The sequence below is a fragment of the Bradyrhizobium sp. LB14.3 genome (assembly GCF_040547985.1).
GTDB lineage: Bacteria > Pseudomonadota > Alphaproteobacteria > Rhizobiales > Xanthobacteraceae > Bradyrhizobium.
The window spans coordinates 330,822-375,000 of the sequence record NZ_JBEPQT010000004.1 but is presented as its reverse complement, the minus strand read 5'-3'; the positions used below and the strand labels follow the sequence as shown (position 1 = coordinate 375,000).

The 44,179-nt window shown below is 64.3% G+C and carries 44 protein-coding genes, 2 tRNA genes, 1 rRNA gene and 1 riboswitch (2 of these 48 only partly in view); of the genes, 19 read left to right on the top strand and 28 right to left on the bottom strand.

Annotated features, from left to right (window positions below):
* From ABIB00_RS12015 to ABIB00_RS12005, 3 genes are all read right to left on the bottom strand, one after another.
* A tRNA-Ala gene (locus ABIB00_RS12015) sits at positions 1–33 on the bottom strand (it extends 43 nt beyond the left edge of the window).
* Between the two features lie 33 nt (positions 34–66).
* Positions 67–143, bottom strand: a tRNA-Ile gene (locus tag ABIB00_RS12010).
* A gap of 192 nt (positions 144–335) precedes the next feature.
* Positions 336–1,824: ribosomal RNA gene (locus tag ABIB00_RS12005) — 16S ribosomal RNA — on the bottom strand.
* A 979-nt stretch (positions 1,825–2,803) separates the two neighbouring features.
* Between ABIB00_RS12005 and ABIB00_RS12000 the strand changes: the two genes are divergently transcribed.
* Both ABIB00_RS12000 and ABIB00_RS11995 read left to right on the top strand, forming a co-directional pair.
* Positions 2,804–4,867: a peptidoglycan DD-metalloendopeptidase family protein gene (locus tag ABIB00_RS12000; protein ID WP_354104457.1), complete on the top strand. Its 2,064-nt coding sequence runs from the start codon at positions 2,804–2,806 to the stop codon at positions 4,865–4,867.
* A gap of 167 nt (positions 4,868–5,034) precedes the next feature.
* On the top strand, positions 5,035–5,397 hold the full coding sequence (locus tag ABIB00_RS11995) for an SPW repeat protein (protein WP_247445152.1): 363 nt from the start codon (positions 5,035–5,037) through the stop codon (positions 5,395–5,397).
* Between the two features lie 49 nt (positions 5,398–5,446).
* Here the strand turns inward: ABIB00_RS11995 and ABIB00_RS11990 are convergent, their stop codons facing one another.
* The gene (locus tag ABIB00_RS11990) at positions 5,447–5,857 is read right to left on the bottom strand and encodes a hypothetical protein (RefSeq protein ID WP_247339972.1); all 411 of its coding nucleotides are present in this window, start codon (positions 5,855–5,857) and stop codon (positions 5,447–5,449) included.
* A 221-nt stretch (positions 5,858–6,078) separates the two neighbouring features.
* Between ABIB00_RS11990 and ABIB00_RS11985 the strand changes: the two genes are divergently transcribed.
* Positions 6,079–6,408 (top strand): hypothetical protein, encoded by a 330-nt coding sequence (locus ABIB00_RS11985; protein ID WP_354104456.1) that lies wholly within the window; start codon positions 6,079–6,081, stop codon positions 6,406–6,408.
* Between the two features lie 84 nt (positions 6,409–6,492).
* Here the strand turns inward: ABIB00_RS11985 and clpB are convergent, their stop codons facing one another.
* Entirely contained in the window at positions 6,493–9,144 is a 2,652-nt protein-coding gene (gene clpB / locus ABIB00_RS11980) for an ATP-dependent chaperone ClpB (protein ID WP_354104455.1), read from the bottom strand.
* A gap of 255 nt (positions 9,145–9,399) precedes the next feature.
* Between clpB and ABIB00_RS11975 the strand changes: the two genes are divergently transcribed.
* Positions 9,400–10,188 carry an MOSC domain-containing protein gene (locus tag ABIB00_RS11975; protein WP_354104454.1) on the top strand — a complete coding sequence of 263 codons (789 nt, stop codon included), beginning with the start codon at positions 9,400–9,402 and terminating at the stop codon, positions 10,186–10,188.
* Positions 10,189–10,248: 60 nt separating this feature from the next.
* Here ABIB00_RS11975 and ABIB00_RS11970 read toward each other — a convergent pair whose 3' ends face one another.
* Positions 10,249–11,013 carry a TIGR02594 family protein gene (locus tag ABIB00_RS11970; protein WP_354104453.1) on the bottom strand — a complete coding sequence of 255 codons (765 nt, stop codon included), beginning with the start codon at positions 11,011–11,013 and terminating at the stop codon, positions 10,249–10,251.
* Between the two features lie 196 nt (positions 11,014–11,209).
* Here ABIB00_RS11970 and ABIB00_RS11965 point away from each other — a divergent pair, with 196 nt between their 5' ends.
* Positions 11,210–12,073: an alpha/beta fold hydrolase gene (locus ABIB00_RS11965; protein ID WP_354104452.1), complete on the top strand. Its 864-nt coding sequence runs from the start codon at positions 11,210–11,212 to the stop codon at positions 12,071–12,073.
* Between the two features lie 104 nt (positions 12,074–12,177).
* On the opposite strand, the gene metW is transcribed toward ABIB00_RS11965, so the two are convergent.
* Together metW and metX are read right to left on the bottom strand one after the other, a co-directional pair.
* On the bottom strand, positions 12,178–12,840 hold the full coding sequence (gene metW, locus ABIB00_RS11960; protein WP_354104451.1) for a methionine biosynthesis protein MetW: 663 nt from the start codon (positions 12,838–12,840) through the stop codon (positions 12,178–12,180).
* A 2-nt stretch (positions 12,841–12,842) separates the two neighbouring features.
* Positions 12,843–14,045: a homoserine O-acetyltransferase MetX gene (metX, locus tag ABIB00_RS11955; protein WP_354104450.1), complete on the bottom strand. Its 1,203-nt coding sequence runs from the start codon at positions 14,043–14,045 to the stop codon at positions 12,843–12,845.
* 90 nt (positions 14,046–14,135) lie between these two features.
* Positions 14,136–14,215: riboswitch (SAM riboswitch) on the bottom strand.
* Between the two features lie 201 nt (positions 14,216–14,416).
* On the opposite strand from metX, the gene ABIB00_RS11950 reads away from it, so the two are divergent.
* From ABIB00_RS11950 to ABIB00_RS11940, 3 genes are read left to right on the top strand one after another with little or no spacing between them, the layout of a single operon-like run.
* Complete coding sequence (locus ABIB00_RS11950) at positions 14,417–15,265, top strand: chorismate mutase (protein ID WP_354104449.1); 849 nt, start codon at positions 14,417–14,419, stop codon at positions 15,263–15,265.
* 34 nt (positions 15,266–15,299) lie between these two features.
* The gene (hisC, locus tag ABIB00_RS11945) at positions 15,300–16,394 is read left to right on the top strand and encodes a histidinol-phosphate transaminase (RefSeq protein ID WP_354104448.1); all 1,095 of its coding nucleotides are present in this window, start codon (positions 15,300–15,302) and stop codon (positions 16,392–16,394) included.
* On the top strand, positions 16,391–17,326 hold the full coding sequence (locus ABIB00_RS11940) for a prephenate/arogenate dehydrogenase family protein (RefSeq protein WP_354104447.1): 936 nt from the start codon (positions 16,391–16,393) through the stop codon (positions 17,324–17,326). The genes hisC and ABIB00_RS11940 overlap by 4 nt, the downstream gene beginning before the upstream one ends.
* A 100-nt stretch (positions 17,327–17,426) precedes the next feature.
* On the opposite strand, the gene ABIB00_RS11935 is transcribed toward ABIB00_RS11940, so the two are convergent.
* Entirely contained in the window at positions 17,427–18,611 is a 1,185-nt protein-coding gene (locus ABIB00_RS11935; protein WP_354104446.1) for a DUF2125 domain-containing protein, read from the bottom strand.
* Positions 18,612–18,722: 111 nt separating this feature from the next.
* On the opposite strand from ABIB00_RS11935, the gene ABIB00_RS11930 reads away from it, so the two are divergent.
* Positions 18,723–19,334, top strand: coding sequence for a gamma-glutamylcyclotransferase (locus ABIB00_RS11930; RefSeq protein WP_247445163.1), 612 nt, complete (start codon positions 18,723–18,725; stop codon positions 19,332–19,334).
* Here the strand turns inward: ABIB00_RS11930 and ABIB00_RS11925 are convergent.
* The 4 genes from ABIB00_RS11925 to ftsE form a co-directional block, all read right to left on the bottom strand.
* Positions 19,331–20,104, bottom strand: coding sequence for a lysophospholipid acyltransferase family protein (locus ABIB00_RS11925; protein ID WP_354050301.1), 774 nt, complete (start codon positions 20,102–20,104; stop codon positions 19,331–19,333). The two genes, ABIB00_RS11930 and ABIB00_RS11925, sit on opposite strands and share 4 nt — an antisense overlap.
* A 33-nt stretch (positions 20,105–20,137) precedes the next feature.
* Positions 20,138–20,842 (bottom strand): YdcF family protein, encoded by a 705-nt coding sequence (locus tag ABIB00_RS11920; RefSeq protein ID WP_354104445.1) that lies wholly within the window; start codon positions 20,840–20,842, stop codon positions 20,138–20,140.
* Between the two features lie 72 nt (positions 20,843–20,914).
* The gene (locus ABIB00_RS11915) at positions 20,915–21,883 is read right to left on the bottom strand and encodes a cell division protein FtsX (protein WP_354050305.1); all 969 of its coding nucleotides are present in this window, start codon (positions 21,881–21,883) and stop codon (positions 20,915–20,917) included.
* On the bottom strand, positions 21,876–22,535 hold the full coding sequence (gene ftsE, locus ABIB00_RS11910) for a cell division ATP-binding protein FtsE (RefSeq protein ID WP_247339925.1): 660 nt from the start codon (positions 22,533–22,535) through the stop codon (positions 21,876–21,878). The genes ABIB00_RS11915 and ftsE overlap by 8 nt, the downstream gene beginning before the upstream one ends.
* 191 nt (positions 22,536–22,726) lie before the next feature.
* Between ftsE and ABIB00_RS11905 the strand changes: the two genes are divergently transcribed.
* Both ABIB00_RS11905 and ABIB00_RS11900 read left to right on the top strand, forming a co-directional pair.
* Positions 22,727–23,608: an MJ0042-type zinc finger domain-containing protein gene (locus ABIB00_RS11905; protein WP_354104444.1), complete on the top strand. Its 882-nt coding sequence runs from the start codon at positions 22,727–22,729 to the stop codon at positions 23,606–23,608.
* 71 nt (positions 23,609–23,679) lie between these two features.
* The gene (locus ABIB00_RS11900; RefSeq protein ID WP_211381237.1) at positions 23,680–24,054 is read left to right on the top strand and encodes a response regulator; all 375 of its coding nucleotides are present in this window, start codon (positions 23,680–23,682) and stop codon (positions 24,052–24,054) included.
* A 100-nt stretch (positions 24,055–24,154) separates the two neighbouring features.
* Here the strand turns inward: ABIB00_RS11900 and ABIB00_RS11895 are convergent, their stop codons facing one another.
* Together ABIB00_RS11895 and ABIB00_RS11890 are read right to left on the bottom strand one after the other, a co-directional pair.
* A complete protein-coding gene (locus ABIB00_RS11895) occupies positions 24,155–25,309 on the bottom strand; it encodes a DUF4175 family protein (protein ID WP_354104443.1) in 1,155 nt (384 codons plus the stop codon).
* On the bottom strand, positions 25,297–27,246 hold the full coding sequence (locus tag ABIB00_RS11890) for a TIGR02302 family protein (RefSeq protein WP_354104442.1): 1,950 nt from the start codon (positions 27,244–27,246) through the stop codon (positions 25,297–25,299). The genes ABIB00_RS11895 and ABIB00_RS11890 overlap by 13 nt, the downstream gene beginning before the upstream one ends.
* A 165-nt stretch (positions 27,247–27,411) precedes the next feature.
* On the opposite strand from ABIB00_RS11890, the gene ABIB00_RS11885 reads away from it, so the two are divergent.
* Both ABIB00_RS11885 and ABIB00_RS11880 read left to right on the top strand, forming a co-directional pair.
* A complete protein-coding gene (locus tag ABIB00_RS11885) occupies positions 27,412–27,795 on the top strand; it encodes a carboxymuconolactone decarboxylase family protein (RefSeq protein ID WP_354104441.1) in 384 nt (127 codons plus the stop codon).
* Between the two features lie 98 nt (positions 27,796–27,893).
* A complete protein-coding gene (locus ABIB00_RS11880; protein WP_354104440.1) occupies positions 27,894–28,793 on the top strand; it encodes an NAD(P)-dependent oxidoreductase in 900 nt (299 codons plus the stop codon).
* Positions 28,794–28,933: 140 nt separating this feature from the next.
* Here ABIB00_RS11880 and ABIB00_RS11875 read toward each other — a convergent pair whose 3' ends face one another.
* Positions 28,934–29,260 (bottom strand): DUF1330 domain-containing protein, encoded by a 327-nt coding sequence (locus tag ABIB00_RS11875; RefSeq protein WP_018453248.1) that lies wholly within the window; start codon positions 29,258–29,260, stop codon positions 28,934–28,936.
* A gap of 134 nt (positions 29,261–29,394) precedes the next feature.
* Positions 29,395–30,093: a winged helix-turn-helix transcriptional regulator gene (locus tag ABIB00_RS11870; RefSeq protein WP_247445170.1), complete on the bottom strand. Its 699-nt coding sequence runs from the start codon at positions 30,091–30,093 to the stop codon at positions 29,395–29,397.
* Between the two features lie 183 nt (positions 30,094–30,276).
* On the opposite strand from ABIB00_RS11870, the gene ABIB00_RS11865 reads away from it, so the two are divergent.
* Positions 30,277–30,795: an SRPBCC family protein gene (locus tag ABIB00_RS11865; RefSeq protein ID WP_354104439.1), complete on the top strand. Its 519-nt coding sequence runs from the start codon at positions 30,277–30,279 to the stop codon at positions 30,793–30,795.
* Positions 30,796–30,868: 73 nt separating this feature from the next.
* Here the strand turns inward: ABIB00_RS11865 and lysA are convergent, their stop codons facing one another.
* The 3 genes from lysA to argH form a co-directional block, all read right to left on the bottom strand.
* Complete coding sequence (lysA, locus tag ABIB00_RS11860) at positions 30,869–32,134, bottom strand: diaminopimelate decarboxylase (protein ID WP_354104438.1); 1,266 nt, start codon at positions 32,132–32,134, stop codon at positions 30,869–30,871.
* A 23-nt stretch (positions 32,135–32,157) separates the two neighbouring features.
* Entirely contained in the window at positions 32,158–32,448 is a 291-nt protein-coding gene (gene lptM, locus ABIB00_RS11855) for an LPS translocon maturation chaperone LptM (RefSeq protein WP_247323420.1), read from the bottom strand.
* A 92-nt stretch (positions 32,449–32,540) separates the two neighbouring features.
* On the bottom strand, positions 32,541–33,938 hold the full coding sequence (gene argH, locus ABIB00_RS11850; protein WP_354104437.1) for an argininosuccinate lyase: 1,398 nt from the start codon (positions 33,936–33,938) through the stop codon (positions 32,541–32,543).
* Positions 33,939–34,044: 106 nt separating this feature from the next.
* Here argH and tlpA point away from each other — a divergent pair, with 106 nt between their 5' ends.
* Entirely contained in the window at positions 34,045–34,734 is a 690-nt protein-coding gene (tlpA, locus tag ABIB00_RS11845) for a thiol:disulfide interchange protein TlpA (RefSeq protein ID WP_502916592.1), read from the top strand.
* Positions 34,735–34,738: 4 nt separating this feature from the next.
* Here the strand turns inward: tlpA and ABIB00_RS11840 are convergent, their stop codons facing one another.
* The 6 genes from ABIB00_RS11840 to ABIB00_RS11815 all read right to left on the bottom strand — a co-directional run bounded on the left by ABIB00_RS11840 (position 34,739) and on the right by ABIB00_RS11815 (position 38,837).
* Entirely contained in the window at positions 34,739–34,933 is a 195-nt protein-coding gene (locus tag ABIB00_RS11840) for a hypothetical protein (RefSeq protein ID WP_354104436.1), read from the bottom strand.
* 220 nt (positions 34,934–35,153) lie between these two features.
* Complete coding sequence (locus ABIB00_RS11835; RefSeq protein WP_247339905.1) at positions 35,154–36,035, bottom strand: 3-hydroxybutyryl-CoA dehydrogenase; 882 nt, start codon at positions 36,033–36,035, stop codon at positions 35,154–35,156.
* 209 nt (positions 36,036–36,244) lie between these two features.
* The gene (locus ABIB00_RS11830; RefSeq protein ID WP_354104435.1) at positions 36,245–37,195 is read right to left on the bottom strand and encodes an electron transfer flavoprotein subunit alpha/FixB family protein; all 951 of its coding nucleotides are present in this window, start codon (positions 37,193–37,195) and stop codon (positions 36,245–36,247) included.
* Entirely contained in the window at positions 37,195–37,944 is a 750-nt protein-coding gene (locus ABIB00_RS11825) for an electron transfer flavoprotein subunit beta/FixA family protein (RefSeq protein ID WP_247339903.1), read from the bottom strand. The genes ABIB00_RS11830 and ABIB00_RS11825 overlap by 1 nt, the downstream gene beginning before the upstream one ends.
* A gap of 124 nt (positions 37,945–38,068) precedes the next feature.
* Positions 38,069–38,641, bottom strand: coding sequence for a cob(I)yrinic acid a,c-diamide adenosyltransferase (locus ABIB00_RS11820; RefSeq protein ID WP_354104434.1), 573 nt, complete (start codon positions 38,639–38,641; stop codon positions 38,069–38,071).
* A 1-nt stretch (position 38,642) separates the two neighbouring features.
* Entirely contained in the window at positions 38,643–38,837 is a 195-nt protein-coding gene (locus tag ABIB00_RS11815) for a twin transmembrane helix small protein (protein ID WP_247339988.1), read from the bottom strand.
* Between the two features lie 204 nt (positions 38,838–39,041).
* On the opposite strand from ABIB00_RS11815, the gene ABIB00_RS11810 reads away from it, so the two are divergent.
* Positions 39,042–39,935, top strand: a complete 894-nt coding sequence (locus ABIB00_RS11810; protein WP_247339897.1) for a YihY/virulence factor BrkB family protein — start codon at positions 39,042–39,044, stop codon at positions 39,933–39,935.
* On the opposite strand, the gene ABIB00_RS11805 is transcribed toward ABIB00_RS11810, so the two are convergent.
* Both ABIB00_RS11805 and gluQRS read right to left on the bottom strand, forming a co-directional pair.
* Positions 39,862–41,157 carry an ATP-binding protein gene (locus ABIB00_RS11805; RefSeq protein WP_354104433.1) on the bottom strand — a complete coding sequence of 432 codons (1,296 nt, stop codon included), beginning with the start codon at positions 41,155–41,157 and terminating at the stop codon, positions 39,862–39,864. The two genes, ABIB00_RS11810 and ABIB00_RS11805, sit on opposite strands and share 74 nt — an antisense overlap.
* A gap of 104 nt (positions 41,158–41,261) precedes the next feature.
* Positions 41,262–42,134, bottom strand: coding sequence for a tRNA glutamyl-Q(34) synthetase GluQRS (gene gluQRS / locus ABIB00_RS11800; protein WP_354104432.1), 873 nt, complete (start codon positions 42,132–42,134; stop codon positions 41,262–41,264).
* A 112-nt stretch (positions 42,135–42,246) separates the two neighbouring features.
* Between gluQRS and ABIB00_RS11795 the strand changes: the two genes are divergently transcribed.
* The 3 genes from ABIB00_RS11795 to ABIB00_RS11785 all read left to right on the top strand — a co-directional run.
* A complete protein-coding gene (locus ABIB00_RS11795) occupies positions 42,247–42,894 on the top strand; it encodes a DNA-3-methyladenine glycosylase family protein (RefSeq protein ID WP_247445176.1) in 648 nt (215 codons plus the stop codon).
* Positions 42,895–42,985: 91 nt separating this feature from the next.
* Positions 42,986–44,071: a DUF2855 family protein gene (locus ABIB00_RS11790; RefSeq protein ID WP_354104431.1), complete on the top strand. Its 1,086-nt coding sequence runs from the start codon at positions 42,986–42,988 to the stop codon at positions 44,069–44,071.
* A 76-nt stretch (positions 44,072–44,147) separates the two neighbouring features.
* Positions 44,148–44,179, top strand: partial view of a flavin-containing monooxygenase gene (locus tag ABIB00_RS11785; protein ID WP_354104430.1) — the beginning only. 1,738 nt of this gene lie beyond the right edge of the window; the window shows 32 of its 1,770 coding nt (coding positions 1–32); the start codon lies at positions 44,148–44,150; the stop codon falls past the right edge of the window.

Sequence of the window (44,179 nt, the reverse complement as noted above, 5' to 3'; positions counted from 1 at the left end):
AAGCACGCGCTCTCCCAGCTGAGCTATGGCCCCGTAACCAGAAGACGAATGCTCACTCGATGAGTGTGGTGGGCCTGGGAAGACTTGAACTTCCGACCTCACGCTTATCAAGCGCGCGCTCTAACCAACTGAGCTACAAGCCCCTAACGCATATCCAGTTAAGGACCGGGATCCTGCAACCATGCAGGCCCAGCGCGTGTTCGTCCGCGAAGAAAGAGAAACGAAGACGGCGAAATCCCGCCAATGCAGCTCAACGATCCTGACGACCGTTGGCCACTAATGTTTCTAAAACGATCCGATAGTTAGCCGAAGCTAAGCTGAAGGATCATCCTTAGAAAGGAGGTGATCCAGCCGCAGGTTCCCCTACGGCTACCTTGTTACGACTTCACCCCAGTCGCTGACCCTACCGTGGCCGGCTGCCTCCATTGCTGGTTAGCGCACCGTCTTCAGGTAAAACCAACTCCCATGGTGTGACGGGCGGTGTGTACAAGGCCCGGGAACGTATTCACCGTGGCGTGCTGATCCACGATTACTAGCGATTCCAACTTCATGGGCTCGAGTTGCAGAGCCCAATCCGAACTGAGACGGCTTTTTGAGATTTGCGAAGGGTTGCCCCTTAGCGTCCCATTGTCACCGCCATTGTAGCACGTGTGTAGCCCAGCCCGTAAGGGCCATGAGGACTTGACGTCATCCCCACCTTCCTCGCGGCTTATCACCGGCAGTCTCCCTAGAGTGCTCAACTAAATGGTAGCAACTAAGGACGGGGGTTGCGCTCGTTGCGGGACTTAACCCAACATCTCACGACACGAGCTGACGACAGCCATGCAGCACCTGTGTTCCAGGCTCCGAAGAGAAGGTCACATCTCTGCGACCGGTCCTGGACATGTCAAGGGCTGGTAAGGTTCTGCGCGTTGCGTCGAATTAAACCACATGCTCCACCGCTTGTGCGGGCCCCCGTCAATTCCTTTGAGTTTTAATCTTGCGACCGTACTCCCCAGGCGGAATGCTTAAAGCGTTAGCTGCGCCACTAGTGAGTAAACCCACTAACGGCTGGCATTCATCGTTTACGGCGTGGACTACCAGGGTATCTAATCCTGTTTGCTCCCCACGCTTTCGTGCCTCAGCGTCAGTATCGGGCCAGTGAGCCGCCTTCGCCACTGGTGTTCTTGCGAATATCTACGAATTTCACCTCTACACTCGCAGTTCCACTCACCTCTCCCGAACTCAAGATCCTCAGTATCAAAGGCAGTTCTGGAGTTGAGCTCCAGGATTTCACCCCTGACTTAAAGACCCGCCTACGCACCCTTTACGCCCAGTGATTCCGAGCAACGCTAGCCCCCTTCGTATTACCGCGGCTGCTGGCACGAAGTTAGCCGGGGCTTATTCTTGCGGTACCGTCATTATCTTCCCGCACAAAAGAGCTTTACAACCCTAGGGCCTTCATCACTCACGCGGCATGGCTGGATCAGGGTTGCCCCCATTGTCCAATATTCCCCACTGCTGCCTCCCGTAGGAGTTTGGGCCGTGTCTCAGTCCCAATGTGGCTGATCATCCTCTCAGACCAGCTACTGATCGTCGCCTTGGTGAGCCATTACCTCACCAACTAGCTAATCAGACGCGGGCCAATCTTTCGGCGATAAATCTTTCCCCGTAAGGGCTTATCCGGTATTAGCACAAGTTTCCCTGTGTTGTTCCGAACCAAAAGGTATGTTCCCACGCGTTACTCACCCGTCTGCCGCTGACGTATTGCTACGCCCGCTCGACTTGCATGTGTTAAGCCTGCCGCCAGCGTTCGCTCTGAGCCAGGATCAAACTCTCAAGTTGGACTTGAACTTTGAACCGGCTGATCACAACGTTTTGACGAGGTCCCACCATTTTTCATCGACCGAAGTCGATGAGCTGCCCGCGATTCACATCGCTGGCAACGATGGTGTAACCTTAAAACGTGTACCGCCGAAGTCTTTCGTCCGGTCCCGATCCAAAAAGCCGAAGCTCTTTAAATGCGAGACCCGCAAGGACTCCGCCGTCCACGTTTCTCTTTCTTCATCTTCACTTGTCAAACAGCCCGGGACCGATGTGGCCCCAACCTTCCAGAGAGGAAGGGTTCCGACACCCTTACCGACGATGAATGAACTCCAATCGACTTACGTCGACTGTTGTGTCACTCAACAAGGTGAGGAGCATCAGTGGCGCGTTCGCTCGCCTTGGTCAGTGACCCGGCGGCGCCGCGCTCAGTGGTCGGGTTATAGGCCCCACCCATCGGAGTTGTCAACGACCATTGTCAGAAAATCGTCGCACGGTGGATTGTTCTAAAAAATTGCGTGATTCCATGTGGTTAGAGAAGCGTGGAGCGGACGGTTTGGATCGGCGCGGCGAAAAAACCCAAAAAAAGTTTGGCCTGCGGGGGCTTCTGGAGGCTGCCTGCAGCGCCCCTCCAGACAGGTCCCTCGCGCCGGGCCGTCCAAGAAACTTTTCCATATTAGGCGCCGTACTTGAGCCACATTCCCGCGGCGTTCTGGTACAGACAGAGCTTGAATCGCAGGAATGCCAGTGGGGGCTGCCGGCGGTTTGCTTGGGGTCAGAGGAAGGCGATCATAGGATGAAGCGGCCTTCTTCAGACGTTCGCGAGACATCGAGAGATCTTTTTTCCGCTTAGCTGTTCGTAGTTTCGGCCGGCCCGTCATCAGGGCCTTCTGACCGCGGACGCCTATGCGGCTTGCCCTTTTCGAGCGGTGCCCCTGAAGAGGGCGGCGTAAGAAGGGGCTCGAAACCGGCTCTTGGGTCGTTGATTGGGGGATTTGGGTTGAACCAAAGGACGTCACGCGGCGCTTACGGGCGTGAGACCGGGATCATCGATCTCGGCCACGAGCCGCCGCTGTCCGTTGATGGTTCGGAAGCCGCGGTCATCGATCGCCGCCGTGTCTCGGTGCAATGGTTCAGCGGGACGATCTTGACCGGACTCTGCGGCGCAGCCCTGATCGGCGGCGCCGTTTTCGCATCGCTCGACGGCGAAATGACCTTCGCCAAGGTGCCGGAGCGGGTCGAAGGCGCGCTGCGCGGCGCATTCGGTGCAGCTGACCGCGCCGCCACGCTGCACAAGAGCGACCGCCTGCCACCGCCCAACGAATCCACGGCCTCGCGCAACATCGTGCGCGTCTCGACCGTCGCCCGCGTCGGCAGCCGCGACGTGATGCGGGTGCGCCCCTTCATCCGGATTGCCGGCAATCTGTCGATGACGACGAGCGACCTGTCGGCGAAGATCCCGCCGTTCAACGCCCAGCGCCTTCTCACCGATGTCGGCTCCGATCCGAAGACCGCATCCGACGATCCCAACAATCCGGAAGCGGTCGAACCCGACGCCGAGGTCTCCTTCGTCACCAAGGACCTGTCGCCGGTGCTGCCGAAGGCCAAGATTTCCGCAGTGGTGGCGCTCGATGACATCCTGATGCGGGTGCGCGATGCCGCCAACTGGCGCGGCAATGGCGGGGTGCGCTACGCCACGCTCGCCAATGCCGCCACCGACGTCTCCGGCGCGACCGGCCCGTCCGACATCAGAAGCGCCTACGCCACCGAAGTGTCGCCGTCCGATCCCTATGCCGGCTTCGAGACGCGCGTGGTGCCGGAAAACGTCACGCTGCTGCCGAAGACCAAGGAGCAGATCACCGGGGGCAATCCCAACGGCGAACGCGTCCACATGGTCAAGAAGGGCGACAGCGTCGCTGGCGTGTTGCGCGATCTCGGCGCCACGGCCGACGAGATCAAGGCGATCGCCGCGACGCTCGGGCCCCGCGGCCGCGACGGCGGCCTGAAGGAAGGCGAGAAGCTACGCATCCTGATGGCGCCTGCAAGCCCTGGCGCCCGTCTGCAACCCTACCGCGTGGTCATCGCCAACGAGACCATGGTCGAGGCGATCGCGGCGCTGTCCGATCTCGGCAAATACGTAGCGGTCGACGTCTCCAGCATGAACACCGTCGCCGACGCTGGGGCCAACGCCAACAGCGACGACGATGACGACGATGACGGCACTGGCGTGCGGCTCTACCAGAGCATCTACGAGACCGCGATGCGCAACAAAGTGCCGATGCCCGTCATCGACGACATGATCAAGATCTACTCCTACGACGTCGATTTCCAGCGCAAGGTGGCGCCGGGCGATTCATTCGACGTGTTCTACGCCGGCGAAGACGAGGGCGTGACCGCGAGCGAAAAGAACGACGTGCTGTTCGCTTCGCTCACGCTCGGCGGCGAGACCAAGAAATACTACCGCTACCAGAGCCCTGACGACGGCGTCGTCGACTACTACGACGAGACCGGCAAGAGCGCGAAGAAATTCCTGGTGCGCAAGCCCGTCAACAACGCCATCATGCGTTCCGGCTTCGGCGGCCGCCGCCACCCGATCCTCGGCTATGTGAAGATGCACACCGGCGTCGACTGGGCCACCTCTTACGGAACCCCGATCTTCGCCTCCGGCAACGGCGTGATCGAGAAGGCCGGCCCCGAGGGCGGTTACGGCAAGTACATCCGCATCAAGCATAACAACGGCTACGAGACCGCCTACGGCCACATGTCGGCCTTCGCCAAGGGCATGGAGCCCGGCAAGAAGGTGCGGCAGGGCCAGGTGATCGGCTTCGTCGGTTCGACTGGCGCGTCGACAGGCCCTCACGTCCACTACGAAATCCTCGTCAACGGCCGCTTCGTCGATCCGCTGCGCGTAAAGTTGCCGCGCGGCCGTTCGCTGGAAGGCCCGATGCTGGCCGGCTTCGAGAAGGAGCGCGACCGGCTCGACGGCATGATGAGCGGCCGCGCCGGCGCCATCGCGAGGATGTCGGACGCAACCGGCGGGCCGCTCCAGGTCACCAACCGGTAGCCCACAGTCGTCGCCAATCGTCAGAGAACCGACCGGCGCCCGCCGGGCGTCGGCTCCAGAATCTTCCGTTCTGGAGCCGATTTGCGTTCTGCATCCGATTTGGTTGGAACCGGCCGGGGCGCGAACCGGTTGGTTTCCCACTAGGCAGGGGCTGAATGGAGGATGTTATGGACAATTGGACGAACGCAAAGCTGTGCGACGTCGCCAACCTGATCCTCGGCGCATTCCTGTTCTTCTCGCCGTGGATATTCGGCTTCGACGCCGGAAGGCCTTCCCAGAACGCACATATCGCGGGCATCGTGATCGCAATTTTGGCCATCGCGGCGCTTGCCGCCTTCGCAGTATGGGAAGAATGGCTGAACCTGATCGTCGGCCTGTGGACGCTCATTGCGCCTTGGGTCCTCGGATTCGAAGGGGCCAAGACGGCGATGACGATCCACGTCGTGGTCGGCATCGCAGTCGCCGTGCTTGCCGCCATCGAGCTCTGGATCATGTCACAAAACCCGCCGCGGCTGACCGCAGGCCGCTAGTAGACTGCGCCCCGCCCCACGCACGGGCGGGGCCACGATTGGAGCGGCGCTACGGCAACGCAGTTGCGCGCACGATCACGAAGACGATCCCGATCGCCGTAAGACCAAACGAGACGGCCATGAGCGGCAGCAGGACATCGATCGCGGCATCGGTGCCGTGAAGCGTTGCACCCCAAACCTTGAAGTCGCCGGCTTCCCAATCATGCAATGAGGGCTGCTGTGGATGCGGCTCATCGGACACGTGGTGCCTCCAGACCCGCGACAATATCCACGGAATGCCCGCCGCGACCAGGAACAACAGGCTGACAAACGCAAGCAACAGGCTGACATCACTGCTGCGATCGAACAGTACCCAGGCCATCAGCGCGAACCAGGCGACAAGGACGACCGCGGCACCATAGATCTTTGGATGAAGCTCGTCGAAGGCCGGTCGGTTGCGGGAGACAAGATCCTTGTTCATGGCGATACCCCACATTTGCGGGATTCGCCGGGAACCCATGGCAAGTGCCTTAGCAGCCGACAAGAACTATCGGACGCGACGTCGGTCAACTCCGACGCCGGATTGGTGCGTCCAACCGACGGATCCATGTGGGGGCAACCTGGCCCGGTCGCAGCAGTTTCATTAAATATCCCCAACTCCAGCCAGAGCGGGCGAGATGCTTCTGTTGGCGGAACCAACCAATGGTCGCCACGATTGGTTTTGGTGGCGGTTTCCTGCCTGTTCAGTCAAGAGGAGGACAATCCATGCAGCGCGTCTCACGTGACGACGTGATCAAGGCCGTCAGCGGAGCTGACGACGTCACGATTGCACAGATCATCGGAACCGGCGCGACAGCCGAGGAGCTTGCCGAGGCCCAGGCATGGCTCGCCAACGACGAACCCATGATCAACGACCTCCGTCCACTGGCGCAGGGCCGGGTGCGCGAGCTCGTGGATATCCTTTCGGAGCTTGAACAGGAAGGCGACGAGGAAGGTCCGGCCGATCCAGGCTCTGCGCCCGCAGTCAGCTAGTTAGCCGACCGAGCGGACCAAACATTTCGCCCCGGAGAGGCATCGCCTTCCGGGACGTTTTTCATTTTGCGGTGAGCGCTAGGTTCAGTTGAGCTTGCGCTTCGACACCGGCGCGTCGAACTGGGCGATTTCCGCAGTCTGCGCCGCCTTGCCGTTGAAGGTCAGCACGTTGCCTGCCGATGAAACCGCAACCGCATCGCCGTCCCTGACGTCGCCGCCGAGGATCATCTCGGCGAGCGGATCCTGGACGTAGCGCTGGATCACCCGCTTCAGCGGCCTGGCGCCATAGGCGGGATCCCAGCCCTTTTCCGCGAGCCAATCGCGCGCCTTGCCATCCAGCGTCAACACGATCTTGCGATCGGTCAACAGGTTCTGGAGCCGCGCGAACTGGATCTCGACGATCCGGCCCATTTCGCTCTTCTGCAAACGATGGAACAGGATGATTTCGTCGACGCGGTTGAGGAATTCGGGGCGGAAATGTCCGCGCACCGTCGCCATCACGTGCTCACGCACGGCGGAGGTATCCTCGCCCTCCGGTTGATTCACCAGAAACTCCGAACCGAGGTTCGAGGTCATGACGATCAGCGTGTTGCGGAAATCGACGGTACGGCCCTGGCCGTCGGTCAGGCGGCCGTCGTCGAGCACCTGCAACAGGACGTTGAACACATCCGGATGCGCCTTCTCGACTTCGTCGAACAGCACCACCTGGTAAGGCCGGCGCCGCACCGCTTCGGTGAGTGCGCCGCCCTCGTCGTAGCCGACATAGCCCGGGGGCGCGCCGATCAGCCGCGACACCGAATGCTTCTCCATGTATTCGGACATGTCGAGGCGGACCATCGCGGTCTCGTCGTTGAAGAGATACTCCGCGAGCGCCTTGGTCAGCTCGGTCTTGCCGACGCCGGTCGGACCCAAGAACATGAACGAGCCCATCGGCCGGTTCGGATCCTGAAGGCCTGCGCGCGAGCGGCGCACGGCGGTCGCGACCGCACGTACGGCCTCAGCCTGCCCGACGACGCGTTGTCCGAGCTGCGCCTCCATCCTCAGGAGCTTTTCTTTTTCGCCTTCCAGCATCTTGTCGACAGGCACGCCGGTCCAGCGCGAGACCACCTGCGCGATGTGGTTGGCGGTAACCGCCTCCTCCATCATCTCGCCGGAGCTCTGCGTTGTATTTTCCTTGGCCTCGATATCCGCAAGCTGCCTCTCGAGCTCCGGAATCCGGCCATAGGCCAGCTCACCGGCGCGCTGGAATTCGCCGCGCCGCTGGGCGCCGGCGAGATCGACACGCAAGCTGTCGAGTTCGGCCTTCAGCTTCTGGGCGTTGGAGAGCTTGTTCTTCTCCGCGCTCCAGCGCGCGGTCAGCGACGCAGATTTCTCCTCAAGCTCGGCCAGCTCCTTCTGGAGCGTCTCGAGACGGGACTTGGAGCCGAGGTCGCTTTCCTTCTTGAGCGCTTCCTGCTCGATCTTGAGCCGGATGATCTCGCGGTCGAGCGAATCCAGCTCTTCCGGCTTGGAATCGACCTGCATCTTCAGCCGCGCGGCCGCCTCGTCCATGAGGTCGATGGCCTTGTCCGGGAGGAAGCGGTCGGTGATGTAGCGGTTGGACAGCGTCGTCGCCGCCACGAGTGCGGAATCGGCGATCCGCACGCCATGGTGCTGCTCGTATTTGTCCTTCAGCCCGCGCAGGATCGAGATCGTATCCTCGACCGTGGGCTCGCTGACGAAGATCGGCTGAAAGCGCCGCGCCAGTGCCGCATCCTTCTCGACATGCTTGCGGTACTCGTCGAGCGTGGTCGCGCCGATGCAATGCAGCTCGCCGCGCGCAAGCGCGGGCTTGAGCAGGTTCGAGGCGTCCATCGCGCCATCGCCCTTGCCCGCGCCAATCAGCGTGTGCATCTCGTCGATGAACAGGACGAAATTGCCGTCGCTCGCGGTCACCTCCTGAAGCACGGCCTTCAAGCGCTCCTCGAACTCACCGCGATATTTCGCACCGGCGATCAGCGAACCGAGGTCCAGCGACAGCAGCTTCTTGTCCTTCAGGCTCTCCGGCACATCGCCATTGACAATGCGCAGCGCCAGGCCCTCGGCGATCGCGGTCTTGCCGACGCCGGGCTCGCCGATCAGAACGGGATTGTTCTTGGTCCGGCGAGACAGCACCTGGATCGTACGGCGGATCTCCTCGTCGCGGCCGATGACCGGATCGAGCTTGCCGTCGCGCGCCGCCTGGGTCAGGTCGCGCGCATATTTCTTCAGCGCGTCATAGGCGTTCTCGGCGGTCGCGGAATCCGCGGTCCGGCCCTTGCGCAGCGCCTCGATCGCCGCATTGAGGTTTTGCGGAGTGACGCCGCCCTTGGCGAGGATCGCGCCGGCCTCGCTGGTCTTCTCCAGCGTGAGGCCAAGCAGCAGCCGCTCGACGGTGACAAAGCTGTCGCCGGCCTTCTCGCCGGCCTTTTCGGCGGCGTCGAAGGTGCGGGCGAGCTCGGGCGCCAGATAGATCTGGCCGGCGCCGCCGCCGGAGACCTTCGGCACCTTGTTAAGGGCGTCCTCGGTCGCCTTCAGAATTGCGCGGGAATTGCCGCCGGCACGGTCGATCAGGCCGGCAGCGAGGCCTTCATTGTCGTCCAGCAGCACCTTCAGCAGGTGCAGGGTCGAAAACTGCTGGTGCCCTTCGCGCACCGCAAGCGATTGCGCGGACTGGACGAAGCCTCTGGAGCGTTCGGTATATTTGTCGATGTTCATTTGTCTTCTTCCCTCGGCCTGCCCCAGGAGCCCTCTAAGGCACTCCAAACGGCATCTTCATTGGGTTTCCGATGACCGCATTGACGTTTCTCAACCGGTAACGGTCGTTATCAGCCGGCGCTGGCGCCTGCCTGACCCAGATGTGGGAAGCGTGCCCTTGGACCGGAAGAGGCGAGTTCACAATTTCGTGCGCGGATCTGCCAGCTTGGCGCCGGTGGGTCGAATCCCCTAAGTAACGGCATGACACCTAGCGCAATGACAGCCAACCAGACCGCCGAGATCACCGGCCTCTACCGTTATCCGATCAAAGGCCTGACGCCGGAGTCCCTGCCCCGGATCTCACTGCGATCCGGCCAGACCCTGCCCGCCGACCGCCGCTACGCCATCGAGAATGGCCCGAGCGGGTTCGACCCTGATGCGCCCCAATGGAAGCCGAAAATCCAGTTCCTGATGCTGGCGCGCAATGAGCGGCTGGCTTCCCTCGACAGCCGTTTCGAGGACGCGACCAACCGCCTGACTATCCGCAAGGACGGCCAAATCGTCGCCAGCGGCGATCTCGAGACCGCGGCCGGGCGCGCCGCCATCGAGGGCTATTTCAGCGAGAACTTTCAGACGGAGTTGAAGGGCCCGCCCAAGGTCTTGTCCGGCCGCGACCACAGCTTTTCCGACGTCGCTCGCAAGGTCGTGTCCATCATCAATCTCGACAGCGTCCGCGCGCTCGAGACCATGCTCGGCGGCGCCGCGGTCCACCCTCTGCGTTTCCGCGCCAATCTCTACGCGAAGGGCTGGCCGGCCTGGTCCGAGCTCGACCTCGTCGGCCAGACGCTCGCGATCGGGCGGGCCCGGCTGGAAGTGGTCAAGCGCATCAAGCGCTGCCCGGCCACCAATGTCGACCCAGATACCGCCAGGCGCGATCTCGAAATCCCGGCCACGCTCTCAAGCAATCTCGGCCACATGGACTGCGGCATCTATGCCGAGGTGATCACCGATGGCGAGATCGGCGTCGGCGATCAGATCGCGGTGGAAGAGCCGAGATTGGTGTGAGCGATCACCGCTGCCGTAGGTTGGGCAAAGGACGCGCCTTTGCCCAACGGCTTCGTCCTCCTAGTTCGGCATCACATACGCATAGATCCGGCCGCGCGAGATCGGCGCTTCGCGAACGCGGTTGCCGTTGTTGCCGGAGATCATGATCGGATTTCCCTGCGCATCGACGCCGGTGATGATGCCGACATGGCCGCCGCCGCGACCGCGCGACATGACCGCGATGGCGCCGACCTGCGGACCCGAGATGCGCGTGCCATAGCGCGCAAACGAACTCGCCATGTCGGAGCCCGTGCCGCGATGGCCAGTATGCTCAAGCACCATGTTCATGAAACGCGCGCACCACAGGCTGCCGCGGCCGGTCGGATTGCCGCCGACATAGCGGCGTGCCTCGGACACGAGCCCCGACCCGCCACTGAAGGCGCCGCTGCTCATCGCCACGCCTTCGCCGCTCGCGGCCACTCCACCGCTACGGCTCATGGCCATCCGACGGCTAACGCGCGGGGTCGTTCCACCGCCACCGCTCATTGCCATTCCACCATCACCGCTCATGGCAATGTCGCCGCTGTTGGCGTTCGGATCATAGCTGGCGAAGGCGTTGCCGAAGCCGCTCGCCTGCAATTGCGCCGCGCCGCGCTCGAAGCGCGAGCTGCGTGCATGATACCGATAATGATGATGTCTGCTGGCGTGATGCGCGTAAGCGTGCCGCTCTGCGCTATGACGATGAGACCGTGCTGACGCCGGAGAGGAGAACGCGGCGACCGCCGCGAAGAAAACAGCCAGCGCGACGACACAACGCGACAGGCGAGACGCAAACAACTCGAACATTCTTCATCCTTTTGACACCCCACTTCCCAATCGGCCTGTGCGGTGGCCGACATCCGCCGGCTGTATCAGTATCCCGATGTGGCGAGAACAAGACGGGGTCGCGAAGATTTTGGACGATGATTAACGAGTGTTAGGGTGCATGCGCTGACCGCAGAGCGGCATTCCAATGCCGCAGCCACCTCAGGGAGAAAACCGGATGCCGTACGCCCTCACGAAGGACAACCACCGTCTCTATTTCGAAGAAGCAGGCACGGGCACGCCGATTATTTTTCTGCACGAATTCGCGGCCGACTACACCAATTGGGAGCCGCAGATGCGCTACTTCTCGCGCGGCCATCGCTGCATCACCTATTCGGCGCGCGGCTACACGCCGTCGGACGTCCCTGATGGCGAGGTCTACAGCTACATGCATTTCTACACCGATGCGCTCGCGGTGCTCGATCATCTCAAGCTCGAACGCGCGCACCTCGTGGGACTGTCGATGGGCGCCTATTCGTCGCTCCAGATCGGGCTGAACGCACCGCAGCGCGCGCTATCGATGACACTCGCCGGCGTCGGCTCCGGCTCGGAGGTCGAGAACCTCGACGCCTGGCGCAAGCAGTGCCGCGCCAACGCGGAGCAATTCGAGACGCTCGGCTCCGCGGAAGTCGCAAAAGTTACGCGCGAAGCGCCGAGCCGGATTCCCTTCCTGGTGAAGGACCCGCGCGGCCACGCCGATTTCTACGCCGCTCTGGCACACCACGACGCCAAGGGATCGGCGCGCACGATGCGCGGCTTCCAGGGCGGCCGCCCCTCGATCTTTGCGATGACGGACGCGATCAGAGGCGCCGCGACGCCGGCACTCATCATCTGCGGCGACGAGGACGATCCGTGCATCGCGCCGAGCCTGTTCCTGAAGAAGCATCTGCCTGCGGCAGGGCTCGCGATGTTTCCGAAGTCCGGCCACGTGCTCAATCTCGAAGAGCCGGCGCTGTTCAACGAAACGGTGGAACGGTTCGTCACGCTGGTGGAAACGGGAAGATGGCCGGCGCGCGATCCGAGATCGCTGGCCGCGCATTAGAGCAAGGGCGTCACCACACGCTCTGTCATTGCGAGCGCAGGCGAAGCAAAATCCCTCCGCGGAAAGACCCTGGATTGCTTCGCTACGCTCGCAATGACGAAAAACTACTTCCTGCCGCCCCGCGTCAGCAGAAACACGCCCTGCTCGCCGAACAGATTCCACACCCACCACGGCATCCGCAGCCGCAGCGGGCGGCCGTAGAGGTCGAGCGCCTCGGCACGTTCCATCTTGACGTCGATCGCGTCGCAGAGCTCGACGAAATCCTTGATGGTGCAGAAATGAATGTTGGCGGTGTCATACCAGCTTGCGGGCAGATTCTCCGTGCGCGGCATGTGGCCTCCAATCAGGAGCTGGAGCCGCATCTTCCAGAAGCCGAAATTCGGGAACGACACGATGGCGCGGCGGCCGATGCGCAGGAGGTTCTCCAGCACGACCTTGGGCTGCCGCGTCGCCTGCAGCGTCTGCGACAGGATCACGTAATCGAAGGCGTCGTCGGGATAATTGATGAGGTCGGTGTCGGCATCGCCCTGCACCACCGCGAGCCCCTTGGCGACGCAGCGGTTAACGCCCTCGCGCGACAGCTCGATGCCGCGGCCGTCGATGCCACGGGTCTCCAGCAGCTGCAGCAGGTCACCCTCGCCGCAGCCGACGTCGAGCACCTTCGAGCCCGGCTTGACCATCTCCGCGACCAGCAGATGGTCGGCGCGAAACTGACCGGATTGCGCGGTGGCAAGGCCTCCCAGCGGCAACGCTTCCTGTACAGACATGGCTATCCGTCCCTGAGGGTGAGTCCGCGGGCCTTGCCTGCCGATTGCAGGAAGGCGCGGGAGATATCAAGGAATTCGGGCACGTCGAGCAAGAAGGCGTCGTGGCCGCGATCGGTCTCGATCTCGGCGAACGATACCCGCGCGCTCGATGCGTTCAGCGCATGTACCAGCGCGCGCGATTCCGAGGTCGGGAACAGCCAGTCGCTGGTGAAGGAGACCACGCAGAAGCGGGTCTGGATTGCCGCGAACGCCTTCGCCAGCACGCCGCCATGGTCGCCGGCGATGTCGAAATAATCCATCGCCCGCGTCAGATAAAGATAGGAATTGGCGTCGAAGCGCTCGACGAAGGACGAGCCCTGGTAACGCAGATAGGACTCGACCTGGAAGTCTGCATCGAACGAGAAGGTCGGCAGTTCGCGGTCCTGCATGCGCCGGCCGAATTTGCGATGCAGCGCGGCGTCCGAAAGATAGGTGATGTGCGCCGCCATCCGCGCCACAGCGAGGCCGCGATGCGGATGGAGGCCGTGCTCGGCATAGCCGCCACTGTGCCAATCGGGATCGGCCATCACGGCCTGCCGGCCAAGCTCGTGGAACGCGATGTTCTGCGCCGAGTGCCGCGTCGAGCAGGCAATCGCCAGCGCGGAGAACACGCGGCTCGGATATGCCGCGGTCCATTGCAGCACTTGCATGCCACCCATCGAGCCGCCGACCACCGCGAACAACGTGTCGATGCCGAGCCGGTCAATCAGCATGGCCTGCGCGCGCACCATGTCGGGGATGGTGATGACAGGAAATTCGAGGCCCCAGACCTTGCCGGTCGCGGGATTGATCGAAGCCGGACCGGTCGAGCCCATGCAGCCGCCGATCACGTTGGAGCAGATGATGAAGTAGTGTTGAGGATCGATCGGCCGGCCGGGGCCGACCAAGGTGTCCCACCAGCCGGGTTTGCCGGTGACGGGATGCACGTTGGCAACATGCTGGTCGCCGGTCAGCGCATGACAGAGCAGAACAGCGTTGGAGCGATCGGCATTGAGCACGCCATAGGTTTGATAGGCGATCTGGAACGGGCTGAGATCGACACCGCAATCGAGCCGCAGCGGCTGCTCCGTGCCGAACTGCGCGACCTGCGAGCTCGGATGATCCACCTCGTGCGACCGCTCGTCGGCAGTGATCGCGGGACTCGGAATTGACTGGACGCCAACCATCTGACCATCGACCTCGTTTGCGATCGTAGTGGTGACCGCATTGACATCAGGCCATAAAAAACCCGGCCTGAACGATAGGTTCGGCCGGGATCGAAAGGGTCCCCGGCCTGTTTAGCGAGTTTTTTAACGTGGCTGCAAGCCGGCCGGCTCAAATGACCACGGAACGCGTAAAAGCTACCGTCTTGGACGGTTTTCGTCAAGTCGCGGCCCGGATCAACCAAATTCGCCTGTCGTGCCATCGGCGGAACGGGTCCCATTTCCCTTTGCATTTCTCTTTGCTTTCGCGGCCCTGACTGCCTAATCAGGACAGATAGCAGCGGTGTCGGCTCGACTGATCCGCATTGGAACGCCCTCAACAACGCCTGTCAGACATGTCCCAACGTCCGCCCGCGCCACCATCTCTCCAGGAATTGCGCAAGGAGATCGACGCGATCGACGAGGGCATGCACCGTCTGTTGATGCAGCGCGGCGACATCATCGATCGCCTGATCCAGGTGAAGCAGACCCAGGAGGTCGGCTCGGCGTTCCGTCCGGCGCGCGAGGCTTCCATGATGCGTGACCTCGTCCAGCGTCATCGCGGCATCCTGCCGCTCGACACGGTCGAGAGCATCTGGCGCGTCATCATCGCGACCTTCACCTATGTCCAGGCGCCGTTCTCGGTGCACGCCGACATCTCGGCAAGCGAGCCGGCCATGCGCGATTCCGCGCGATTCCATTTCGGCTTCACCGTGCCTTACGTCGCGCATTTCAGCGCGCAGGCGGCGGTCGAGGCCGTCGCGAAGTCCAAGGGCGATCTGGCACTGGTCTCGGCGAACTCGAGCCGCACGCCATGGTGGCTGTCGCTGGAAGAAGCCGGTGCGCCAAAGATCATCGCGCGGCTGCCCTTCGTCGAGCGCGCCGACCATCCGGCGGCGCTGCCCGTGTTTGCGGTCTCGCGCGTCGCCGACAGCGCCCTGGTGACGGAGGTCGAGACCTTCAGCGTGCGCGTGTCGGGGTGGAACGCCGAGGTCGCGCGCGCCCTGTCGCCGCTCGCCGAGATCGTGGCCGTGCCCGATACCGCCTTCGACGGCGCCGCGCTGCTGGTCTCGGTCACCGCGACGAGCAGCCTCGACAAAATCAAGACTGCCCTGATCGAAGCGGGGGCCTCGGTGCGCTCCACGGCCCTCGTCGGCAGCCACGCAACGCGCTATACGGTGCCCCCGACCGGGTCGAAATCGTAAGTCGCGAACCGCCTAAGCCACTCCGGAGTTGAAGATGTCCCGCCCCATGCCGAATCCCGGCATTCTCGATATTGCGCCCTACACACCCGGCAAGAGTCCGGTGGCGGAGCCGGGCCGCAAGGTGTTCAAGCTCTCGGCCAACGAGACGCCGTTCGGGCCCTCGCCGAAGGCGATCGAGGCGTTCAAGAACGTTGCGGATCATCTGGAAGACTATCCGGAAGGAACCTCGCGCGTGCTGCGCGAAGCGATCGGGCGCACCTTCGGGCTCGATCCCAATCGCATCATCTGCGGCGCCGGCTCGGACGAGATCCTCAATCTGCTCGCCCACACCTATCTCAGCCAAGGCGACGAGGCGATCTCCACCACGCACGGCTTTCTGGTCTACCCGATCGCGACCATGGCGGTCGGCGCCAGGAACGTCGTTGCAGCGGAGAAGAACCTCACCTCCGACGTCGACGCCATTCTCAAGGCCGTGACGCCGCGGACAAAACTGGTCTGGCTCGCCAACCCCAACAACCCGACCGGCACCTATCTCCCGTTCGACGAGGTCAAGCGCCTGCGCGCCGGCCTGCCCTCGCACGTGCTGCTGGTGCTGGACGCAGCCTATTGCGACTACGTCTCGCGCAATGATTACGAGATGGGGATCGAGCTCGTCGCCACCACCGAGAACACGGTCGTGACGCACACCTTCTCCAAGATCCATGGTCTTGCGGCGCTGCGCATCGGCTGGATGTTCGGCCCCGAGCACATCATCGACGCGGTCAACCGCATCCGCGGGCCCTTCAACGTGTCGACGCCGGCGATGTACGCTGCCGCTGCCGCGATCGAGGACACCGGTCACCAAGCCATGTCGAAGCAATTCACCGAGACCTGGCGCAACTGGCTAACCGAGGAGATTGGCAAGCTCGGGCTGAAGGTGACGCCGAGCGTCGCCAATTTCGTGCTGATCCACTTCCCGACCGAGGGCAAGACCTCGGACGCCGCCGACGCCTTCCTCACCAAGCGCGGGCTGGTGCTGCGCGGGTTAAAGAACTACGGCCTGCCGCATTCGCTGCGCATGACCATCGGCACCGAGGAGGCCAATCGTCTCGTCGTCGAGGGCCTGCGCGACTTCATGGCCGGCAGATGAGCGCGATCCCGCACTTCCAGCGCGTCGCGCTGATCGGCTTCGGCCTGATCGGCGGCTCGATCGCCCGCGCTGCGAAGCTCCAGGGCCTGGCCGGCGAAATCGTCACCACCGCGCGCTCGGAGAAGACGCGTGCACGCGTGATGGAGCTCGGCATCGTCGACCAGGTCGTTGCGACCAATGCGGAAGCGGTGAAGGACGCCGATCTGGTCATCCTTTGCATTCCCGTCGGCGCCTGCGGGCCGGTGGCGCAGGAGATCGCCGCGCATCTCAAGCCCGGCGCGATCATCTCCGACGTCGGCTCGGTCAAGGGCGCCATCGTCAGGGACATGGCGCCGCATTTGCCGAAAGGCATCCATTTCGTGCCGGCGCATCCCGTCGCAGGCACCGAGCATTCGGGCCCCGATTCAGGCTTCGCCGAGCTCTTCATCAATCGCTGGTGCATCCTGACGCCGCCGGAAGGCGTTGATGCCGCTGCCACCGATCGCCTGCGCGCGTTCTGGACGGCGATGGGTGCCAAGGTCGAGGTCATGACGCCGGATCATCATGATCTCGTGCTTGCGATCACCAGCCATCTGCCGCATCTGATCGCCTACACCATCGTCGGCACCGCCGACGAGCTCCAGCAGGTGACGGAGTCCGAGGTCATCAAGTTCTCCGCCGGCGGCTTTCGCGATTTCACGCGCATCGCCGCGTCCGATCCGACGATGTGGCGCGACGTGTTCCTCGCCAACAAGGAAGCCGTGCTGGAGATGCTCGGCACCTTCACCGAGGACCTAGCCAAGCTGACGCGTGCAATCCGCCGCGGCGACGGCGAGGCGCTGTTCGACCATTTCACCCGCACCCGCGCCATCCGCCGCGGCATCGTCGAAATTGGCCAGGATTCGGCCGCGCCCGACTTCGGCCGGCCGCATGCGGCGCTGAAAAAGCCGTAGCCACGCTCTCACCTCCTTATTGCGAGGAGCGCAGCGCAATCCAGACTGTTTCCGAGGAGAAAGTTTGGATTGCTTCGCTTCGCTCGCAATGACGGAGGAATCAATACAGCGGCGGGATCTGGCCGACCTTGATCGGGCCGAGCAGCACAGCGCCGTCGACGAATTTCAGCGGGAAGCTGCGGGCCTTCTTGCCTTCCAGCGTGCTCTCGGTGCCAATCGAATTGATGCCGGCGGCAACGCCGGCATTGGCATTCTGCTTGATGACCTTGCCGAGCCCGGGAACGGCACGGTCGAGTGCACCGAACAGATTGTTGAGGTCCTGCGACTTCACGCCGGGGGCGACGCGATCGAGAGTGGCCTGCGGCACACCCTCCTCCAGCATCTTCTCGATGCCGAGCGCGGGGATCACGCGCTCGAGGCCCGTCACCGTCATCTGCAATTCACCGTCGAGTCGGCCATTGGCCGAGAGCCCGAGCGTGCCGGCCGCGACCGCGATCATCTCGCCCTGCTGGATCCGCGACTGCACGATCTCGATATGGCCGCCGGCGGCCTGGATCTCGCGGAAGCGCTGCGGCCACGGCTTTGGCGTGAGGTCGGACAGACCGGTGATCTTCGCCCGCGTGTCGGCCTCGAACGGCTCGGCGAGCAGCGGATGAACGCCCTGGATGCTGCCCTGCGCGATCTGAAACACGGTCTCGATCACGGGATGATCGGACGGCGATCCGTCCGCGAGGCGTCCATGCAGCTCGACCTGTTTTGCGCGCGCGAGCGGCACCTGCACCGTGCCGTCGAGCCGGTTGACGGTGGGATCCTCGAACACGACGGAGGCGCGCTCGGGCACGGCGGGCAGGCCGACCACGCTGCTGCGACCCTTGCTCCAGTTCACCACGAAAGTGCTTTGCGTGACGCCGTCGGTGAGCGTTGCCGGCGCGGAGAATTCGGCGATGACGCGCTTGGGATCGTAGACCTGGGCGACGATCAGGATGTTGTCGAGCTTCGCCGTGAACGGCGTCTTGCTGGCGTTCTGCGATACCAGAGCGACGCTGGCGCCGGAACACTGGACCTCGAAGCGGAACGGGAAGCCTGCGATCGAGCGCTTGGCGCAATCATAGATGCGGCCGGATTTGGCCTCCTGCGCGCGCCAGGCGTCGGCGGCGATTTCGGCCTGCGACGCGGCATAGAACCAGAAGCCGCTCCACGCGACGGCGAGGATCAGGAGGATAACGGGGGCGATGAAAAGGCCCCAACGGGAGCGCCGGCCTGCGGCAACGGTCATATCGGACATGCGGCGATCCCTTTGACCCCTGATTTTGTCAAATGTAAGCGAGGTACAGCCGCGACGAAAGACGGAGAATTCGCTTCGCTTGCGAGCGCGGTTCTGGTAGCCGTGCCCGAAATGTCGGAAATCACCCTTCCCTCTGTCACCGCAGCCAAAGGCGATCTCTGGGTGTTCGGCTACGGCTCGCTAATATGGCGGCCGGGCTTCGAATTCGAGGAACGCGTCCCGGCGCGGCTGGTCGGCGAGCATCGCGCGCTCTGCGTCTATTCCTTCGTGCACCGTGGTACGCCCGAAAAGCCGGGTCTGGTGCTTGGGCTCGACCGCGGCGGCGCCTGCCGCGGCATCGCCTTCCGTGTTGCCGAGAAGAGCCGCGTCGATGTGGTCGCCTATTTGCGCGCGCGCGAGCAGGTCACGTCGGTCTATCGCGAAGTCATGCGCTCGGTGTGGCTGGAGAACGACGCGCGGCAGCGCGTCTCCGCGCTCGCCTATGTCGTCGACCGCGGCCACGTGCAATATGCCGGTCGGCTGTCGCTCACCGACCAGCATCGCCACGTGCTCCAGGGCCACGGCCAGTCCGGCGCCAACCGCGACTACGTGACCGCGACGGTGAAAGCAATTGAGGCCGAAGGCTTTCGCGACACGCAGCTGCATCAGCTCGCGACCATGCTGCATGGTGATGCGCATTCCCCGCACGCGCCGGCTCCCACAGAAGATCGAGAGAGCCGCTAGTTCTCCGACGGCGCATAGCTCGGCGAATTGCCCATCAACTGCTCCTGCTCCTTGCGGCCCGCTTCGACGAGGCGGCCGGTCGCGTCTTCGATCGCCGTTTGCACGCGGGAGAGAAACTCGTCCTTCCGCAGGCCCGGCGGCAGCGGATCGAGGAACTCCACCACCAGCGTGCCGGGATAGCGCATGAAGGTGCGGCGCGGCCAGAACAGGCCGGAATTGAGCGCGATCGGCAGGCACTGCGCGCCGCAGGACGAATAGATCTGCGCAAAGCCGGTCTTGTAGTCCGGTGGCGCGCCCGGTGCGCGGCGCGTGCCTTCGGGAAAGATCACGAGCTGCCCGCCGCTGCGCACCGCCTCGCGCGCCCGCCGCGTCATGTCCAGCAGCGCCTTGACGCCGGCGTTGCGGTCGATCGCGATCATCCCGGTCTTGACCAGGAACTGGCCGAACACCGGGATCTGCATGAGCTGACGCTTGAGGATGAAGATCGGGCGATCGAAGAAGCCGGGCAAGACGAACGTCTCCCAGAACGACTGGTGCTTCGCCACGATCACCAATGGCCCCGTCGGGATCTTCTCGACGCCGCGGAATTCCACCTTGATGTTGCAGACCGCCCGCATCAGGAACAGCGTCGCCTTCGCCCACCATTGCGCGACCGTGAGCATGGCGCGCGGCGGCAATGCGAAGGTCGGCAGCGCAACGATCGCGAGGCACACCAGCACGGTGTAGAACAGCACGTTGAACACGAGCGATCGCAGGAAAATCAAGAACATCGAGGATCCGATCAATTGCCGATCAGTTGCCGATCAATTGGCCTGTGCGGTGGCGGGACGCTTCGGCTGCAGCCCGGGAGGCTGCTCCGACATCTCGGGCGAAAGGTCAATCCCGAAATCCTCCAGCCGCACCCTGAGCTCGGCCGCGATGTACTTGACATATTCGGACAGCAGCAGCCGCAAGGTGGACGCCGAGGTCCACCACGGCTCCTCGCGCCATTTTTCGCCGACCACCACGAACGGGATCAATGTAGTCTCCGGCATCGCATGCGAGAATTCCACCAGCGCGCGGGGCATGTGATAGTTCGAGGTGACCACGATCAGCGATTTGAAGCCGAGCCCCTCGGCCCAGCGCCGCGCTTCCGCGGCATTGCCGCGGGTCGAGACCGCGGTGCGGTCGAGATCGACGCAGCAACGCATGAAGGACTGGCTCTCCGGCAACGTCCGGGAGATGTCGCTCGCCGTCGAGGTCGGGTGCACGCCGGAGATCAGGAGCCTCCTGCCGTAGCCGGCAGCGAGCAGCTCCATCGCATCGGAGACCCGCGAGGAGCCGCCGGTCAGCACCACGATGCCGTCCGCCTTGCGGTCCGGCGCGATCTCGGCGCCGCGCAATTGCGACAGGAACGCGATGAAGCCCGCCGCCGCGCCGACGAAGGCGAGCGCAATCGTCGACATCACGGCCGCGCGCAGCCAACCGCGCGGCAGTTTCGGCGATCGATCGTCGGTCGGCGCGGTCATGCGATGTCGGTGGTCCCTTCACCGGACGATTTTAGGACGTTTTGAGGCGAAGTGGAGTCCGGTTTATCGGCCTCAATCGACATCGTTCAGTGTCGCGAACAGTGTCTGGCGCGAGGCGACTGCGGTGATGGCGCCGATCAGCACGGCCTGCACCGCGAGCACGATGTAGCCCGACGGTCGTAGCGAGAAGGTGCCGAGCAGCGCGGCGAACTGGTCGCCGACGGGGGTGCCGGAAAACCAGCCTGCAATCGACTCGGAGAAGCCGAACACCAGCATGGCGGCGCCGCCGCCGATGACGCCGCCCTCAAGCCCCAGCCTGAGGAAATGGCGCAGGAAGCGGTTGGCGATATAACGGTCGCCGGCACCGACGAAATGCAGCACCTCGACGATCGGACGGTTCGCCGCCATGGCGCCGCGGGTCGCGAACGACACCGAGATGATGGTGGCGATAATGACGAGCGCGAGGATGCCGAGGCCGGCGAGCACGGTGGCGTTGGTCATCGAGCGCATGCGCTCGATCCAGGCGCGGTGATCGTCGACGCTGGCGCTTGGCGCCACCTGGGTCACGCGGGCGCGCAAGGCGCCGAGATCGAGCGGCGTGCCGGGTTGCACGCGCGCGATGATCATGCGCGGCACCGGCAGATCGTCCAGCGACAGGCCGGTGCCGAGCCAGGGCTCGAGCAGCTTGCCGCTCTCGTCCTTGGTGAACGGCTTGACCTCGACGATGCCGGCTTGCGCGCGCATGGCCTCGGTCACCGCCGCGGTGTCGCGTTCGAGATCGCGTCCCGTCTGCGGCCGGACTTGGATGGTGATTTCGCTCGCAACGTCCGACTGCCATTCGGCGGCGGAGGCGCTCACCAGCAGCACCGTGCCGGTCGTCATCGACGCCAGGAAGGTCATGATGGCGACGACGGCGACCAGCGCGCGGCCATGGATCGAGGCGCGCGGCACGATCGGCGACATGTTGCGCGCCTTGGCCGGCAGCTGCGGACGCTCCTGTCCGAGGTCGACCAGCACGCCGCGCTCGTCGGGCCTACTCATAGACGTGCAGCCGTCCCTGGTGCAGCACGAAGCGGCGCGCCTCGTACTGGTCCATCAGGGCGATATCGTGGGTGGCGATGATGACGGCGGTACCCGATTTGTTGAGCTCGATGAACAGCCGCAGCAGGCGGCGGCCGAGCGTCGGATCGACGCTGCCGGTCGGCTCGTCTGCCAGCAGCAGCTGCGGCCGCGAGATCACGGCGCGCGCGATCGCCGCGCGCTGCTTCTCGCCGCCGGACAGGATCGGCGGCAGCGCGTCCATGCGCTCGCCAAGCCCGACCCATTTCAGGAGGTCGATGACCTCCTTGCGGTAGCTCGATTCGCTGCGGCCCATGACGCGGAACGGCAGCGCGACGTTCTCATATGTCGTCATGTGGTCGAGCAAGCGGAAATCCTGGAGCACGATGCCGATGCGCTTGCGCAGATCCGCGACCTCGTCCTTGCCGAGTTGCGAGATGTCGTGGCCGAACAGATTGACGAGGCCGCGCGTCGGTCGATGCGAGAGGAACAACAGGCGCAGCAGCGAGGTTTTGCCGGCGCCGGACGGGCCGGTGAGAAATTGAAAGGAATGCGCCGGGATATGGAAGCTGAGGTCGCGCAGGACCTCGGGCCCCAGGCCGTAACGCAGTCCGACATTTTCGAACCGAACCAAGTTCAGCTCCGTTCGAGAGAGGGCGCGGGCGGCACGGCTGTGCTCCGCCACACGCGATCAACGGGTTTTGCGACCGTTATGGTTTCCGGTTCGTTAACGGTCGCCCTGTAGCATAATTGGCAGCATTCCTGTCCCTCGGTTCTCCGCGACCGTGTCATCGTCAAGTCCCGTCCATGCATCAAGGCTCGTCCATGCATATCGTCTGCCCTCATTGTACGACATCCTACGCCATCAAGCTTGCGAGCCTCGGGGCGAACGGACGGACGGTCCGCTGCTCCCGTTGCAAGGAGACCTGGGTTGCCCATGCCGAGGATGCCATCGAGGAGGCGTCCATCCCGGCAATGGCCGCGGCCAGCCAGGCCGACGACCAGTCCGATCTCGCCGAGCAGTGGAACTCCTATGCCCGGGACGACGGCGCCGCCGATGCGCCCGTTGTCGACAGCCCCTCGATCGCCAGTGACTGGCCGGACGAGGAGGCGAGGGACACCGAGGACGAATGGTCGGCGGCGGCCCGGTCCGCCGAGGAGGAAGTCGTCGGCGAACAGCACCGATCCTGGTTCCGCGGGCTGTTCGGCCGCCGGCGCGGCGCGCGGGTGAGCCGTCCGGTCGCCGTCACGGCGCCGCGAAAATCCCATTTCGGCCTGCCGACAGCCTGCGCCGCCATGGGCGCGCTGGTGCTGGCGCTGGTGATCTGGCGCGGCGACATGGTGCGGCTGCTGCCGCAGACAGCCGCATTCTACAAGATAGTCGGCCTCGAGATTAACCTGCGCGGCCTGGCCTTCAAGGACGTCAAGCTCTCCAGCGAGACCGTGGACGGTAAGCAGGTGCTGGTGATCGAGGGCGTGATCGTGGGCCAGGGCAAGAAGGCGCTCGACATTCCCAGGCTGCGCTTCGCGGTGCGCGACGCGCAAGGCGCTGAGATCTACGCCTGGAACACGGTTCTGGAGCAGACCGTGCTACAGCCCGGTGAGCGCGCCTTCTTCCGCTCGCGCCTGGCCTCGCCGCCGCCGGAGGGCCACAATATCGACGTTCGCTTCTTCAACCGGCGCGACATCACCGGCGGCAGCGTATAATCGATTTCGCAGGTCTCGCAGGAAGAGCTGGTCGCGAGGTTGGTCCCAAGGTTGGTCTCAAGGTTGGTCTCATGCCCAAAATCCTGATCGCCGACGACGAGGATTCGATGCGCCAGCTGGTGGCGCGCGCCATCGCCATGGACGGCCATGAGATCGTCACCGCGCAGGACGGCGCCGAGGCGCTTGAAATCCTGACCCGCGCGGACGGCGCATTCGACCTGCTGCTCACCGACATCCAGATGCCGGTGATGGACGGCATCGCGTTGGCGCTTTCCGTCGCACGCGATTTCCCCGACCTGACCATTCTGCTGATGACCGGCTTTGCCGACCAGCGCGAACGCGCCTCGAACCTCAACGCGCTGGTGCATGACGTCGTGACCAAGCCGTTCTCGGTCGCCGACATCCGCACGGCGGTGGCAGATGCGCTGGCGGCGAAAAAAGCATAGCGGCGGGCAGGATTGTAGCCCGCATGAGCACAGCGACATGCGGGACCGGCGGCCACGGATATCGCTGCGCTCATCCGGGCGACGAAAGCTGCGGCAGCCTCTAAAAATCCTTCAGCAGCCGCTCGATATAGTCGAGCTCGATCTGCGGGCGCGAGCTATCCCCCAAGCGGCGGCGGAGCTCTTCGAGGATGCGGCGGACGCGCTGGGCGTCGATCTCGCCGGGGATCTTGACCGTGTAGTCGTCGCTCAGATCGCGGCCGTGAAGGGGGCGGCCGAGCGGATCGGTCTGATTGCCGCCGCTCTGCTGACGGCCGGCACGATTGCCGGGACCATCGCCCTGCCCGTCGCCATCGCCCTGCTGCATCGCCTCGGCCATCTTCTGCGCGCCCTTGCGCAAGGCGTCGAGAGCTTTCCCTTGCGCGTCCACGGCACCGTCGGAATTGCCCTCGCCGAGCTGCGAGCCGGCATCGCCCATGGCCCCGTCGGCGGCGTCCAGACTGCCGTCGTCATCGCCCTGGTCGCCGTCCTGATCGGCATCCTGGCCCGGCTGTCCCTGCTCGCCCTGCTGACCCTTCTGGCCTTTCTGATTCTGACCCTTTTGCCCCTTCTGCGCGAGACCGCGCTTGGCGAGCTCGTCCTGTAGCTTCTTCAGGCGGTCGCGCAGCGACTGCTGATCCTGCTGGAGGTCCGACATCGACTGGTCGCCCTGCTGCTTGCCGCGCGAGCGCTCACGCCGGGAGTCCTGGCCCTGCTTGAAAGTCTTGTCGCGCAATTGCTGCTGCTTGCGGATCATGTCGCTGAGCTCGTTCAGCGCCTGCTCCATGTCGCTGTCGCCGGATTGCCCGGGCTGCGCCATCTGGAGATTTTCCATGATCTGCGCGAGCTGCTCGAGCATGCGCTGGGCCGCCTCGCGATTGCCTTCGCGCGCTGCCTTCTCGATCTGCTTCAGGAGCTCGTCCAGGTCGCGTTGCGTGATGACGGAACGATCGCGATTGGAGGATTGGCTTTTTTCCGTCGCGCGCTTGTAGTCCTCGAGCTTCTGAATCGCATCGGATTGGTTGTTCAGGCTGCGTCCGGACTCCTTTTGCCTGAGGCTGTCGCCGGACTCCTGCATCGCCTTTTCCGCGCTGTCGAGCAGCGCGTCGGGATCCTGATCCTGCTGGGCCGAGACCGCAGCGGGAAAGCCTCCCAGGAGGAGGGCGAGACAGGCGATCGACATCGCCTTCAAGGCTGGCACGCGCGCTAGCTTCCGCATTTCCGGTCCCGCGTAAACTGATTGGCCCCGTCCTCGCCCCCCTTCACCCGGCTGCCCGCCGACTTCCGATAGGCCTGCAGCTGCTGGCGCAAGACGTCCTGCTGCTGCGCCAGCTCTTCGAGCTGCTCGGGCGTGGCATGCTGGGTCTTTTGTCGCAGCTCGACCGACTTGTCGAGAATGAGCTGAACCTCTGCGGGGAACGGCTGCCGGGGTCCAAGCGGATTCTGCTCGGCGCGCCGCGCGAGATCCCGCACCTTGCCGGCCATCGCCTCGCGCAGCTTTTGCGTCAGCGCCTTGATCTCCTCCTCGCTAGCGCCGCGTTCCAGCGCCCGCTTGAGCGCATCCTGCGCGGAGCGCAGCGCGGCGTTGACGCTGCCGGCGACACCGTCGTCCTCGATGGTGACCGCAAACGCCCACATGCTTCCCACCACCTCGCGCAGCGCGTCGTCGGTGCGGGCGGCTTCCACCTGGAGCGCCAGGCTGCGCAGGCCGAGATAGCAGCCTGCATCCGGCGTGAACAATTCGGGCGCGATCATCAGCGCGTCGAGCGCGGCATAGACATCCGAGTTCTTGTTGGCGTCGAGCGCGAGGATGCGGCGCTGCTCGATCAGCGCGCGCGCGAGCGAGTTGGTGAACAGCCGCTCGGGCAGGCGCATGTTGAAGGGTTCGCTTTTGGCCTCGTTGCCGGCCTCGTCCTTGGCGGTGAGGGTCAGCGTGACGTCGGCGCCGGCATAGGGGTCCTCGCTGAGGTCCTTCACCGTCTGGCCGACGCCGTTGCGGGTGCGCGCATTCGGCAGTACGAGCGGGAATTGCGGCGGCTGGAATAGCGGCCGCGCGGCGACCTTGGTGTCGGCTTCCTTGGTGTCGGCGTCCTTGCTGCCGTCTTTGGCTTCGGCGGGGCGCAGGCCGATTTGCGCGGCGGCGCCGGTGACGCCGTAATCGTCCTCGATCTTGTAGGAGAGCTGGAGCCCACCGCGGGCCTGACGCTCGGGATCCTTCGCAAGGGCGATCGTCGGCGCGCGGTCCGGCGTTGCCGCAAACGCCCATTGCGGCTGGCCGGAGGGCGCGCGGACATGCGCGGTGCCGTCACCGGTGATGGCAAAATGCTTCTCGTTGGTGCCCTTGGGCGTGGCTTCAGCGGGGGCGACCTCCTTGAGGCCGCCGGAGATCACGACATCGAGGCTGCCGCCGGAGGAGCGCACGATCAGGGTCGAGCCGGCGGGAACGGCAAGCGGGCCGCTGGCGGGCAGCGCCGCGGCCTCCTTGTTGGCGGCCGACAGGATGACCGGCGGCTTGCCGGTGTAGAGCGGCGGCGTGACCCAGGCGTCAACGCGAACGTTGGTCGGCGCCAGCACGCCGTTCCAGTCGAAGGCTGCGCCCAGCCGCATCGCACGCTCGTCGCCGGCGGCGAAGAAGGTCGCTACCAGCATCACCATGACCAGCGCGCGGAGCGCCCAGGGATCATGCAGAGCGAGCCGCGGGTTCGGCAGACCGGCGCGGATGCGCTTGATCGAAGCCAGCGTGCGCTCGCGCTGTGCCTGCCACAACGCCTGCGCAACCGGATCCCGCGAGCTCAACGTGTCCGTGAGCGTGGTGGCCGGCCGATGACGGATGCCGGAGCCGCGGTCGAGCCGGGCAAGCGCCTCCTCGCGGCTCGGCCAGCGGAAGCGACGCACCGGGAACAGGACGGCAATCGCCATTCCGGCGAAAACGACGAGACCGATAGCGCGGGCAACGAACGGCAGCACCAGCCAGAGGCCGGCCCAGGACACCACCAGGAACAGGCCGACGACGGTGAGAAGCCGTGCCAGATTCGGCCAGCCACGCTCCCACGCGATGGCATAAGTGGCCCGCTTCAGGGCCTGCGCCAGCTTCAGCCGCGACAGAGCGTCGCCATCGCGGATCGGGTCTGACGGGTCGGGGATGACGCCGTTCAATCAACTCTCCAGGTTGCCCGGTAGAGAAGCTACCACAACGGCAGCACTGAGGCATCCGTTCCTGTGCGGGAGACACCCCTTTTCCCGCATAACACGAGGACGTGACTGCCCCGCTGCAACGCCCTAATTTCCACGCCGCCATCCAAGGAAACCGAAGGAAACGCCATGGACAAGAAGATGCACGACAAGGGCCTGGAAGTCCGCAAAGCGGTGCTGGGCGAGGCCTATGTCAACAACGCCCTGAAGAGCGTCGATGATTTCAACCGTCCGTTCCAGGAGATGCTCAACGAATATTGCTGGGGCACGGTGTGGGGCCGCGAGGAGCTGCCGCGCAAGACCCGCAGCATGCTCAACATCGCGATCATCGCGATCCTCAATCGCCAGCACGAATTCCGCGCGCATCTGAAGGGCGCACTGACCAACGGCGTCAGCCGGGATGAGATCCGCGAGATTCTGATGCAGGTCGCAATCTATGGCGGCATGCCGGCAGCAGTCGACAGCTTTCGCATCGCGCGCGAGGTGTTTGCGGACATCGATGGGAAGGCGTGAGCTAGACTAACCGCTCTCAACTCTATTACTCCGTCGTTGCGAGCGAAGCGAAGCTTCGTCGCTTCGCTCCTCGCAATGACGACGGGAAGGAAAACACCATGGACATCGGATTCATCGGCCTCGGAAACATGGGTTTCCCGATGGCGCGGCGGCTGATCGAGGCGGGACACAAGCTGATCGTGTTCGACACGCGCCAAGAGGTCCTCGACAAGCTGGTGGCGCGCGGCGCCAGCGCTGCGACATCACCAAAAGACGTGGCCGACCAGGTCGAGACAGTCATGGCCAGCCTGCCCTCGCTGCAGGCTTCGCTCGCGGTTGCGACGGGGCCGAACGGCGTGATCGAGGGAAGCCGCGTAAAACGCTTCATCGATCTCTCCACCGTCGGCTCGCAGATGGCGGCGAAGATTCACGGCCTGCTCGCCAAGCATGACATCGTGCAGATCGACTGCCCTGTCTCCGGCGGCGTCGGTGGTGCCGAGAAGGGCACGCTGGCGGTGATGGTCTCGGGGCCGAAAGCAGACTTCGAACTGCTCAAGCCAGCGCTCGATGTCATCGGGAAGGTGTTCTTCATCGGCGAGAAGCCAGGCGCGGCGCAGACCATGAAGCTCGCCAACAACTTCCTATCGGCAACCGCGATGGTGGCGACGTCGGAAGCCGTCGTGATGGGCGTGAAAGCCGGGCTCGATCCCGCCGTGATGATCGACGTCATCAATGCCGGGTCCGGCATGAACACCGCGAGTCGCGACAAATTTCCGCGCGCGGTGCTGCCGCGAACGTTCGACTTCGGTTTCGCCACCGGACTGATGGTGAAGGACGTGCGGCTGGCGCTGGAGGAGATGAAGCAGCTCGGCCTGTCGATGGAGGTCGCGGATGCGGTCGGCCGGTTGTGGGAGACGGTCATCAGCGCGGAAGGCGCCGAGTCCGATTTCACCGCGGCGATCAAGCCGATCGAGAAGAAGGCGGGTGTTGTGGTTGGCGGGACAATTGCCCGCAGCTAGCACCGGCGCAAGCGCAGCGCTGGTGACTGGCACTGCGCTGCGCTGCTTGGCTCGGTCGATCGAGCGTGGAAGGAAGCCTATGTGTGGGCCGGGCATAGTGTGCGCCTGCGCCCGGGTCCGATATCTTACGAAGATGCGGTTCAAGCCTTGGCGAGGTAGGGAATCGTGCCGGCCAGATCGGTGTCGTCGATCAGCTGGAAGCGGCTCTCGCTGCCGCCCCGGCGCGCCGCGGCGAAGCGGCCATAGGCCGGATCGGTCACGAAGGATTCCGCTGCCTTCGCCGTGGGAAACGACATGATGGCAATCAGGGAGGTGTCGAGGGGAGCACCTTCGAGGGTTTTCACGTTGCCGCTGCGGGAAAGATATTTGCCGCCGTGCTTGTGCACCAGTTCGTGGACGGACGCCGCGTAATCCGGCACCCACTTTCCGTCAGTCACTTTAATGTCCGCGATCAGATACGCTGTCATGTCGTGTCTCCTGGCTCGAGTTCAGCTCCGCCTTGATAGGGGCGGGCACGACTTGGGTGCCAGAACACGGCGGCGGCTCGCCAGTACGGGAACTGTAGCGGGGCGATACAAATACTGAATCGAGCCGCCCTGCATCAGCTCGCCAGCTTGCGTTCCTTGGCGAACGGGCTGAGGCCCAGCCAGCTTTGCATGGCTGCGGCAAGCTGCCTTTCGCCGGTAAGCAGCATCCGCCGGCTGGCGATGGCCGCGCGCACGGTATCGAGCCCCATCCAGATCGCCGTCATGGTGCGCAGATCAACCGACACGTAAAGATCGACGTCGAAACCGGGATCAATCGAGCAGAGGTCGACGCTGTCGTCGGGATCGACAATCAGCCACCACAATCGCTGCGTTGAAGGCAATTCCGGATAGGCGAACTGCAGCACGCTGCGGTGGCTCGGCATCGGAGTCGTGTTCAGATTCCGCCGCATGTCCCACATCAACAGCTGGACATCGAGATGCTGAAGCGACAGATCCGATTCGATGCGGCGCTGCCCCCAGATGCCGAACGCCTCGACGATGGGACCGAGTTCGCGTCCGGCGGCGGTCAGCTGATACTCGATCACGCCGCGCTCGGAAGCCGACGGCTGGCGGATGACGATGCCTGCGGCTTCGAGCTCCTTCAGGCGCTGCGAAAGCAGCGCAGGCGACATGCGCGGAACGCCGCGGCGCAACTCGTTGAACCGGGTCGAGCCGGCGACGAGTTCACGTAGCAGCACGACGGTCCAGCGCGTGCATAATATCTCGGCCGCCATCGCGACCGGACAGAACTGCCTGTAGCTGCCGATGGTCATGCGGGCCTCCGTGACAAGCGAGAGCGGAACCTTAGGGCCGATGCGCGCGGCTTCCTAGTTCAGATTCTGTATTGCGCTCGGTTCATTTGCTGAACTGGCCGCGGGCGGCGGACATCGTCTATCCGACCGGCATTGCAAGCCAGACCGGCCGCCGTCGCGGTCCATCAGACAACGGAGATTGATATGAAGAAGCACGTTTCAGCGGCGTTCAGATCCCTTGCCTCGCTAAACAAGGCGGCGATTTGCGTGATCGGCCTCGGCGCCGGCGTGATGCCGGCTTCCGCAGCCAACCTGACGCGCAGCATTGAGGTCAGCGGCGCAGCGGCCGAGGTGTGGTCTGTCATCGGTCCATTCTGCGCGATCAAGGACTGGCTGCCGCCGGTCGGCATGTGCATCGAGGACGGCAAATCGCCGCCGACCCGAACGCTCGTGACCAAGGACGGAAAGGCCGCGTTCGTCGAGGCGCAGACCGGGCGCGACGACAGAAGCTACAGCTATTCCTACGCGTTCCTAACCAGCCCGTTGCCGGTGAGCCAGTACAAGTCGACCATCAAAGTCACCGCGAGGGGCGAGGCGGTATCGGTGGTGACCTGGACCGGAATCTATACCCCCGTTCCCGGCAAGGAGAAGGACGCGATCGACGCCCTGAGCGGCGTCTACGATTCCGGCCTCGCCTCGATCAGGGACAAGTTCAAGAAGTAGGCCGGACGCCTAGCCGGCTGGATGAGCGCGGACGGTGTCCGCGCTCATCGGGCGCAAGGCGCCGACGTGATGCTCACAGCCACGGCGCCGGCGTATCCATCGCGATCAGCTGCTCGACCTCGATGCGCGGACGCACGACCGCGTATTGGTCGCCCTTCACCAGCACCTCGGGCACCAGCGGCCGCGTGTTGTAGGTGCCGGCCTGCACCGCGCCGTAGGCGCCTGCGGTCATGATGGCGAGGAGATCGCCAGGCTTCGGCGTCGGCAAAGTGCGATCGAGGGCGATGTAGTCGCCGGTCTCACAGACCGGGCCGACGACGTCAGCCGCGATCGTGGCCGCGCCCTTCGCCGGCTGTGTCACCGGCAAAATATCGTGATGGGCTTCGTACAGCGTCGGGCGGATCAAATCGTTCATGGCGGCGTCGATGATGACGAAGTTCTTGCCGTCACCGTGCTTCACATAAATGACCTTGGCGACGAGGATGCCGGCATTGCCGACGATCATCCGGCCCGGCTCGAACATCAGCGTGCAGCCGAGATTGTGGCTGACGCGCTTGACCATGGCGGCATAGGCGTCGGGCGCCGGCGGCGCCTCGCGGTCCATGTAATAGGGAATGCCGAGACCGCCGCCGAAATCGACATGCGAGATGTTGTGGCCGTCTGCGCGCAGCGTCTGCACGAATTCGGAGAGGATGCGGAACGCGATCTCCATCTTGGAGAGGTCGGTGATCTGGCTGCCGATATGCACGTCGGTGCCTGTGACCTCGATGCCCGGCAGCTTCGCGGCGCGCGCATAGACCTCGCGGGCATAGGCGATGGGGATGCCGAACTTGTTCTCGGACTTGCCGGTCGAAATCTTTGCGTGCGTGCCGGCATCGACATCAGGATTGACGCGGATCGAGATGCGCGCGGTCTTGCCCGCCTCGGTCGCGAGCCGCGACAGCAGCTCGAGCTCGGGCTCGGATTCGACGTTGAGGCAGAGGATGTCGGCGGCCAGCGCCGCTCGTAGCTCTTCTTCCGTCTTGCCGACGCCGGAGAACAGGATCTTGCTTGCCGGGATGCCGGCGGCCAGCGCGCGCTTCAATTCGCCGCCGGAGACCACGTCCGCGCCGGCCCCCAGCTTGGCCAGCGTGCGCAGCACCGACTGGTTGGAGTTCGCCTTCATGGCGTAACAGACCAGCACCTTCTCGCCGGCGAAGGCGTCGGTGAAGACGCGATAGTGCCGCTCAAGCGTTGCGGTCGAATAGCAATAGAACGGCGTGCCGACGGTTGCAGCCAGCTCGGACAGGTTCACCGCCTCGGCGTGCAGCACGCCGTTGCGATAGTCGAAATGGTTCATGGCGTTGGCTCGGTTGCTCCAGCCTATCGGCTGGGTCTTTCGTCCAGGAGCGGGTCGAGGATGAACGGTCTCTTTTTGCCCTTGGTCGCCGCCGGCGCGGCGTCCGCGCCGTAGGTGGGATTGAACACGCTCGGCGTCTTCTGGGCTTCGGTCTCGGTGTCGGTCGGCGGCGCGACGTTGGCCGTGGACGCGCTGGAGGCGGTCGGCGGCAGATCCAGCGGCCCCTTGCGGCCACAGCCGGCAAGCGCGAGCGCCGTCAGGCTCAAGACAATGATGGCCCACCCCGAGCCGGCCGGGCGAAACTTTGACGTCACGACGAAATCCCCACTATGCGGCGCACCATACAGAGATTGGCGCGCTCTGGCGAGAGCCGGATGACCATGAAACATAAGCGAAATTTTGCCCCTCAGTCCAATTTTCGCTCTTTTTCCAACCGCTTCAGCCAGGCCTTGGCCTGCGATGCCACGTTCTTCGGCGCGGTGCCGCCAAAGCTGGTCCGGCTCTTCACCGACGATTCGACCGAGAGCACGCCGAGCACGTCTTTCGTGATGTCAGGTTCGATCGCCTGCATCTCCCTCAGCGGCAGTTCGTGCAGCGCCACGCCGCCCTCGGCGGCTTTCGCGACGATGCGGCCGGTGACGTGGTGGGCCTCGCGGAACGGCATCTTCAGCGTCCGCACCAGCCAGTCGGCAAGGTCGGTCGCGGTGGCGTAGCCTTCGCCTGCAGCAAGCTTCATCTTCGCTTCATCGGGGACGAGATCGCGGACCATGCCGGTCATGGCGCGGATCGCGAGCGACAGCGCGGCGAAGCCTTCCATGGCGCCTTGCTTGTCCTCCTGCATGTCCTTTTGATAGGCGAGCGGCAGACCCTTCATCACGATCAGCAGGCCGTTGAGCGCGCCGATGACGCGGCCGGTCTTGGCGCGCACCAGCTCGGCGGCGTCAGGATTCCGCTTCTGCGGCATGATCGAAGATCCGGTGGTGAACTTGTCGCTGAGGCGGATCATGCCCACCAGCGGCGAGGTCCAGATCACGATCTCCTCGGCAAAGCGCGACATGTGCACGGCGCAGATCGAGGCCGCCGACAGCGTCTCCAGCACGAAGTCGCGATCGGAAACCGCATCGAGCGAATTCGCCATCGGACGATCAAAACCGAGCGCCTTCGCCGTGGCGTGCCGATCGATCGGGAATGAGGTGCCGGCGAGCGCGGCAGCTCCGAGCGGAGATTCGTTGAGCCGCTTGCGCGCATCCTGGAAACGGCCGCGATCGCGCGCGGCCATCTCGACATAAGCGAGCAGATGATGACCGAAGGTCACGGGCTGCGCGGTCTGCAGATGAGTGAAGCCGGGCATGACCGTTCCGGCATGCTCCAGCGCGCGCTCCACCAGCGCCTGTTGGAACGCGGCGAGCGCGGCGTCGGTCGCATCGAGAACATCGCGGACATAGAGACGGAAATCGGTCGCGACCTGATCGTTGCGCGAGCGCGCGGTGTGGAGACGGCCGGCGGCCGGGCCAATCAGCTCGGACAGGCGGCTCTCGACATTCATGTGAATGTCCTCGAGCGCACGCTTGAATTCGAAGCTGCCCTTGCCGATCTCTGACAAAATCGTGTCTAGACCCTTGCCGATATTTTTCGCATCAGAGGCCGTGATGATGCCCTGTGCGGCAAGCATCGCGGCGTGGGCCTTGGACGCGGCAATGTCTTGGGCAAAGAGGTGACGATCGACGTCGATGGAAACGTTGATCTCTTCCATGATCTCGTCGGGACGTTCCGAGAACCGGCCGCCCCACATCTTGTTGCTCATGATCGCCTGCTCACGCCTTGCCTGTCGCCGCCGCACGTTTGCTGACTGCTGCCAGCCGTATTAAGAGGCCTCTGATAGCCATATCTGCGACCGGATGACAAACGATATGCTCGACCCCAACGACATGCTCGACCCAAGGAAAGCGCGGTTAGCCACGCGCCGGATCCCCGTCGTCATCGCCACCGTGGTGGTCGGGGGCCTGGCTGGCTTTGCTGCGCTGTACGGGCTGGGCCTGAGCCGGGCTCCATCCGGCGATCCGGCCTGCCGGGCGGCCGTGGCGACGGCCTCGAGGATCGCCCCCCTCGCCCATGGCGAGCTGGCGGCCCTGACCATGGCGAGCGCGCCGTTGAAACTGCCGGACCTCGCCTTCGAGGACGCCGACGGCAAGCCGAAGAAGCTGTCCGACTTCCGCGGCAAGACGCTGCTGGTAAATCTCTGGGCCACCTGGTGCGTGCCCTGCCGCAAGGAGATGCCGGCGCTGGACGAGCTTCAGGGCAAGCTTTCGGGCCCCAATTTCGAGGTGGTGGCGATCAATATCGACACCCGCGACTCCGAGAAGCCCAAGACCTTCCTGAAAGAGGCCAGCCTGACCCGGCTCGGCTATTTCAACGATCAGAAAGCCAAGGTTTTTCAGGATCTTAAGGCGATAGGCCGGGCGCTGGGCATGCCCACCTCGGTGTTGGTCGACCCGCAAGGTTGCGAGATCGCGACGATCGCGGGACCGGCGGAATGGGCAAGCGAGGACGCGCTCAAGCTGATCCGGGCTGCGACAGGCAAAGCCGCCGCGGCGTTCTAGGAGTTCAGGCGGTGACGTTAAGGTTGCCGCCGACGCCGGCGCCGACATTGGCAAGCGAGGGCTGTCCCGCGCCGAGCAGCGTCAGGACGGTGGATTTCTCCGCATCCGCGTTCTGCTTCATCAGCGTCGCCGAGATATTCGACTGCAGCGCGCCTTGTTGAGAGGCCAGCATGCTGCTGACCATCGCCATCATGTCCATTACGCGAACCCTCGTACTGGACGTAACCTAGAGGCGAGCGGTTAACGCGACATGAATTGTCACGAAGCGGATGCACGCAGGATGGGCGGTGCCTGTGTCCCGGACGCGGCGCGGCATGCAATGACGCGACGCAGAGCCGGGATCCATGCTTCAGCCTGCACGCGGACTCTGGGCTCCCGGCCTGCAGCGCTTCGCGCTGCGTCCGGGGCACAAGACCCCTCTACCTTGTCGGAACCGGCTTAGCGCCGCGGTAGTCGTAGAAGCCGCGCTGGGTCTTGCGGCCGAGCCAGCCCGCCTCGACGTATTTCACCAGCAGCGGGCACGGACGATATTTGGAGTCGGCGAGACCCTCGTGCAGCACCTGCATGATGGACAGACAGGTATCGAGGCCAATGAAATCGGCGAGCTCCAGCGGGCCCATCGGATGATGCGCCCCAAGCTTCATCGCCGCGTCGATCGCCTCGACGTTACCCACGCCTTCGTACAGCGTGTAAATCGCCTCGTTGATCATCGGCAGCAGGATGCGGTTGACGATGAAGGCCGGGAAATCCTCGGAGACCGCGACCTGCTTGCCGAGCTTGGCGACGAATTCCTTGGACGCCTCGAAGGTGTGGTCGTCGGTGGCGATGCCGCGGATCAGCTCCACCAGCTCCATCAGCGGCACCGGATTCATGAAGTGAATGCCGATGAAGCGCTCGGGCCGGTCGGTGGCGGCGGCAAGCCGCGTGATCGAGATCGAGGAGGTATCGGAGGCGACGATCGCCTCCGGCTTCAACACCGCACAGAGCTCGTGGAAAATCTTGCGCTTGACCTCTTCCTTCTCGACCGCGGTCTCGATCACGAGATCGCAGTCCGCGAGATCGTCCAGCTTCTCGCCGGCCACGATGCGCGCCATCGCCGTGGCTTTGTCGTCCTCGCTGACGGCCTTCTTGGAGACCTGGCGCGCCAAATTGCCGTTGATCGTGGCCATGCCTGACTTGAGGCGGTCGGCCGAAATGTCGTTGAGCACGACGTCGAAGCCGGCCAGCGCAGCGACATGCGCGATGCCACTGCCCATCTGCCCAGCGCCGATCACGCCGACCTTCTTGATTACTGCCGCCATAATATCATCCACCGGAACGGCGCGCTGCTAACCGCGCCTGCCTATCCCCTGAGCCGGGAAGTCTGATTTAATCAGAAACTCGATTAGATCAGAATCCTGCCTCGAAACCTAGATTGGATCGCTTCGAAGGCGTGCCCCACGCCAAAGAAAACGCCTCAAAAAGCAACACCGGCCGGAGTTTATACCTCCGGCCGGTGTTTTTACGCGTTTTACTTGCCGAGCTTGCCGAGTTCGGCCGTCAGCTCCGGAACCGCCTGGTAGAGGTCGGCGACCAGGCCGTAATCGGCAACCTGGAAGATTGGCGCGTCCTCGTCCTTGTTGATCGCGACGATCACCTTGGAGTCTTTCATGCCGGCCAGATGCTGGATCGCGCCTGAAATGCCGATCGCGACATAGAGCTCGGGGGCCACGACCTTGCCGGTCTGGCCGACCTGCCAGTCGTTGGGCGCATAGCCGGCATCCACCGCCGCCCGCGAAGCTCCGACGCCGGCGCCGAGCTTGTCGGCGAGCGGCTCGATGTACTTTGCGAAGTTCTCACGGCTCTGCATGGCACGACCACCGGAAACGATGATCTTGGCCGAGGTCAGCTCCGGACGGTCGCTCTTGGCGACTTCCTCGCCGACGAAGGACGACAGGCCCGGATCGGCGGCCGCTGCGACGCTTTCGACCGACGCGTTGCCGCCTTCACCCGCCGCAGCGAAGGTGGAGGTGCGCACCGTGATGACCTTCTTGGCGTCCTTCGACTTCACCGTCTGGATGGCGTTGCCGGCATAGATCGGGCGCTCATAGGTGTCGGGGGCGACCACCTTGGTGATCTCCGAGACCTGCATGACATCGAGCAGCGCGGCGACGCGCGGCATCACGTTCTTGAAGCGCGAAGTCGCGGGAGCGACGAACGCGTCATAGGACGGGGCCAGCGAGACGATCAGGGCGGCCAGCGGCTCGGCAAGATCGTGCGCGTAGAGGTCGCCCTCGGCGACGAGCACCTTGGCGACACCGGCAAGCTTCGCGGCAGTATCCGCCGCAGTCTTGGTGCCCGGCCCGCCGCCGGCAACCAGCACGTGGACGTCACCGCCGAGCTGGGAAGCTGCGGTCAGCGCCTTGTTGGTGGAGTCCTTGAGGACCTCGTGTTCGTGTTCGGCAATCAGCAACGTCGTCATCAGAGCACCCCGGCTTCGTTCTTGAGCTTCGACACCAGCTCGGCGACGTCCTTGACCTTGACGCCGGCCTTGCGGCCCGCGGGCTCCGTCGTCTTGAGAACTTCGAGGCGTGCGGTGACGTCGACGCCGTAGTCGGCGACGCTCTTGTCCGCGATCGGCTTCTTCTTGGCCTTCATGATGTTGGGCAGCGAGGCGTAGCGCGGCTCGTTGAGACGGAGATCGGTGGTGACGATCGCCGGTCCCTTCAGCTTCACTGTCTGCAAGCCGCCGTCGACTTCGCGGGTGACCTTGAAGTCAGAACCATCGACCTCGAGCTTCGAGGCAAAGGTCGCCTGCGACCAGCCGAGCAGCGCGGCCAGCATCTGGCCAGTCTGATTGCTGTCGTCGTCGATCGCCTGCTTGCCGAGAATGATCAGGCCCGGCTGCTCTTCGTCTGCGATCTTCTTCAGTATCTTGGCGACCGCGAGCGGCTCGACCGCGCCGTCGGCCTTCACCAGGATGCCGCGATCGGCGCCCATGGCGAGACCGGTGCGGATCGTTTCCGACGCCTGCGCCGGTCCGATGGAGACCACCACGACTTCGGTCGCCTTGCCGGCTTCCTTCAGGCGCAGCGCTTCCTCGACTGCGATTTCGTCGAACGGGTTCATCGACATTTTGACGTTGGCGAGTTCAACGCCCGATCCATCGCTCTTGACGCGAACCTTGACGTTGTAATCGACCACCCGCTTTACCGGCACCAAGACCTTCATCGATCCTCTTTCACTCAATTCAGGAGGGGGGTTATCAACTGGCGCGGAACCTAAAGGCCTGATCAGGCCCGGTCAACGCGCGAAGGGGGCTAATTTTGCCCCCAGAAGTGCGCCGCTCAATGGGTCAGCGATTCTGCCCGGGAACCCAGAGCACGTCGCCGGCGCCGTCATGGTTGGCAGCACGGCTGGCCACGAACAGAAAGTCCGACAAACGGTTCATATACTGGATGCCAGCCGCGCCGACGGGCTCGCCGGGCCTGGCCGCCAGTTCCACCATCACGCGTTCCGCCCTGCGGCAAATCGTGCGGGCGACGTGTAGGTAGGCGGCGACCGGCGTCCCGCCCGGCAGCACGAAGGAAGTCAGCGGCATCAGCTTGTCGTTGAGCGCGTCGATGTCGCGCTCCAGCCGCTCAACCTGGCTCGGCACCACCCGCAGCCGCTCGGCTTTGCCTTCACGCTCCGGGACCGCAAGGTCGGCGCCGAGATCGAACAAATCGTTCTGGATCCGCCCGAGCATCGCGTCGAGCTCGGACGCGTCCTTTGTGTACAGACGAACGACGCCGATCGCAGCATTGGTCTCGTCGACCGTGCCATAGGCCTCGATGCGCAGATCGTATTTCGGCCGGCGCTCGCCCGAGCCGAGCGCTGTCGTGCCGTCGTCACCGGTTTTCGTATAGATGCGGTTGAGCACGACCATGTTAACGCCCCATCGCCCACACGGCGAGCATCGCGATGACGATCGCCACGAACTGAAGCAGCACGCGCCAGCGCATCAGCTTCTGCGAGGTGTTGGGCGAGCCGCCGCGCATCATGTTGATGAGACCGAGCAGCAGCACCAACGCCACGGCGCCGACCGCGATCGGCAGGATGAAAGTACTCAGGAGGGATGCCATCCGAGGGTAGATAACACCCTGCGCGCCGGTCCGCCATGGCGTTCCCGATCTGGCTTTTAAGCCAATAATATCAGAAGCTAGCTGGATGAATCTGGATTTGCGCGAATTGCCCATCCTCCTCGCCGATCCCCGCTTGCGGGGCGAGGCCGGAATGCGCTCCCCGCGCGCGGCAAGAAGAAGTGGCAACAGCAGTGTAGGTGGCGCGTGAAGGCGATCCGCACCATCTACGTCGTCGTGATGGACGCGTTCTACACGTTCCTGGCCGACGATGGCTGGGCGATCGCGAGCCACATCGCACTGTCGACGCTGATGGCGCTGTTCCCGTTCCTGATCGTGCTGACCTCGCTGGCCGGCTTCTTCGGCTCCAAGGAACTCGCGGACCAGGCCGCAAGCCTGATGCTTCAGGTCTGGCCCAAGCAAGTCTCCGATTCGATCTCGGGCGAGGTGCACGACGTTCTCACCACGACCCGCTCCGGCGTACTGACCGTCGGCGCAGTGCTGTCGGTCTACTTCGCGTCGAACGGCGTCGAGGCACTCAGGGTCGCGTTGAACCGCGCCTATGCGGTGGTCGAGATGCGGCGCTGGTACTGGCTACGTCTGGAGTCGATCGGCTACACGCTGGTCGCCGCCTTCACAGCACTTGCCATGGCGTTCCTGATCGTGCTCGGCCCGCTCCTCATCGAGGCGGCGCGGCGCCACATTCCGCTGTTCGTCGAGTCCAACGAGAGCATCCTCACCTGGCTGCGCTACGGCATCACCGTGGGCGCGCTGGTGGTGGCGCTGCTCATCCTGCACGCCTGGCTGCCGGCGGGGCGGCGCGGCTTCCTCCAGATCCTGCCCGGCATCGTGTTCACCATCGTGGCGTCGCTGATATCAGGCATCGTGTTCGGGCAATATCTGGCGCGCTTCGCCAACAATTACGTGACGATGTATGCGGGGCTCGCCTCGGTGATCATCGCGCTGGTGTTCCTGTACTTCATCGCCGCGATCTTCGTTTTCGGCGGCGAGCTCAACGCCGCGATCATCAAGTCGCGGCTTCCTCACGGCGTGTCGCTTCAAGCAGCGCAGTCGCTAAAGCCCGCGGAGACACAGGCTTGACCAGAAAAGCGTCGGCGCCGGCCTCGCGTGAGGCGACTTCGTCCTCGCCGCGACCGGACACCCCGATGATGGGGATCTGAGCCAGCGGCGTTGCCATGGTGCGGATCCGTCTGATCGCCTCGACGCCATTGATGCCAGGCAACACCATATCCATCAGCACCGCGTCGAACGCACCCTGCGCGAGCCGGTTCACCGCGTCTTCGCCGCGCCCGATGAACTCGGCATGATGGCCGAGCTCTGTCAAAATGGTGTTGAGCACGACGCGGCCGAACGGATTGTCCTCGACGCTGAGCACGCGCAGCGCCGCGACCGCATCCGCCTCGGCTTCGCCCTTCGAGCCGCGGGGCTTGCCCGATCCCGTCGCGTCCAGTGACAATGTCAGCGTGAAGGTGGCGCCGCCACCGCGACGTGGGGCGACGGTGATGTCGCCGCCCATCGCGCGCGCCAGTTGCTTCACCGAGGACAGGCCCAAGCCGGCGCCGCCGAAGCGCGAGGCGATGGTGACATTGGCCTGGGTGAACGGGCGGAACAGTCGCTTGATCTCGGCCATGGTGAGGCCGATGCCGCTGTCGGACACCGCGAAGGCGACACCGACCCTGCCTTTGCGCTTTGCTTTGTCCTTGCTCTTGTCCTTGCTCTTGGCGGAACGCCAAGGCGCGACCGCGAGCGCCACGCCGCCGTGCTCGGTGAATTTCACGGCATTGTCGATCAGATTCTCGAGCGCTGCCCGAAGGCGGACGGGATCACCGACCACCAGCCCCGGCAGCTTCTCGGAGATGTCGACCTCGGCATGGAGGCCCTTGGCCGCAGCGCGACCGGCCAGCGAATCGCCGGCGTTGCGGGCCAGCGTCCGCAGGTCGAACAAATCCTGCCGCAGCGTGCTTCCACCCCCGACCCCCTTGCCGGCCCCCTTGCTGGATCTGGCCGCATCCACGAACAGAGTGGCAAGGCTCGCCAGATGCTCGGCACCGGCCTTGATCGTGTCGGCCCAGCGCCGTTCCCGCTCGCCGAGATCGGAGGTCGCGAGCAGGTCGCTGATCGCGAGAATACCGGTCAGGGGGGTGCGGACTTCATGGGCAAAGGCGGCAAGCGCGGCCTGGACTACGTCCGGCTTGGCCGCCTTGGTGCTGCGCTTAGGCAGCCGGGCGGCCGGCCCTGACCGCTTCCGAGCCACTCGCTTGGACGTCCGCGTAGTGCGCGCTGCGCGCGTTTTCGCCGCCATAACTCCCCTTCGAAGTATCCCCTTCGAACCCCGGGCCGTCGCGCGAGCATGGCATGGCGGAACGCCCGGAGTCACGGCGGCGTTTGGCTAACCCCCAGAGAAACTTAACCTAATCCCACCAACCGGCGGATACCGGCCGGCGTGACGTCTGCCGCGCGCAACTCGCGCAGACCGGTCGCCCGGGTCGATTTCGACAGCTTCCGCCCCATCTCGTCGCAAATCAGCCGGTGATGGTGGTAGGCGGGCTCCGGCAGGCTGAGCAGTATCTGAAGCAGGCGGTGCACCGAGGTGGCGTGAAACAGGTCCTGGCCCCGTACGATCTCGCTGACGCCCTGGAGCGCGTCGTCGACGACCACCGACAGATGGTAGCTGGTCGGGGTCTCCTTGCGGGCCAGAATGACGTCGCCCCAGGCTTCTGGCCGCGCCGGGACGATGCCGCGCTCACCATCGGGCCCCGCGCCCAGCTCGTTCCAGGTCAGGCCGGCGGCGCGGCGGCAGGCGGCCGCCATGTCGAGCCGAAGCGCATAAGGCGCACCGATGTCGATGAGCCGCTCGCGCTCGCCGGCGGACAGCGATTTTCCGTCGCCGGGATAAAGCGGCGCGCCGTCGGGATCGCGCGGCCATGGCCCATCCGCTTCGCGGGCCGCAACCCGCCTTGCGATCTCGGCGCGGCTTTCGAAGGCGGGATAGACCACGCCGAGCGCCGAGAGCCTGTCCAGCGCCGCGCGATACTTGCCGAGATGCTCCGACTGCCGCCGCACCGGCGTCTCCCAGGCGATGTCGAGCCAGGCGAGGTCCTCGTAGATCGCCGTCTCGAACTCCGGCCGGCAGCGCGTCGCATCGATATCCTCGATCCGCAGCAACAGCCGCCCGCCGGCGTCGCGCGCGCGGTCGGAATTCAACAGCGCCGAATAGGCGTGGCCGAGGTGCAGGTAGCCGTTCGGACTGGGGGCAAATCGGAAAACGGGTGGCGACATATGCACAGATCTCGTCATGGCCGGGCTTACCCGATCATCCATCTTCCAAGACTCTGTTACGATAGGAGATGGATGCGCGGGTCAAGCCCGCGCATGACGAGTTGAGCAAGCAATGACCATCCACCTCGAAACCCAGTCCGATCTCGAAGAGGCCGTCCACGCGCTGATCAAGCGCGATCCGCGGCTCAAGCCGGTGCTCGCGACGGCCGGCATGCCGGCATTGCGGCGGCGCGAGCCGGGTTTTGCCGGGATCGCGCATATCATCTGCGGGCAGCAGCTCTCGACCGCGAGCGCCGCGGCGATCTGGGGCCGGCTGTCCACAGCGTTTGATCCGTTCGATCATGAGGCGGTGCGCCGCGCCCGCACCGACCGGCTAGGGCGGCTCGGTCTGTCCGCCGCCAAGATCAAGACGCTGAAACATCTTGCGCGCGAGATCATCGCGGAGCGCGTGAACCTCGACGTGCTGGCGGAGGAAGATGCCGACGCCGCGCATCACACGCTGATTTCGCTGCCCGGCATCGGCCCCTGGACCGCAGACGTCTATCTGCTGTTCTGCCTCGGCCATGGCGACGCCTGGCCGGCCGGCGACCTCGCCGTGCAGGAAGGCATCCGCATCGGGCTGGGTTTGCCGGCGCGGCCGACGGAGAAGCAGATGGTGCCGCTCGCCGAACCCTGGCGTCCCCTGCGCGGCGCCGCCGCGCATCTGTGGTGGAGCTACTACCGCGCGGTGAAAAAGCGCGAGGGCGTGCTGACGGCCTGAGCAGCCGAACGGCGTTTTAAACTATGTTGCTGTTGCAAAAGCATCATCGGTGAATGATGAGATGCCGACGAACAGAGCCGGGATCAAAGCCATGACATCGATCGACTTCGTCGTTGCGAAAGATGACCTCGACCAGTGCAAGGTGATCGCGACCGAGCTTCCTGGCGCGGATGCGCTGCCGCCTGACGCCCTGCTCGTGAAGGTCGAGCGCTTCGCCTTCACCGCCAACAACATTACTTATGCGGTGATGGGCGACGAGTTGAAATACTGGCAGCTCTTTCCCGCGCCGAACGGTTTTGGCAACATTCCGGTGTGGGGCTTTGGCGAGGTGATTGCCTCCAGGCATCCGAACGTCGCCGTGGGCGAGCGGCTGTTCGGCTATTTCCCGATGGCGACGCATCTCGTCATTGAGGCCGCGGACGTCAACAAGCGCGCTCTTCGTGACGGCGCTGAGCATCGCAAGCAGGTGTCGTCGGTCTACAATCTCTATTCCCGCGTTACGGGCGATCCTGCCTTTGCCGGCCATCAGGGCGACCTTCAGGCGCTGCTGCGGCCGCTATTCATGCTGTCGTTCCTGGTCGACGATTTTCTCGCCGAGAACGACGATTTCGGCGCGCGGACCGTGCTGCTGTCGAGCGCTTCAAGCAAGACCGCGTTCGGGCTCGCACATCTCCTGCACACGCGCGGCCGTAGGGTGATCGGACTGACCTCGGCCGGGAACACGGACTTTGTCACGTCGCTCGGCCGCTATGACCAGATCGTCACCTATGACCGCGTGACGTCGCTGCCGCCGGACGTTCCCGTCGCCTTTGTCGACATGGCCGGCAACAGTGCGTTGCGCGCCGGACTGCACCGACATTTCGGTGAGCGGATGAAATGCTCGGTGCGCGTCGGATTGACGCATCGCGCCACTGACGCCGACGAAGGCGAATTACCCGGTGCCAAACCGCGCTGGTTCTTCGCGCCCGACCAGATCCGCAAGCGTGCCAAGGAATGGGGCCCCGGCGGCATCGAGCAACGTTTTGGTACGGCATGGTCCGGCTTTGCGTCGCTCCTGGAGAGAAGCCTGACCGTGGTCGATAGCCACGGCCCCGAGGCGGTGCGGCAAATCTACCTCGACACGCTGAAGGGCCGTATTCCGCCTGAGCAGGGCCACATGCTCTCGCTGCTCGGGTAAAGCGCTTTTGGCGTAGGCTTATCCAGTATAGCGTCGACCTCAGAGGAAACGCCGCGAAGACGGCAAGAGGTCGCGCATGCTCGACAAGACCAAGGATATTTCTGCATC

Bases quoted from the DNA above. Each gene is read 5' to 3' on its own strand.
- ABIB00_RS11995 (WP_247445152.1), top strand. From the start codon at position 5,035: ATGGACAATTGGACGAACGCAAAGCTGTGCGACGTCGCCAACCTGATC.
- ABIB00_RS11990 (WP_247339972.1), bottom strand. From the start codon at position 5,857: ATGAACAAGGATCTTGTCTCCCGCAACCGACCGGCCTTCGACGAGCTT.
- ABIB00_RS11985 (WP_354104456.1), top strand. From the start codon at position 6,079: ATGGTCGCCACGATTGGTTTTGGTGGCGGTTTCCTGCCTGTTCAGTCA.
- clpB (WP_354104455.1), bottom strand. From the start codon at position 9,144: ATGAACATCGACAAATATACCGAACGCTCCAGAGGCTTCGTCCAGTCC.
- ABIB00_RS11975 (WP_354104454.1), top strand. From the start codon at position 9,400: ATGACAGCCAACCAGACCGCCGAGATCACCGGCCTCTACCGTTATCCG.
- ABIB00_RS11970 (WP_354104453.1), bottom strand. From the start codon at position 11,013: ATGTTCGAGTTGTTTGCGTCTCGCCTGTCGCGTTGTGTCGTCGCGCTG.
- ABIB00_RS11965 (WP_354104452.1), top strand. From the start codon at position 11,210: ATGCCGTACGCCCTCACGAAGGACAACCACCGTCTCTATTTCGAAGAA.
- metW (WP_354104451.1), bottom strand. From the start codon at position 12,840: ATGTCTGTACAGGAAGCGTTGCCGCTGGGAGGCCTTGCCACCGCGCAA.
- metX (WP_354104450.1), bottom strand. From the start codon at position 14,045: ATGGTTGGCGTCCAGTCAATTCCGAGTCCCGCGATCACTGCCGACGAG.
- ABIB00_RS11950 (WP_354104449.1), top strand. From the start codon at position 14,417: ATGTCCCAACGTCCGCCCGCGCCACCATCTCTCCAGGAATTGCGCAAG.
- hisC (WP_354104448.1), top strand. From the start codon at position 15,300: ATGTCCCGCCCCATGCCGAATCCCGGCATTCTCGATATTGCGCCCTAC.
- ABIB00_RS11940 (WP_354104447.1), top strand. From the start codon at position 16,391: ATGAGCGCGATCCCGCACTTCCAGCGCGTCGCGCTGATCGGCTTCGGC.
- ABIB00_RS11935 (WP_354104446.1), bottom strand. From the start codon at position 18,611: ATGTCCGATATGACCGTTGCCGCAGGCCGGCGCTCCCGTTGGGGCCTT.
- ABIB00_RS11930 (WP_247445163.1), top strand. From the start codon at position 18,723: ATGTCGGAAATCACCCTTCCCTCTGTCACCGCAGCCAAAGGCGATCTC.
- ABIB00_RS11925 (WP_354050301.1), bottom strand. From the start codon at position 20,104: ATGTTCTTGATTTTCCTGCGATCGCTCGTGTTCAACGTGCTGTTCTAC.
- ABIB00_RS11920 (WP_354104445.1), bottom strand. From the start codon at position 20,842: ATGACCGCGCCGACCGACGATCGATCGCCGAAACTGCCGCGCGGTTGG.
- ABIB00_RS11915 (WP_354050305.1), bottom strand. From the start codon at position 21,883: ATGAGTAGGCCCGACGAGCGCGGCGTGCTGGTCGACCTCGGACAGGAG.
- ABIB00_RS11905 (WP_354104444.1), top strand. From the start codon at position 22,727: ATGCATATCGTCTGCCCTCATTGTACGACATCCTACGCCATCAAGCTT.
- ABIB00_RS11900 (WP_211381237.1), top strand. From the start codon at position 23,680: ATGCCCAAAATCCTGATCGCCGACGACGAGGATTCGATGCGCCAGCTG.
- ABIB00_RS11895 (WP_354104443.1), bottom strand. From the start codon at position 25,309: ATGCGGAAGCTAGCGCGCGTGCCAGCCTTGAAGGCGATGTCGATCGCC.
- ABIB00_RS11885 (WP_354104441.1), top strand. From the start codon at position 27,412: ATGGACAAGAAGATGCACGACAAGGGCCTGGAAGTCCGCAAAGCGGTG.
- ABIB00_RS11880 (WP_354104440.1), top strand. From the start codon at position 27,894: ATGGACATCGGATTCATCGGCCTCGGAAACATGGGTTTCCCGATGGCG.
- ABIB00_RS11875 (WP_018453248.1), bottom strand. From the start codon at position 29,260: ATGACAGCGTATCTGATCGCGGACATTAAAGTGACTGACGGAAAGTGG.
- ABIB00_RS11870 (WP_247445170.1), bottom strand. From the start codon at position 30,093: ATGACCATCGGCAGCTACAGGCAGTTCTGTCCGGTCGCGATGGCGGCC.
- ABIB00_RS11865 (WP_354104439.1), top strand. From the start codon at position 30,277: ATGAAGAAGCACGTTTCAGCGGCGTTCAGATCCCTTGCCTCGCTAAAC.
- lysA (WP_354104438.1), bottom strand. From the start codon at position 32,134: ATGAACCATTTCGACTATCGCAACGGCGTGCTGCACGCCGAGGCGGTG.
- argH (WP_354104437.1), bottom strand. From the start codon at position 33,938: ATGAGCAACAAGATGTGGGGCGGCCGGTTCTCGGAACGTCCCGACGAG.
- tlpA (WP_502916592.1), top strand. From the start codon at position 34,045: ATGCTCGACCCCAACGACATGCTCGACCCAAGGAAAGCGCGGTTAGCC.
- ABIB00_RS11840 (WP_354104436.1), bottom strand. From the start codon at position 34,933: ATGGACATGATGGCGATGGTCAGCAGCATGCTGGCCTCTCAACAAGGC.
- ABIB00_RS11835 (WP_247339905.1), bottom strand. From the start codon at position 36,035: ATGGCGGCAGTAATCAAGAAGGTCGGCGTGATCGGCGCTGGGCAGATG.
- ABIB00_RS11830 (WP_354104435.1), bottom strand. From the start codon at position 37,195: ATGACGACGTTGCTGATTGCCGAACACGAACACGAGGTCCTCAAGGAC.
- ABIB00_RS11825 (WP_247339903.1), bottom strand. From the start codon at position 37,944: ATGAAGGTCTTGGTGCCGGTAAAGCGGGTGGTCGATTACAACGTCAAG.
- ABIB00_RS11820 (WP_354104434.1), bottom strand. From the start codon at position 38,641: ATGGTCGTGCTCAACCGCATCTATACGAAAACCGGTGACGACGGCACG.
- ABIB00_RS11815 (WP_247339988.1), bottom strand. From the start codon at position 38,837: ATGGCATCCCTCCTGAGTACTTTCATCCTGCCGATCGCGGTCGGCGCC.
- ABIB00_RS11805 (WP_354104433.1), bottom strand. From the start codon at position 41,157: ATGGCGGCGAAAACGCGCGCAGCGCGCACTACGCGGACGTCCAAGCGA.
- gluQRS (WP_354104432.1), bottom strand. From the start codon at position 42,134: ATGTCGCCACCCGTTTTCCGATTTGCCCCCAGTCCGAACGGCTACCTG.
- ABIB00_RS11795 (WP_247445176.1), top strand. From the start codon at position 42,247: ATGACCATCCACCTCGAAACCCAGTCCGATCTCGAAGAGGCCGTCCAC.
- ABIB00_RS11790 (WP_354104431.1), top strand. From the start codon at position 42,986: ATGACATCGATCGACTTCGTCGTTGCGAAAGATGACCTCGACCAGTGC.